The 57,671-nt window shown below is 38.2% G+C and carries 51 protein-coding genes and 1 tRNA gene (2 of these 52 cut by a window edge); 20 read left to right on the forward strand and 32 right to left on the reverse strand.

Going from position 1 to position 57,671, the window contains the following annotated elements; all coding sequences use genetic code 11:
* A protein-coding gene (locus tag CER18_RS03275; RefSeq protein ID WP_100128675.1) for an aspartate kinase crosses the window boundary here: on the reverse strand, positions 1 to 1,009 show its 5' portion. It extends 248 nt beyond the left edge of the window; only the first 1,009 of its 1,257 coding nucleotides appear in the window; it begins with the start codon at positions 1,007 to 1,009; the stop codon falls past the left edge of the window.
* Between the two features lie 201 nt (positions 1,010 to 1,210).
* Here CER18_RS03275 and ubiG point away from each other — a divergent pair, with 201 nt between their 5' ends.
* Positions 1,211 to 1,954, forward strand: coding sequence for a bifunctional 2-polyprenyl-6-hydroxyphenol methylase/3-demethylubiquinol 3-O-methyltransferase UbiG (gene ubiG / locus CER18_RS03280; RefSeq protein ID WP_100128676.1), 744 nt, complete (start codon positions 1,211 to 1,213; stop codon positions 1,952 to 1,954).
* Between the two features lie 20 nt (positions 1,955 to 1,974).
* Here ubiG and grxC read toward each other — a convergent pair whose 3' ends face one another.
* Together grxC and CER18_RS03290 are read right to left on the reverse strand one after the other, a co-directional pair.
* Complete coding sequence (grxC, locus tag CER18_RS03285; RefSeq protein ID WP_100128677.1) at positions 1,975 to 2,229, reverse strand: glutaredoxin 3; 255 nt, start codon at positions 2,227 to 2,229, stop codon at positions 1,975 to 1,977.
* Between the two features lie 50 nt (positions 2,230 to 2,279).
* Positions 2,280 to 3,065, reverse strand: coding sequence for a ComF family protein (locus CER18_RS03290; RefSeq protein ID WP_100128678.1), 786 nt, complete (start codon positions 3,063 to 3,065; stop codon positions 2,280 to 2,282).
* A gap of 197 nt (positions 3,066 to 3,262) precedes the next feature.
* On the opposite strand from CER18_RS03290, the gene CER18_RS03295 reads away from it, so the two are divergent.
* A complete protein-coding gene (locus CER18_RS03295) occupies positions 3,263 to 4,141 on the forward strand; it encodes a methyltransferase domain-containing protein (RefSeq protein ID WP_100128679.1) in 879 nt (292 codons plus the stop codon).
* A gap of 7 nt (positions 4,142 to 4,148) precedes the next feature.
* Here the strand turns inward: CER18_RS03295 and CER18_RS03300 are convergent, their stop codons facing one another.
* The 3 genes from CER18_RS03300 to CER18_RS03315 all read right to left on the reverse strand — a co-directional run bounded on the left by CER18_RS03300 (position 4,149) and on the right by CER18_RS03315 (position 9,558).
* Positions 4,149 to 5,504 carry an L-cystine transporter gene (locus CER18_RS03300; RefSeq protein WP_100128680.1) on the reverse strand — a complete coding sequence of 452 codons (1,356 nt, stop codon included), beginning with the start codon at positions 5,502 to 5,504 and terminating at the stop codon, positions 4,149 to 4,151.
* Positions 5,505 to 7,372: 1,868 nt separating this feature from the next.
* Positions 7,373 to 8,746: a glutamate--cysteine ligase gene (locus tag CER18_RS03310; protein WP_100128682.1), complete on the reverse strand. Its 1,374-nt coding sequence runs from the start codon at positions 8,744 to 8,746 to the stop codon at positions 7,373 to 7,375.
* Between the two features lie 68 nt (positions 8,747 to 8,814).
* Positions 8,815 to 9,558: a 16S rRNA (uracil(1498)-N(3))-methyltransferase gene (locus CER18_RS03315; RefSeq protein WP_100128683.1), complete on the reverse strand. Its 744-nt coding sequence runs from the start codon at positions 9,556 to 9,558 to the stop codon at positions 8,815 to 8,817.
* Positions 9,559 to 9,789: 231 nt separating this feature from the next.
* Here CER18_RS03315 and CER18_RS09985 point away from each other — a divergent pair, with 231 nt between their 5' ends.
* Positions 9,790 to 9,933, forward strand: coding sequence for a hypothetical protein (locus CER18_RS09985; RefSeq protein WP_180299372.1), 144 nt, complete (start codon positions 9,790 to 9,792; stop codon positions 9,931 to 9,933).
* Positions 9,934 to 10,240: 307 nt separating this feature from the next.
* Here CER18_RS09985 and CER18_RS03320 read toward each other — a convergent pair whose 3' ends face one another.
* Positions 10,241 to 12,118, reverse strand: a complete 1,878-nt coding sequence (locus tag CER18_RS03320; RefSeq protein ID WP_100128684.1) for an AsmA family protein — start codon at positions 12,116 to 12,118, stop codon at positions 10,241 to 10,243.
* 318 nt (positions 12,119 to 12,436) lie between these two features.
* Here CER18_RS03320 and folD point away from each other — a divergent pair, with 318 nt between their 5' ends.
* Positions 12,437 to 13,336: a bifunctional methylenetetrahydrofolate dehydrogenase/methenyltetrahydrofolate cyclohydrolase FolD gene (folD, locus tag CER18_RS03325; protein ID WP_100128685.1), complete on the forward strand. Its 900-nt coding sequence runs from the start codon at positions 12,437 to 12,439 to the stop codon at positions 13,334 to 13,336.
* Positions 13,337 to 13,402: 66 nt separating this feature from the next.
* On the opposite strand, the gene edd is transcribed toward folD, so the two are convergent.
* The 5 genes from edd to CER18_RS03350 form a co-directional block, all read right to left on the reverse strand.
* Entirely contained in the window at positions 13,403 to 15,226 is a 1,824-nt protein-coding gene (gene edd, locus CER18_RS03330) for a phosphogluconate dehydratase (protein WP_100128686.1), read from the reverse strand.
* A gap of 59 nt (positions 15,227 to 15,285) precedes the next feature.
* Positions 15,286 to 16,038, reverse strand: coding sequence for a 6-phosphogluconolactonase (pgl, locus tag CER18_RS03335; protein WP_100128687.1), 753 nt, complete (start codon positions 16,036 to 16,038; stop codon positions 15,286 to 15,288).
* 17 nt (positions 16,039 to 16,055) lie between these two features.
* Positions 16,056 to 17,528, reverse strand: coding sequence for a glucose-6-phosphate dehydrogenase (zwf, locus tag CER18_RS03340; protein WP_100128688.1), 1,473 nt, complete (start codon positions 17,526 to 17,528; stop codon positions 16,056 to 16,058).
* A 120-nt stretch (positions 17,529 to 17,648) separates the two neighbouring features.
* Complete coding sequence (locus CER18_RS03345) at positions 17,649 to 18,932, reverse strand: NAD(P)/FAD-dependent oxidoreductase (protein WP_100128689.1); 1,284 nt, start codon at positions 18,930 to 18,932, stop codon at positions 17,649 to 17,651.
* A gap of 11 nt (positions 18,933 to 18,943) precedes the next feature.
* Positions 18,944 to 20,371 (reverse strand): glutamine synthetase family protein, encoded by a 1,428-nt coding sequence (locus tag CER18_RS03350; RefSeq protein ID WP_100128690.1) that lies wholly within the window; start codon positions 20,369 to 20,371, stop codon positions 18,944 to 18,946.
* A 459-nt stretch (positions 20,372 to 20,830) separates the two neighbouring features.
* Between CER18_RS03350 and rhuM (CER18_RS10680) the strand changes: the two genes are divergently transcribed.
* Positions 20,831 to 21,313: a RhuM family protein gene (rhuM, locus tag CER18_RS10680; protein ID WP_208439235.1), complete on the forward strand. Its 483-nt coding sequence runs from the start codon at positions 20,831 to 20,833 to the stop codon at positions 21,311 to 21,313.
* On the forward strand, positions 21,279 to 21,734 hold the full coding sequence (rhuM, locus tag CER18_RS10685) for a RhuM family protein (RefSeq protein ID WP_246787104.1): 456 nt from the start codon (positions 21,279 to 21,281) through the stop codon (positions 21,732 to 21,734). Before rhuM (CER18_RS10680) ends, rhuM (CER18_RS10685) begins: the two co-directional genes overlap by 35 nt.
* A 173-nt stretch (positions 21,735 to 21,907) precedes the next feature.
* Here rhuM (CER18_RS10685) and CER18_RS10400 read toward each other — a convergent pair whose 3' ends face one another.
* The 3 genes from CER18_RS10400 to CER18_RS03375 form a co-directional block, all read right to left on the reverse strand.
* Entirely contained in the window at positions 21,908 to 22,699 is a 792-nt protein-coding gene (locus tag CER18_RS10400; protein WP_245410035.1) for an MATE family efflux transporter, read from the reverse strand.
* Positions 22,671 to 23,252, reverse strand: a complete 582-nt coding sequence (locus CER18_RS10405; RefSeq protein ID WP_245410036.1) for an MATE family efflux transporter — start codon at positions 23,250 to 23,252, stop codon at positions 22,671 to 22,673. The genes CER18_RS10400 and CER18_RS10405 overlap by 29 nt, the downstream gene beginning before the upstream one ends.
* Positions 23,253 to 23,884: 632 nt before the next feature.
* Positions 23,885 to 25,114, reverse strand: coding sequence for an MFS transporter (locus tag CER18_RS03375; protein WP_100128693.1), 1,230 nt, complete (start codon positions 25,112 to 25,114; stop codon positions 23,885 to 23,887).
* 1,307 nt (positions 25,115 to 26,421) lie between these two features.
* On the opposite strand from CER18_RS03375, the gene CER18_RS09990 reads away from it, so the two are divergent.
* The 9 genes from CER18_RS09990 to CER18_RS03420 all read left to right on the forward strand — a co-directional run bounded on the left by CER18_RS09990 (position 26,422) and on the right by CER18_RS03420 (position 35,269).
* The gene (locus CER18_RS09990; protein WP_180299373.1) at positions 26,422 to 26,574 is read left to right on the forward strand and encodes a hypothetical protein; all 153 of its coding nucleotides are present in this window, start codon (positions 26,422 to 26,424) and stop codon (positions 26,572 to 26,574) included.
* A 69-nt stretch (positions 26,575 to 26,643) separates the two neighbouring features.
* A complete protein-coding gene (locus tag CER18_RS03380) occupies positions 26,644 to 27,579 on the forward strand; it encodes a cupin-like domain-containing protein (protein WP_100128694.1) in 936 nt (311 codons plus the stop codon).
* A 7-nt stretch (positions 27,580 to 27,586) separates the two neighbouring features.
* A complete protein-coding gene (locus CER18_RS03385) occupies positions 27,587 to 27,973 on the forward strand; it encodes a hypothetical protein (RefSeq protein WP_100128695.1) in 387 nt (128 codons plus the stop codon).
* Between the two features lie 939 nt (positions 27,974 to 28,912).
* A complete protein-coding gene (locus tag CER18_RS03395) occupies positions 28,913 to 29,881 on the forward strand; it encodes a ThiF family adenylyltransferase (RefSeq protein ID WP_100128697.1) in 969 nt (322 codons plus the stop codon).
* Between the two features lie 214 nt (positions 29,882 to 30,095).
* Positions 30,096 to 30,686, forward strand: coding sequence for an aKG-HExxH-type peptide beta-hydroxylase (locus CER18_RS03400; RefSeq protein ID WP_180299374.1), 591 nt, complete (start codon positions 30,096 to 30,098; stop codon positions 30,684 to 30,686).
* 1 nt (position 30,687) lies between these two features.
* Complete coding sequence (locus tag CER18_RS03405) at positions 30,688 to 31,497, forward strand: cupin-like domain-containing protein (RefSeq protein WP_100128699.1); 810 nt, start codon at positions 30,688 to 30,690, stop codon at positions 31,495 to 31,497.
* A 6-nt stretch (positions 31,498 to 31,503) separates the two neighbouring features.
* Positions 31,504 to 32,730: an MFS transporter gene (locus CER18_RS03410; RefSeq protein ID WP_100128700.1), complete on the forward strand. Its 1,227-nt coding sequence runs from the start codon at positions 31,504 to 31,506 to the stop codon at positions 32,728 to 32,730.
* A 6-nt stretch (positions 32,731 to 32,736) separates the two neighbouring features.
* The gene (locus tag CER18_RS03415) at positions 32,737 to 34,038 is read left to right on the forward strand and encodes a coproporphyrinogen-III oxidase family protein (RefSeq protein WP_245410037.1); all 1,302 of its coding nucleotides are present in this window, start codon (positions 32,737 to 32,739) and stop codon (positions 34,036 to 34,038) included.
* A 10-nt stretch (positions 34,039 to 34,048) separates the two neighbouring features.
* Positions 34,049 to 35,269, forward strand: coding sequence for an MFS transporter (locus tag CER18_RS03420; RefSeq protein WP_100128701.1), 1,221 nt, complete (start codon positions 34,049 to 34,051; stop codon positions 35,267 to 35,269).
* A 659-nt stretch (positions 35,270 to 35,928) separates the two neighbouring features.
* Here the strand turns inward: CER18_RS03420 and CER18_RS03425 are convergent.
* The 13 genes from CER18_RS03425 to CER18_RS03470 all read right to left on the reverse strand — a co-directional run bounded on the left by CER18_RS03425 (position 35,929) and on the right by CER18_RS03470 (position 44,365).
* Positions 35,929 to 36,432, reverse strand: coding sequence for a DUF6622 family protein (locus CER18_RS03425; RefSeq protein ID WP_100128702.1), 504 nt, complete (start codon positions 36,430 to 36,432; stop codon positions 35,929 to 35,931).
* A gap of 1 nt (position 36,433) precedes the next feature.
* Entirely contained in the window at positions 36,434 to 36,835 is a 402-nt protein-coding gene (locus CER18_RS03430) for a hypothetical protein (protein WP_180299375.1), read from the reverse strand.
* A 22-nt stretch (positions 36,836 to 36,857) separates the two neighbouring features.
* Entirely contained in the window at positions 36,858 to 36,986 is a 129-nt protein-coding gene (locus tag CER18_RS10690; protein ID WP_280951564.1) for a hypothetical protein, read from the reverse strand.
* A gap of 300 nt (positions 36,987 to 37,286) precedes the next feature.
* Positions 37,287 to 38,201, reverse strand: a complete 915-nt coding sequence (locus CER18_RS03435; protein ID WP_100128703.1) for a hypothetical protein — start codon at positions 38,199 to 38,201, stop codon at positions 37,287 to 37,289.
* Between the two features lie 2 nt (positions 38,202 to 38,203).
* Positions 38,204 to 39,091 (reverse strand): hypothetical protein, encoded by an 888-nt coding sequence (locus CER18_RS03440; RefSeq protein ID WP_100128704.1) that lies wholly within the window; start codon positions 39,089 to 39,091, stop codon positions 38,204 to 38,206.
* The gene (locus tag CER18_RS10410; RefSeq protein ID WP_245410038.1) at positions 39,084 to 39,551 is read right to left on the reverse strand and encodes a hypothetical protein; all 468 of its coding nucleotides are present in this window, start codon (positions 39,549 to 39,551) and stop codon (positions 39,084 to 39,086) included. The genes CER18_RS03440 and CER18_RS10410 overlap by 8 nt, the downstream gene beginning before the upstream one ends.
* On the reverse strand, positions 39,548 to 39,919 hold the full coding sequence (locus CER18_RS10415; RefSeq protein WP_245410039.1) for a hypothetical protein: 372 nt from the start codon (positions 39,917 to 39,919) through the stop codon (positions 39,548 to 39,550). Before CER18_RS10415 ends, CER18_RS10410 begins: the two co-directional genes overlap by 4 nt.
* A 135-nt stretch (positions 39,920 to 40,054) precedes the next feature.
* Positions 40,055 to 40,210 (reverse strand): hypothetical protein, encoded by a 156-nt coding sequence (locus tag CER18_RS09995; protein ID WP_180299376.1) that lies wholly within the window; start codon positions 40,208 to 40,210, stop codon positions 40,055 to 40,057.
* On the reverse strand, positions 40,207 to 41,157 hold the full coding sequence (locus tag CER18_RS03450; protein ID WP_245410040.1) for a hypothetical protein: 951 nt from the start codon (positions 41,155 to 41,157) through the stop codon (positions 40,207 to 40,209). Before CER18_RS03450 ends, CER18_RS09995 begins: the two co-directional genes overlap by 4 nt.
* Before the next feature lie 62 nt (positions 41,158 to 41,219).
* Positions 41,220 to 42,119: a hypothetical protein gene (locus CER18_RS03455; protein WP_100128706.1), complete on the reverse strand. Its 900-nt coding sequence runs from the start codon at positions 42,117 to 42,119 to the stop codon at positions 41,220 to 41,222.
* A gap of 87 nt (positions 42,120 to 42,206) precedes the next feature.
* Positions 42,207 to 42,515: a hypothetical protein gene (locus CER18_RS03460; protein WP_100128707.1), complete on the reverse strand. Its 309-nt coding sequence runs from the start codon at positions 42,513 to 42,515 to the stop codon at positions 42,207 to 42,209.
* Positions 42,516 to 43,054: 539 nt separating this feature from the next.
* Positions 43,055 to 43,131: transfer RNA gene (locus CER18_RS03465), tRNA-His, on the reverse strand.
* A gap of 151 nt (positions 43,132 to 43,282) precedes the next feature.
* Positions 43,283 to 44,365: a quinone-dependent dihydroorotate dehydrogenase gene (locus CER18_RS03470; protein ID WP_100128708.1), complete on the reverse strand. Its 1,083-nt coding sequence runs from the start codon at positions 44,363 to 44,365 to the stop codon at positions 43,283 to 43,285.
* Positions 44,366 to 44,559: 194 nt separating this feature from the next.
* Between CER18_RS03470 and CER18_RS10245 the strand changes: the two genes are divergently transcribed.
* Positions 44,560 to 44,715, forward strand: coding sequence for a hypothetical protein (locus tag CER18_RS10245; RefSeq protein ID WP_210199631.1), 156 nt, complete (start codon positions 44,560 to 44,562; stop codon positions 44,713 to 44,715).
* Positions 44,716 to 45,140: 425 nt separating this feature from the next.
* The gene (gene mscL, locus CER18_RS03475; RefSeq protein ID WP_100128709.1) at positions 45,141 to 45,551 is read left to right on the forward strand and encodes a large conductance mechanosensitive channel protein MscL; all 411 of its coding nucleotides are present in this window, start codon (positions 45,141 to 45,143) and stop codon (positions 45,549 to 45,551) included.
* A gap of 18 nt (positions 45,552 to 45,569) precedes the next feature.
* Here the strand turns inward: mscL and CER18_RS03480 are convergent, their stop codons facing one another.
* Positions 45,570 to 47,270 (reverse strand): PAS domain-containing sensor histidine kinase, encoded by a 1,701-nt coding sequence (locus CER18_RS03480; RefSeq protein ID WP_100128710.1) that lies wholly within the window; start codon positions 47,268 to 47,270, stop codon positions 45,570 to 45,572.
* A 1,152-nt stretch (positions 47,271 to 48,422) separates the two neighbouring features.
* Positions 48,423 to 51,002, reverse strand: a complete 2,580-nt coding sequence (locus CER18_RS03485; RefSeq protein WP_100128721.1) for a DNA translocase FtsK — start codon at positions 51,000 to 51,002, stop codon at positions 48,423 to 48,425.
* A gap of 462 nt (positions 51,003 to 51,464) precedes the next feature.
* Between CER18_RS03485 and CER18_RS03490 the strand changes: the two genes are divergently transcribed.
* From CER18_RS03490 to rpoH, 3 genes are all read left to right on the forward strand, one after another.
* The gene (locus CER18_RS03490; RefSeq protein WP_100128711.1) at positions 51,465 to 52,895 is read left to right on the forward strand and encodes an aldehyde dehydrogenase family protein; all 1,431 of its coding nucleotides are present in this window, start codon (positions 51,465 to 51,467) and stop codon (positions 52,893 to 52,895) included.
* 30 nt (positions 52,896 to 52,925) lie between these two features.
* Entirely contained in the window at positions 52,926 to 53,930 is a 1,005-nt protein-coding gene (locus tag CER18_RS03495; protein WP_100128712.1) for an RluA family pseudouridine synthase, read from the forward strand.
* Between the two features lie 150 nt (positions 53,931 to 54,080).
* Positions 54,081 to 54,965, forward strand: a complete 885-nt coding sequence (gene rpoH, locus CER18_RS03500) for an RNA polymerase sigma factor RpoH (RefSeq protein ID WP_100128713.1) — start codon at positions 54,081 to 54,083, stop codon at positions 54,963 to 54,965.
* A gap of 192 nt (positions 54,966 to 55,157) precedes the next feature.
* On the opposite strand, the gene CER18_RS03505 is transcribed toward rpoH, so the two are convergent.
* Together CER18_RS03505 and CER18_RS03510 are read right to left on the reverse strand one after the other, a co-directional pair.
* Positions 55,158 to 56,576, reverse strand: a complete 1,419-nt coding sequence (locus tag CER18_RS03505) for a hypothetical protein (protein ID WP_100128714.1) — start codon at positions 56,574 to 56,576, stop codon at positions 55,158 to 55,160.
* A 237-nt stretch (positions 56,577 to 56,813) separates the two neighbouring features.
* Positions 56,814 to 57,671, reverse strand: the 3' portion of a protein-coding gene (locus CER18_RS03510; RefSeq protein ID WP_100128715.1) for an adenylosuccinate synthase. 432 nt of this gene lie beyond the right edge of the window; 858 of the gene's 1,290 nt are visible here — the last part of the coding sequence; the start codon falls outside the window, past its right edge; the stop codon is at positions 56,814 to 56,816.

Consider the following 57,671-nt stretch of genomic DNA (forward strand, 5'->3'; position numbering starts at 1 on the left):
TTTTTTCAAGAAGAGCAACGGCTTTTTCTACATCTGCTGATGGTACAGTAAAAGTCATATCCGTTTTTGAGCCATCTTCAGAAATATTTTGTACAATCATATCAACATTAATGCACTCTTCAGCCAACGGACCAAAAATTGCTGCTGAAATCCCTGGACGATCAGCAAGTCGACGCAGCGAAATTTGTGCTTCATCCTTAGCAAAAGCAATACCAGTAACATTTTGTTGTTCCACAATTTCATCCTCATCGCAAATAAGTGTTCCAGAAGAGTTCATTGGATCCCCCATACCTAAGGCATCGGGATCCTCAAAACTTGAACGCACAAAGGTACGAACCTTATGAACCATTGCTAATTCAACAGAACGAACCTGTAAAACTTTTGCCCCAAGAGAAGCCATCTCTAGCATTTCTTCAAAAGCTACCTTTGGTAAACGGCGCGCTTTCGGTTCTATACGTGGATCCGTTGTATAAACACCATCCACATCCGTATAAATATCACAGCGATCAGCTTGTACAGCTGCTGCTATAGCAACAGCACTTGTATCGGACCCTCCACGCCCTAAGGTAGAAATCCGACTATCTGGAGCTAACCCCTGAAAACCAGAAATAACGGCAACCTGTCCTTCCTTAAAACACTTTATTAAAAAAGATCCATCAATATCAGTAATGCGCGCACGACCATGCGCATTGTCTGTATGAATAGGAATCTGCCAACCAAGCCATGAACGTGCATTGATCCCCATTGCCTGAAGTGTTAAAGCCAGCAAACCTGAAGTAACCTGTTCACCAGAAGCAACCACAACATCATATTCACGAGCATCTCTATGGATGGGCGAAGCATCACACGTCCACTGAACAAGCTCATTGGTTTTACCCGCCATCGCAGAGACAACAACAGCAACCTCATTGCCTGCATCAACCTCTCTTTTGACATGCCTTGCAACATTATGAATACATTCAATGTTTGCTACAGACGTTCCACCAAATTTCATGACAATGCGCGCCATTAATAACACTCTTACCTTTACATCTACCTTTACATCTCTTATCTCAAACGATAATGAGAATAACATGCTCTATCAATTAACCATTTTCTCGACATAGCGAATATCTATCATTTGTGCAAGTTTCATTATGATTATATTAATTTCTCTTGACTTTGTATAAAATCTCTTGAACTTGATCATTAAAAATAAAAGGAAGGCAACATGATCGATGAAACACGAACAACTGTTGACCAAAATGAAATTGATCACTTTTCACGTATCGCTACAGAATGGTGGAATCCACAAGGGAAATTTCGACCCCTTCACCAATTTAATCCAACGCGTCTTGCTTACATCAGAGAAAAAATCTGTTTAGAATTTAATCGTGATCCTGCTTCACTGATGCCTTTTGACAATTTGAAAATTCTTGATATTGGCTGTGGGGGAGGCTTGTTATGTGAACCAATGGCACGTCTTGGCGCTATGGTTGTGGGCGTTGATGCCGCACAAACGAATATTGAAGTCGCAAAAGTCCATGCTGCCCAAAGTAATCTTTCAATTGATTATCGCACGACGACGGCGGAAGCACTCGCCGATGAAGGAGAAAAATTTGATATCATCTTGAATATGGAAGTTGTTGAACATGTCGCTGACGTTAATCTCTTCATAAAAGCGACAGCAAAAATGCTGAAACCACAAGGGTTGATGTTTGTCGCAACACTCAACCGCACGTGGAAAGCATGGGGACTTGCTATCGTGGGCGCTGAATATATCCTTCGCTGGCTCCCTAAAGGAACCCATGATTATAAAAAATTCCTAAAACCTCGAGAACTTAAAGACTTCTTATCAAAAAACGCTCTGACTGTCATTGATGAGATAGGTATTACTTATAATCCATTAAACGACAGCTGGAATCGCTCAAAAGACATGGATGTTAACTATCTCCTTCTCGCAAAACGGTCTTAAGGGTATATCGTTTACAACGATTATAGGTCTTGCAATAAAGAATCGAGTTTTCCATCAGCTTCTAAAGCATAAAGATCATCACACCCACCAACGTGATAATCACCTATAAAAATCTGTGGAAACGTATTACGTCCATTTGCGCGCTGTACCATTTCTTGACGAAGGGATGTGGAAGCATCAATATCTTTATATTTTACACCCTTTTTGTCCAGCAAATCACGTGCTTTTGTGCAATAAGGACAACTAGGGCGTGTATAAATGATGATCTCTTTCATAAGTATTATCCTCCAAGTATTTTTTTAATAATATCTGCTTTAAGTTCCCATTAAGAAGAAGGAAAAATAGAATCTTCTTTAAGGACACGCGAAAATGTTAGCACATCAACCTGTCGCGCACCTGCATATTTTAATGCAGCAGCCGCTGCTGTAACTGTTGCACCCGTTGTAAATACATCATCAATCAGTAAAACAGAAGATCCTTTAAGATATTTTTTAACTTTATGCGAAACCTTAAAAGCATTTTTTACGTTAAGTGTTCTTTCTCTCGAAGAAAGACTAACCTGCGGACGCGTATGCCGACAACGAACAAGCCACCCCGGTTTTAAAAGTTTTTTTTGTGATGCTGCAATATAACGTGCAAGCTCAGCAGATTGATTATAACGTCTCTCCCAAAAACGACGGAAATGCAATGGAATGGGAATAATAACATCACACTCATCAATAACCTCACGTCCAGCAGACACCATCCAATTGGCCATAAAAGATGCCAATTCTATATGATCACCGTATTTTAAGCGCGTTACTAAAGTGCGTGCTAGTCCTTTATGAACAATGACTGAGCGAACACGTGAAAAAGGATAAGAATTACGCAATGCTTCACCACTGAGAAAACCATCCCCCATATCACAAACAAAAGGAGTCCCCATAACAGGACAATAAGGTTTCGTGATAAATTGAAGGTCTTTCCAACATTCAGAGCAAATCGTGCCATAAGTAGAAACGTTTTGCTTACATCCAGGACAAATTGGTGGATAAAGCATCGCTTTAAAGCGCTCAATGAATTGACTAAGTATATCCCCGCTATTTAAAGCCGCTTCTCGAAAGTAAAACATTATAAATTTAGGCTTTTACAAGTTCCCCGTAGAACAAAAGTTCCTTTGTATTTCCTCAATTTATAAATTTAATTTCTTTAAAAACTCTTAACTTCCTATAAACTTGTTTTTCTTTCACATTATAAACTTGACAGAACTCGTACAAACATGAACCTTTTCAAAATGCATTCTTTCATAAATCGAAAGTATTCAACAATATGCCGCATCCTTTAATTTTTGATCATAACCGCATTGAACAATTCCGCAAACGCGCCTTTGAAAAAGCAAAAAAAGGATACGACTTTTTACTCTCTCTCATGGCAGAAGATCTTTATAAACGTCTTAGCACCGTTGATCGCCTCTTCACATTAGCGCTCGATTTACACAGCCATACAGATCTTGCCACGCAAGCTCTCATGAAATCTGGAAAGGTTTGTTCTATAGAACGTATTGAGACTGATACACTTTATCAAAGCCATGATAAAAAGTTTCATTTACGTCATCGAGAATTTCTTGATTTGCCTCAAAATTACTGCGATCTTATTGTTTCACTTCTTTCATTACACTTGACCAATGATACCCCTGGTGTTCTAAGCCAAATAAAAAACATCCTTAAACCAGATGGCTTATTTCTGGCTGTTATGGCCGGAGCAGGTACACTCAAAGAATTACGTGAATGTCTTCTACAAGCTGAAATTGAAATCTATGGTGGAGCAAGCCCTAGGATCTACCCTTTTGCCGACATCCGTGATGCAGGAGCTCTTTTACAGCGCGTTGGCTTTGCTCTACCCGTAGCAGACGTTGAAGAGATTACAATTCGTTATAATACAATGTTTGACCTTATGCATGATCTTAAAGCGATGGGAATGCAAAATGCGCTTATCAAGCGCTCACGACGTCCTGTATCTAAACGCTTTTTTCTCCGTGCTGCTGAAATTTATGCACAAAAATTTAGCGATCCAGATGGACGTATTCGTGCACATTTTTCTTTCATCTGGCTCTCTGGTTGGGCTCCACATCCCAATCAACAAAAACCCCTACAACCTGGTTCTGCACAAATATCTCTGATGGATGTTTTACAACCCCAAAAAACATAGTCCAAAATCATTTCTTAAAAATGCTTTTATCCGTTGTCCGTAACATTTGACTGGTAATCGTTCCAGCTATCATTGAATCACTCACGTTTAGGGCGGTACGTCCCATATCAATCAGCGGCTCAATAGAGATAAGTACAGCGACCAGAGTAACAGGAAGTCCCATCATTGGTAAAACAATTAATGCAGCAAAAATAGCCCCACCGCCCACACCAGCAACACCAATAGAACTCAACGTTACAATCCCAACAAGCGTAGCAATCCAAGTAGGATCAAGAGGATTAATCCCTACAGATGGTGCAATCATGGTCGCAAGCATCGCTGGATAAAGACCAGCACACCCATTTTGTCCAATTGTTGCCCCAAAAGAAGCTGCAAAACTCGCAATGGATTGCGGTACGCCTATCCACTGTGTTTGCGCTTCAATATTCAAAGGAATACTTGCAGCACTTGAACGACTGCTAAAAGCAAATGTTAAAACTGGTAAAACTTTTTTGAAAAAATGAAAAGGATTAACCCCAGAAATGCCAAGCAATACACCATGAATTCCAAACATAAGGATAATACCGACATAAGAAGCAATGATAAAAACGAGTAAATTTAAAATATCTGCAATATGCGAAGTTGCTCCTACTTTCGTCATAAGTGCAAAAATACCATAAGGCGTCAAAGCAATCACAATACGAACTAACCGCATAATCCAGGCTTGTGCCACTTGAATAAATAAAAGCGCTTTTTCTCCTTTTTCTGGCTCATCTTTCTTTAAAAGAAGAACTGCTGCCCCTAAAAATGATGCAAAAATGACAACACTGATAATTGATGTACGCTTGGCTCCACTTAACTCAGCAAAGGGATTTTTAGGAATAAAGGACAAAATCATTTTTGGTATATTCATATCTCCAAGTTGAGAAATACGATCCCCAAGAACAGCAGAAACAGTTTGCCCTTCATGTACCAAACTACTTGCTGTTAATCCAAAAGCATTAACAACCAAAACACCAACCAACGCTGAAAGAGCCGTGGTAAAGAGCAATATTGAAATGGTCATTATACTCATTTTGCCAATAGCATAAACAGAATGTAAATGAGCAACTGCTGAGACAATAGAGACAAAAACCAATGGCATAACAATCATTTGTAATAATAAGATATAGCCTTCACCAACAATGTTAAACCATTCAATGGACTTCAATAAAGTGGCTTCACCCTCTCCATAAAAAAACTGTAAAATACTTCCAAAAATCAAGCCAAGGATAAGCCCTAGCATAACACGGAGTGAAAGACTCCATTGCATTCTCTTACTTTGGGCAACCCACAATAAAAAAATAATAAATAGAAATAAATTGATGAAAAAATTAAATGTCATTGTCTACGCCCAGCCTACACCCACTATGGTCATGATTTATGATGAATAATATGCATAATTAAAATCAATGCATAATATTTAAGGTATAAAGCTTACAAGGCTTTTAAAAAGTTATTATTTTTTTAATTTATAGATTAAAAGAGAATTTTTATCTACGAATAATTGCCTAAAGAAAACAAATAAATTTATTTTCCTATTATTTAAAATTTACGATCTTATAAAATTGTTTAATAAGAGAAATATAAACGCCATTTATTGCATCTTAATACTGAATAATTCTAACCTATTTTATTAATATCCTTATCACTCTCTTTTGCACTTTGAATTGAAAAAAGCTTTCTTGAAAAATGATTCATTAACAAACAAATATTCATGAATTTTTTGAAAAATAAACCTTTAAGCTCCTCTTTCCAATTTTATGGACAGCACTTTCAATGAAAGCTTTTTGTGGAAGCCTGTTTGTTTTCTTAAATCCCCTTTATAGGCATAAAAATGTGCCCTCTTAATAACAAAAAATCGCAAATATAACGGCTTTAAAAGCCATAATGCCTATAAAATGAAATACAATTAAAAATACATAATATTGATCAATACAACCTAAAACACAATGCCAACAAAAATACCCTATATCCTGTCGATATAACTAAATTAAGTGATATCAACCGTCATAATAGCCGTATTCAATATCGGTCTATTTAGCGAAGATAAGGAGTTAAATCACTCATGAAACGTATCATAATATTTATTGTTTTATCTTCTCTATTGATACTTTTTTTTGCTGTATTAATATCATTTGGATATACAAAAGTGAACGATCTGAATCTGTACGATGAACTTTATCAGTCATACCTCAATAAAAACTCTGGAGACTTAGAATATCGCGAAAAAGAGGAAATATCAAAAGAATATATAAAAATGTTTTAGAGTAAGATAAAACCCGTTACATCGGCAGAATAGGATAAGGGATCGTTTTGAAATATTTAATGGAATGAAAAATTGAATCTGCATAATTAGCTATTTTAAAGTGTTACCAAAAAATACTTGTCTTTTGTGAATGCTTCAATCTTTTTAGGTAAAAAAATCCCTATATGGAAGTTTGCTAAGCAGTCAAACAAGTTATTCTTTGATTTATAAAAAAAACGTTTTCCTCATAAAACTTGAAGCAGAGTTTAGTGATTCAATGTTTGAATACGTAGAAAAATTTTTAGATTCTCCAACAAGCATTAACCGAAAAGAACAAATTACCCGTGTAGAGAAAGTGATACCCTGTAATTTTCCTACCCGTTTTAAAAATGCAGGGATTGCCCTTCATGATGACTGTATAACTATATCATATAATGGTATAAAAAGGTATAAGTACCCCATACAATCTTGCTCTTAAAAATGAAAACAACAAACAGTTAAGAAACGTACTCTGCATTTTTAAATAATAAAAGAGGTGTGTTTGTGGCTTACCAGCACAATAAACTAAGGTTTTGTATTTTTATTCTACAGAAAAAACACTTCATATTTTCATAGGCATAGCATTAAGGCTATTGAATATAAATAATATTTTTTATCCCTTATTTAAAAGTGAAAAAATCATTTTCTACCCTATTCATAAAAAGAATGAGCCAAGCGGATAAAAAGTGTTTGATAAAAAACTAAATAGATCAAATCATCTTTAGCATAAAGATATAACGTGGAGGTTACGGAAATATCGTGATAGTATTGGGATAAACATCACCGTTTCCTAGAGATCTTTGTATTGTATCCCTTATGAGAAATGTTGAAAGTAAGGGTGGATATTCTCTCTAAGATAAATGAGTGAATGGACCACTACAATGATATGCATTTTTTAAAAAAGTACAAAGTATTTTCGCGTTTAATTAATAGGCACATTCTGAAAATATAGGTTCAACAGACTCATCCCAAATAGAAGAATAATGGGATAAAAATTTTTCAGCATCTGTTTGCCGCGTTGCCACAATTTTTTCTAAAGGATTAAGGAAATTTGTTTCATCAAAACCATTTGCATCATAGTGTTTGCGATTTTTTAAGCCCTTGCGAGCAATAGCGATAGTTTGACGCGCTAATTCTAAAAGAATGGTTTGACGAAAAGGTGTTTTTAACCCTTCTTTGGGAACACGTTGGCGCATCTCTAAAACTTCTTCAAAACACCAATCTTTGGTCAAAGCCTCTGCCTCGTTAAGCGCTTCTCTATCATAAAGAAGCCCAACCCAAAAAGCCGACAATGCACAGATGCGCCCCCAAGAACCGCAATCAGCTCCCCTCATTTCTAAAAATCTTTTTAAGCGGACTTCAGGAAATAACGTTGATAAATGATTAATCCAATCTCCCATGTTTGGAATTGAATTTGCAACTTGTCCTCTTAATGCTCCATTCATAAACTGACGAAACGTTATATGTGTACAATCATAATAACGACCATCACGTACAACAAAGTACATGGGAACATCAAGGGCCCATTCAACGTAATCAGCAAAACCAAAACGCTCAGAAAATATAAAGGGAAGAATGCCTGTCCTCTGATTATCTGTATCACGCCAAACTTCAGAACGCCATGACAAAAAGCCATTTGGACGTCCCTCTGTAAAAGGTGAACTTGCAAATAATGCGGTCGCAATAGACTGTAACTTCATGGATACTTGCATTTTTCGCCGCATATCGCCCTCAGATGAAAAATCAAGATTAACCTGAACTGTTGATGTGCGATACATCATATTAAGACCATTATGCCCGACTTTCGGCATATAATCAGTCATGATTTGATAACGTGATTTAGGCATTTTCGGCGTTTCAGCTAACGTCCACTTTGGGCTAGCACCTATCCCCAAAAAACCAATACCCAATGGTTCTGCAATTTTCTTGAGAAGAGCTAAATGTTCCATCAACTCATGGTATGTATCGCTCACTGTTTTTAATGGAGCCCCAGATAATTCAAGCTGTCCTCCAGGTTCCAAAGAAATAGCCCCCTGATCAACTGATCCCACGAGCCCAATAATATTCCCTTCATCTAAAATAGGCTTCCATCCTAAAGCGCTTTGCATCCCCTCTAACAGCGTTCGGATTCCCCTCTCTCCGTCATAAGGAACAGGACGAAACCCCTCTCTATAAAACGGAAATTTTTCATGTTCTGTACCAATACGCCAATCATCTTCTGCTTTATATCCTCCTTGGAAATAACTAACCAAGGAATCTAAGTTATAAACTTCACTTTCATCCGTTATATCAAGCGCCATAACTTATCGTATCCTATCAATGGTGTTATCATCTTAAATGAATTGTTTAGAATGATTTTACAAACATCTCAATCCATTGACCAATCCCCCACGGTAGCATTAAGAAGTGCCAAAGCCGCAACAGCGGCAGTGTCAGCGCGTAAAATGCGTGGACCTAATGATATTGAAACGACAAAAGGATGCTTTTTTAAACAACTCCGCTCTTCTTCACTAAACCCACCTTCTGGTCCAATAAGAACACCAGGCGTTGTAACGTTATGCTTTTTAAAAGAAGATAATGGATTGTGCGATTTATGCTCTTCATCACAAAAAAATAGAGGCTGTGTCTCATCCCAGCGTGCTAAAAGTTCTGCTAATGATAGAGCTGATACGCATTCAGGGAGAGATAAAATGCCACATTGTTCAGAAGCTTCAATAACATTGGCTTCCATACGCGCCATATTGATACGTGTAACCTGTGTGTGATGCGTCATAACAGGCTGCAAAACCGATACCCCCATTTCAACAGCTTTCTGCACCATATAATCCAGCCGCGCGTTTTTGAGTGGAGCAAAGCAATAAATAAGATTGGAATGCGTCGTTTGTAATCTTTCTTGATGAATAAGCTGAACCACAACAAATTTTTTCTTAACAATGATAAGTTTAGCAAGCCACTCACCATCCTGTCCATTAAAAAGTAGAATTTCCGCTCCTTCTTTCATCCGCAAAACATGTACAAGATAAGAAGCTTGTGCCCCCTCTATCTTTATTTCTTCATTCAAAGCTAATGTTTGTCGGATAAATAATCTTTTAAGTTTATAATTTATACGCATAAAATCTTGCCAATGCTCATTATCGTCATCAAGAAAAGAAAAAAATATATAACAAAAAGAAAAAATTATATCTATAGAGCTATAATATATTAAAGAATTATAGAGTTTTTTAGCTTTATGAGATAATGGTGGGAACCAATAGATCGTTAAGTGATTCTGCTTTCATAAAAGTTTTAATAATACACCATTCATCTTTGCATTCAGTGACTGATGCATCAGTGGAGGAAAGATATGTCTGCTAAAAAAGCTACCATTATTACGGTTACAACCCTCTTAGCCTTTATTTTGATTACGGTGGGGATTGGTTCTGTTGGAGCAGATGAAAAGCATACAGTTACTAAAGATGGCTATGGTATTTCTTCTCAAATTCAATAAGAACTGGCCGATATGCCCTAAAGTTTTAATGCAACAAAATGTTTGTTAGCAATTTTCTAAGATTTGCACTCATCTTATGAGAAAGATTTCATAGAGAAGCGTTTTTATTTCTCTCTTCAATCTTTTATCTATATACCAATTGCACTTAATAATGGAGAGGAATATTTTTGGTTTCATCATGAATAGATTTAAAATGAGAGAAGCTTACGATATTGAAACCTCTTCTTTAAATTTAAAAATGACTTTAAATTGCAAATAGACGAATTATTATGATAGAATAGAATGTTATACAGATGAAAAACAATGCTTAATTTGTATCAATGTCTTTTGTAATCAAAAAATTACCATGATCTTGTCCTTTAGAGTTCAGAGAAAATGTAAAAGGCCATGCAAGGCTGTTAGCAAGGCACTCAACGTCTTTACATAAAGTTTCTGACCTATGATTTTTGCGCAATTGTGCCTGTAATATCAATTCATTCTGTTGCCCTCGAGCAAGAGCCGTTCTGGCAGCCCCCTGTATAGATAAACTCAAATCTGCTGTACGCATCAATGACTCTGTCACCTTCATCATACCTTCTGAAAAGCTTGCCTGAATATCCCAGTGATCAAAATTTGTAGAAAGAGAATCTTTTCTCGTTAAAAGAAATTGTTGTTCGCTTGAGAGTTTTCTTTGTAATTCATTCAAATCATACCCTAAGAGCCGACCAGAGGACATCTTCAATGTTAATCCACCTTGCATCTTTGTAAAAACTTCCATCCAAGAATCCGCAAGTGTTTGTATCGTTGTGGTAAAATTTGTTTTACTCTGCACAAATGGAATAAATCCTAAGGCTTCTAAAACCTCCTGCGTATCAATAGAAGACCCTGACATCGTTCCCCCAATACGTATCTTCTGTCCAGATGGTGTAACTTCAATATTACTTTGAACAGACCCACCCCAAATATTGACATGTCCAAGATCAAAAATCCCATGCCCATTTCTTATTTGTATTGCAGCAGCTAAATTTGTGAGTGAAATATTTTCTATTTTGGCTTGTGGCGCAGAAAGTCGTATATCCACCCCAATACGATCAAAAAGCGCCATATCAAAGAATGAATTTTTCTTTTTAACGGAAAAAATTGAGCCCAAGAGCTTAAGGTCTAGCTTATCAAATGCTAAAGAGCCCATGACATTTGGTACATGATCTTGAAAATCAAATTCCAAAGCCCCACGTGCATTGGCTTCCCCCATCGTAAATGTAACATTGTTCATTTGGATATGCATTGGCCGCGCTAAAAAATGAGATTCCCATACAATGGGTATTTTTAATCTATGTCCCCAAAACTGACTTCCTCCAAGCCAAGACAAAGTCTGATTCCAGCTCGGAGAACGCATCGATACCTTTCCGTCAAAAATATAATATTCAGATAACCGTGCCTGTCCTGTAAAAGTTATTCCTCCACGCACAGAATTAAGACTTGCCTTAATCTGGCTTTTTCCTCCTGCCAAAAGCAATAGTGCTTGGGAAGCATCAATTGATAATTTTGTAAATTCTCCGCGCCAACGAGCATCTGCACGCAACCGTACTTCCTGAGTCGATTCTGGCCAATCTAAAGTCGCATTTAATCCTGTTATTTTTTCTGCTACTCCTGAAAAGCTATCATGATACACAAGCGCACCATTTTCAATAAAAACCCGCCCAAAAGGTTGTTTTAAAAGGTGTTCTATCTCTGGATGTTCAGGATCATGTTTTAATATTTCACGCGCCTTGCGTATGGCTAATCCTAAAGCACCTTGTGAACGAGAAAACCGATCAAAAAAATCTGCCATTGTTTTAACGGGCTTTTCCATAACAAATTGAGGACGCACAATCCGCGTCTCTGAAAAAGAAATACGTCCCCAAAGAAGATCGACGACAGAAAGATCAACTTCTATTGATTCTGCTTCCATTAATGGCGCAACATCATCCATTTTTGATGATAAAGTAACACCGGAAAGGAATGCTTTAGGATAAGGAAAAAGATTTAACCGTGGTGGATCACGCAATTGCACATTATAACCGGTCCATGCACTCAACTCTTGCGCTAAACGAACACGAATCGCATCCGTAGAGACAAGATAAGGTAAAACGAGAATCCCCACTCCAAATAAAAAGATAATTGTAATAAAAATTCCGCTCAAAAATTTTATTATTCTTATATACACGATATCCCTCTACAGGTACCCCCCTATAACAGATTTAAAATAAGCTTAAATAATCGTTAAAATGCTTCTTATAACCTTACAATTCACCCTATCTATTTTGTATTTTCATTATTTTTGTTCTTTATCCAAAGTTTATTCAAACAGCAATATTGCTGCTTTTTTATAAAGCAATTATTTAAAGGTCCGCTAAAACTATAAATCCACAACATTATCAAACCATTCTTACTGTTCTCATATGAATATTGCTATAAAACTCTATCGTATTCTTAGAAAATGCTTTACAAAAAAACAAACAGCCTTACCGAAAGGATCTCTCTCATGAATAATATTATCGACGGAAAAAAACTTGCTGAAGAGATTATTGTGAAAGTTAAGGCTGAAACCACAAAACTCCGCAATAACTATAATATACAGCCTAGTATCGCTGTTATTATCGTTGGAGATGATCCCGCAAGCCAAGTCTATGTCGCCTCAAAAAATAAAAAAGCTGAAGAATGTGGATTTCTTTCAATCAAACATGTTGTTTCTAAAGAAACACAAGAAAAAGAGCTCCTTCAACTTATTGCAACATTAAATTCTGATCCCAAAATTCATGGTATTTTGGTACAATTGCCTCTCCCTGCCCATATCAATACAAACCGCATAACACAGGCCGTTGCTTTCCAAAAAGATGTTGATGGTTTCCATTATGTCAATGTAGGAAAACTCGCAGCAAATGCACTTGAAGATGCTATTATTCCCTGCACACCAGCTGGTGCTATGATGATGATTGAACAACATTGTGGGAGAGATTTATCTGGACTTGATGCTGTCGTTGTTGGACGCTCTAATATTGTTGGAAAACCTATGGCAGCCCTTTTAACAGCAGCCAATGCTACTGTGACAATTGCCCATAGTCGTACCCGTGACCTTGATGATGTCTGTCGGAGCGCCGATATTCTCGTTGCAGCTGTAGGACGCCCACAAATGATTAAAAAAGACTGGATTAAAAAGGATGCTATCGTTATTGATGTAGGCATTAATCGCATTCCAGCTCCAGAAAAAGGTGTAGGAAAAACCCGTCTTGTTGGAGATGTCGATTTTGAAAACGTAAAAGAAAAAGCTGCTGCAATCACCCCTGTTCCAGGAGGCGTTGGGCCCATGACAATTGCCATGCTTATGGTTAATACACTCAAAGCCGCCGCCCGATTACACAATCTTCCTATACCAAAATTCTAAGAACTGTAACAATTCATTGTATATGGTTTGATTGCAGGTGGTTCATCTTGTTTCTTTTTGCATTCCTCATGTCATAAAAACAGATGCTCCCTGATCTGCACGATTAACCGATTGACGAAAAACACGAAAGAGTTCGCGTCCAACACCCTGTTCGTTTTTTGTAAGATCAGGAGGTGTAATTGTTCGCGCGTTAAATTTTGCTAAATCCTCTAAAAGAGTTAATTTCCCCCCATAAACATCAAGGAAAACAATGTCACCATCTTGTAAACGCGCAATAGGGCCATGATCCAAAGCTTCTGGTGTCACATGGATGGCAGCAGGAACTTTTCCTGATGCTCCGGACATACGTCCATCGGTTATCAATGCTATCCTTTGACCGCGATCTTGTAAAACCCCTAAAATGGTGGTTAATTTATGGAGCTCTGGCATACCATTGGCTTTTGGTCCTTGATAGCGAATAACAGCGATAAAATCTTTATCATGTAATGCTCCAGATTGAAAAGATTTTTGAAGCTCTTCTTGATCATTAAAGACAAGGACTGGTGCTTTAATTTGCCAATATTCTGGTTTAACGGATGAAACTTTTATAATAGCGGTTCCTAAATCTCCCGACAAAACACGAAGACCACCGTCAGGTTGAAATGGTTTTTTCCACCCTGCTAACACCTTATGATCACCACTTTCCTTAAGAGCAGCTTCACGCACCACACAGCCATCCGCAGAAAGCTTTGCTTCAATTGCATAAGTATTGAGATCTTTACCAAAAACTGTAGAAACATCTTCATGCACTAAACCGGCCTCAATAAGCTCGCGAATAATAAATCCTATCCCCCCTGCTGCATAAAAATGATTGATATCAGCCAAACCATTTGGATAAATTCGCGCTAAAAGAGGTACAACGGATGAAATTTCTGCAATATCATGCCATGTCAATTGAATACCGCAAGCTGCAGCTATAGCTATCAAATGGATCGTATGATTGGTAGAGCCTCCTGTTGCATTTAATCCTACAATGGCATTCACAAAAGAACGCTCATCAATGATCATACCAAGTGGTCTATAATGATCACCAAGATCGGTCATTTCAAGTACACGCTTTGTGGCTTCTTTTGTTAAAGCATCACGCAACGGTGTATTCGCATTGACAAAAGAAGCTCCCGGCATATGCAGCCCCATCATCTCCAGTATCACCTGATTTGAGTTAGCCGTCCCATAAAATGTACATGTCCCTGGCCCATGATAAGAACGAGCTTCTGATTCCAGCAAGGTTTGGCGATCTATTTTATTTTCCGCGTAAAGTTGGCGTATTTTTGCTTTTTCATCATTCCCTTGACCCGTTGTCATAGGACCAGCAGGTATAAAAATTCCTGGTAAGTGGCCAAATGTTAATGCACCGATCAATAAACCGGGGACGATTTTATCGCATACCCCAAGATACAATGCTGCATCAAAAACATCATGTGATAGGCTTATAACTGTCGCCATTGCAATCACTTCGCGCGAAAAAAGGGAAAGCTCCATCCCCGCATTCCCTTGCGTAACACCATCGCACATCGCAGGAACTCCCCCTGCTACCTGTGCAACACCACCAACCATACGGGCCGCCTCTTTAATTAAGCGAGGAAATTTTTCAAAAGGTTGATGGGCTGAAAGTATATCGTTATATGCCGTGATAATGCCAATATTCCCAACGATATTTTCCTTCAAACGCTCTTTGTCTATTGCACCACAAGCAGCAAAACCATGAGCCTGATTGGCGCATCCCAAAAAACTCCGCTTGGGACGATCAGCCTGTGCATTCGCGATACGATCTAAATAAATCTCTCGTGTTGGTAGAGAGCGTTCATAAATCCTTCGTGTAACTGTGGCAATTGTCTTGGAAAGTGCCATATTTACTTCCCCCCTTCATTTGATGCTTCCCCCTCATTCATTAAAGAGAGATTGCGTTTCTATTCACCTTGTTTCTCATCTTCTAATTCACTCATTTCATTTTCTGCTGGCGACCAATAAACCTGAACAAGATGAGGAGAATTTCGCAAAATCGCCCGAACCGGCATTTCTATTTCAGCCCCATCTTGACACGCTTCTTCAAAACAATCGTGTTTCTGAAAACCTTCGAAATGGAGAATAATGCAACGAGATTGTATAATAACGGGCAAAGTGAGTGAGAGTCTTGGCTCAACAGCACTCTTGGCATGAAGTGGTAAAACAAGTGCTTGTGTTCGAAGATCAAGTGCTTGCTTTAAGCGATCAGCATCAGGAAAAAAGGAAGCCGTATGTCCATCAATCCCCATTCCTAAAACAACAACATCAAAGGGTTTAGGCAAAGTATTAACACGACTTGCTGCTGAAAAAGCAGCAAGTTCAACGGTGCGTGCCTTATGATAAAGTCCTACAAAACGTGCTTTCGTTGCAAAATTTTGTAACAAATAACGCTGTACCATATGTTCATTTGAACGTTCATCGTGTGGAGAAACAAAACGTTCATCGACCAAAGTGATAATGATATTTTGCCAATCAATATCCGCTTTTGATAAATAATGAAAAAACAATTCTGGCGTTTTACCACCAGATACGGCTAAAATCGCGCGCTTTCGCTCCAGAATAGCTATACTAAGCTCTGCTGCAACACGATCAGCCAACGCTAAAGCAAGAGTCGTGGGTGTTTCAAAATTTAAACGGTCAATATTCATTCCATGCATACTTATTGCTTATTACTCTAAACTAAATTATTCCATATACGCTTATCACGTTCCATCAAAACTGTGGAAGCAGATGGTCCCCATGATCCCGCACTATATTCATAAATAGGCTGCTTTGCAGCTTGCCATCCCTCAAGAATAGGATCAATCCAACGCCAAGCCGCTTCAACTTCGTCACGACGCATAAAGAGTGTTTGATCTCCGCGAATAACATCCATCAATAAGCGTTCATAAGCATCAGGATTACGCTGAGAAAATGCAGATGCAAAACTCATATCCAAGGGGATATGACAAAACCGCATACCACCAGGACCTGGATCTTTAATCATCAACCATTGTTTTACACCTTCATCAGGCTGGAGACGAATAACAAGCCGATTAGAAAAAATCTCATCCGTATCTACATTAAAAATATTATGAGGAATAGGTTTAAATACAACAACAATTTCAGACATTCGCGTGAACATGCGCTTACCAGTTCGTAAATAAAAAGGCGTATTTGCCCAACGCCAGTTATCAATCTTAACCTTAAGCGCAACAAATGTTTCGCTCTCACTTTCTTTTCCCAAATCATCGAAATAAGACTCTACAGATATACCATTTGATAGACCCGCAAGATACTGCCCACGCACAGTGTTCTGCCCTACATTATGCACATCAAGAGGTGTTAAAGAATGCAAAATTTTAAGTTTTTCATCACGCACAGCATTGGCACTGTTGATAAATGGTATTTCCATCGCAACCAAACAAAGCAGTTGCAGCATATGGTTTTGAACCATATCGCGTAGAGCACCTGTATTCTCATAATATTCTGTACGCCCTTCCAAACCTAAAGATTCAGCAACGGTTATCTGAACATGATCAATATAGTTGGAGTTCCATAGCGGTTCATAAAGTGTATTCACAAATCGCAATGCCATTAAATTCTGAACAGTTTCCTTCCCAAGATAATGATCAATGCGGAAGATTTGATCTTCATGAAATACTTTTGCAAATATGTCATTGAGTTCAGCAGCTGTTTCTCCATCACGGCCAATAGGTTTTTCAATGATAATTCGTGTTTGTGGTGTGACCAAATTGCTTTCCCCCAATTTCATCACGATATCAGCAAAAAGTGACGAACCAACAGCCAAATAAAAAGCGCGAATATCGGCTGAATCTTGTGACAGCACCAGCGCAAGATCTTGCCATCCTTGATGTGAGGTAATATCAACAGAAATGTAAGTTAAACGTGTAAGAAAACGATGAAGTTCAATTTGGTTAAGATCTTTTGGATGAACATGTTTTTCTAAAGATGCACAAACAAAAGTTTGATATTCTTCATTACTCCATGCAGAACGCCCAATCCCAATAATACGCGTTGGCTCACTCAATTGCCCAACACACTGACAATGATAGAGAGCAGGCATAAGTTTGCGTGAGGCTAGATCACCATTGCCACCAAAAACAATACAATCAAAGGGAGAAACTGGAATAATTTTACTTACCATGAACTTATTTATTTTTCTATTCTATTATGCAATCCCATATCACTTATAAAAGCTTCCATTATTAAAGCAGACAGAGACTAAATAAGCTATTAATTTTCTACATTTCAATCAATGTTTCTGTTAAAGGCGATCCATTAAAGAAAACCAACGCATTGCTAAAAATATAAGCGGATAACGCAAAATGTTTCCTCCCGGAAAGGATGAAATCTTCAAATCCTGAAAATGAGCAAAACGTTCATGATGCCCAGTCAACCACTCTGCATATAATTTTCCTAWAAAAGGAGCAAGCATAACGCCATGCCCTGAATAACCGCCACAATAAGTCATCCTTGAAAAAAGTTGGCGAACATAAGGCATACGTTCAACCGTAATGGCAACCGTTGCCCCCCAACGATGGCTAAGATTGATCGAGTGTAATTGAGGATAAATTTCAGCAATTTGCTGTTTTATACGCGCTTCTAAATTTACAGGATTCTTATTATTGTAACTTTCTACACCACCAAATAAGAGACGATTATCAATGCTTTTTCGAAAATAGCGAACCATAAAACGGGAATCATCCACCGATTCACCCCCCATGAGAATTGAACTGTTCTTTGGTAATGGTTCCGTTGCTCCAATATAAGAGCGAATAGAAACAATATTTTTCTGAACAAAATGCTGAAGCCCAAGTTTATACCCATTCGTTGCGAGTAAAACATGCTCTGCTGTTATGCTCCCTTTTCCTGTTATCACTTTCCAATGAGCACCCTTGCTCTTTACAGTTGTTACTTGTGTCTTCTCATAAAGCTTAGCACCAGCATCTTTGGCTCTTTTTGCCAACCCAACAATCAATTTTAAGGGATTTATATGGCCGGTATCCGCATCATAAATACCACCACAATAAAAAGACGATCCAAGTCGCGCAAATGTTTCAGCCCTATCCATAAAAGTAAGCGCGTGATAACCATAACGCTGCATCACTTCAATATGCCGTTGATAAGAGAGAAGCTCACGCCTTTTATGGGTTACAGAAAGCTGTCCTGCCATAAAATCGTGCTGAAAATCAGACATCGTGCATAAAGACAAAATATCTCTTTTAGCTTCTTCTGCTAAATCAAAGAGCACTTTACTACGCTCAAAACCATATTTTTTCTCTAATGTTTCGACCCATTGCCGTTGCCCCGTTCCCAGTTGTCCACCATTGCGTCCCGAAGCACCATCACCAAAACGTGATGCTTCAAACAAAACAACATCTACTCCAGCGTTCGCTAAATGATAAGCAGCTGAAAGTCCTGTAAATCCACCTCCAATAATGACCACATCACACTGTCTATCTTCACAAAAAGAAGGATAAGAGGGGCGTTCTTCTAAAGTATCTTCATACCAAGATATTCCTGGAGAAATTGGATTAGAGCCAATCATCGTGGTAAACCTCAAACATTAAGCAAGAGATATTCGCGCTCCCACGGGCTAATCACTTCCATAAAAGTTTCAAACTCTTGTCGTTTGATTGCAGCATAAGTACTAACAAACACATCTCCTAGAATAGCACGTATTTCTGTATCTTGTTCAAATAAATTAACCGCTTCAATAAGACCACGGGGTAACTCAATATTATCAGCATTTACATTATTTGTTGTTGGCTCATCCGGTTCAATTTTTTGCTGTAAACCAATAAGACCACACGCTAAAGAAGCAGCAAGGGCTAAATAAGGATTCGCATCTGACGAAGGAAGCCTATTCTCGACACGTCGTGCTTGAGGAGCAGAACGAGGGACACGAAATGCTGTAGTACGATTATCATATCCCCATCGCAAATTAACAGGTGCTGAAACATCCGGCATAAGACGTCGATAAGAATTTACATAAGGCGCAAGCATGACAAGTCCCCCCGCCATATGTCTTTGTAATCCACCAATAAAATGGCGAAAACAAATACTTTCTCCACCATCTTCCTGCGTAAAAATATTCATCCCTGTCTTCTTATCAACGACTGATTGGTGAATATGCATCGCAGAACCCGGCTGTCCTTGAATGGGTTTAGCCATAAAAGTTGCATACATATTATGTTTAAGTGCTGCTTCACGAATTGTCCGTTTGAACATAAAAACTTGATCAGCCAATTCTATCGGATCACCATGGCGTAAATTGATTTCAAACTGACCTGCCCCTTCCTCGTGAATAAGCGTATCAATCTCCAATCCTTGCGCTTCGGAAAAATGATAAATATCATCAATAAACTCATCAAACTCATTCACACCAGCAATTGAATAGCCCTGTCCTCCACCAATTGAACGTCCAGAACGACCAACGGGGGGAACTAAAGGATAATCAGGATCAGGATTTTTCTCTACTAAATAAAACTCAATTTCTGGTGAAACAACTGGTTTTAGACCCATTTGCGTATAAAAATTGATAACTTTTCGCAAAACATTTCTCGGTGTATAATCGACCACCTGTCCATTTTGATAGACAAGATCACAAATCACCTGAGCTGTAGGGGCATCTTCCCATGGCACAATACTTAACGTAGACAAATCAGGCTCAAGACGCAAATCACCATCGGTTTTGGGATATTCAAAACCATGACCATCCTCAGGATAATCTCCTGAAATTGTTGCCATAAAAACCGCTGAAGGCAATGCTAATGATGTTTCCGATGTAAATTTTTTAGAAAGCATCATCTTGCCACGCGGTACACCCGCTTGATCAGGTGTAATACACTCAATATCTTCTACATTACGAAAAGAAAGCCATTGTAAAACTTGCTGCCAGTTGCTTACACCACGCAAATTTTTAAGAAAACCAGAAACAGGCTTAGACCCCTTACTTTTTATTTGTTTACCATTTTTCACAGCCATAACACACCAACTTAAAACACAATCAAGCCCCGCTATTATGGTACCATCCCATGCATGAATGTCACAAAAAATATTTTAATCAACTTAATTTTTATAGAATATATAACGTCTATCAAAGCAAAATCGTTCTTATCATCATTCTAAGCTGCTGATTGTATCAAACATGATGGGGAAATGGTACTGCACGCAATATATCGCGTGCTAATCTTCTTCTTATATAAACAGTGCAAACGAGCGTGAATCATTGTCCTTAGCCTTTTGCCAATATCGTTTGACAGCCAACAGAAAATTCGTAACATTCAGCAGCAAAAGACGCGTCTTAAGAAGCTATCAGATACCCCCTAAAAATTAACCATCCGCAATAGCACTGCTGAATTTCTGATTTTCCCTCAACAAGCTGGTGAAGACGGCATAGAAGTTCGCTATGAAAATGATACAATCTAGCTTAGTCAAAAGCTCATGGCAGAGTTATTCAGTGTAGATGTACGTACAATCAGTGAACATTTAAAAAATATATTTGAAACTCAAGAATTAGATGAAAACTCAGTTATCCGGATTTTCCGGATAACTGCCTCTGATGGTAAAAACTATAATACTCAATTTTATAACCTCGATGCCATTATCGCTGTTGGATATCGGGTTAATTCCAAACGCGCGACACAATTTCGACAATGGGCAACGCAAATATTACGTGATTTTGCAATTAGAAGCTATGTCATAGACAAAAAGCACCTTGAGAACGGCCTGACTCTTAATGAAGATTATTTAGAACATTTACTCGCTGAAATAAGAGAATTTCGCCTTAGTGAACGGTATCAAAAAATTACACATATTTATACAACCAGTATAGATTATAACAAAGATGCGCCAACGACACACGAGTTTTTCGCAAAAGTTCAGAATAAGTATGCATTTCGCTGTGCACGGACACACAGTAGCTGAACTGATGTTTAAGCGAGCAGACAGCAAAAAAGAACATATGGGCTTAGCAACGTGGGAGAATTCTCCACATGGCAAAATTGTAAAAACCGATGTCACAATTGCTAAAAACAACCTAACACAAGATGAACTTAAGCAGCTTGGCTTAATTGTTAATGCTTATCTTGATTTAGCAGAGAGCAGCGCAACTCGAAAAATACCAATGACTATGGAGGATTGGGCAAAACAATTAGATAAGCACCTTGAGCTAGATGATCGAAATATTTTACAAAATTCTGGCACAATCACAGCAAAGATTGTCAAAGACCATGCCGAAACTGAATTTGAAAAATACCGCATCGTTCAAGATAAATTATTTGAATCTGATTTTGATAAAGCAATTAAAGCCCTTGAAAAACCTCAGCGTAAAAAAAGTGATGACTAAACTCGTAATAAGCTTGAATAAAGCTTTCTTAAGCGCAGTGTATACTGACCAACGCTTCTAAAATGTTGAATCGCAGCACTTTCCACAAATGTGTCTATGCACGCGACAACACTTCCAGCACAAGCCAAAAATCCTGCATTCATAGCCACCAACAACTAATTCCCGCCTCAATCTCATCCCGCCCCAAACATAGGATTGCGTTTTATTAAATACCCCACGCGCATATAATTAAAGAGAGAAACGATTAAACTGGCACCAATCATGCCAAGCCAATAGCCGATAAAGCCATATTCAAAAACATACGCCATGAGCGCTCCCCCAAATAAGCCTATCCCCCAATAGCTTATTGTTACAACAATAGTTGACCAAAACGTATCAAGCAAGCCCACAAGTATGCCATTGAGCATAGCTCCTAAAGTGCCAAAAGCAAAAGACAATAAGACGAATGGAAGCAACTCCCAAGAGAAAACAACAACTCTGACCTCAGCAATATCAAAGATGGTTGTAAGGATAAATTCATAAGAGAGATAAACAATCCCTGATAAAAACAAGACATAAGCTACAGCAAAAACTGTGACACTCATACGCAACTGTTTTAGAGCCATATGATTCCCATCTGCTCTATACCACGCTGCTATTGTCGCAGCTGCGCTAGAAATACCCAAAGCCACCACAGAAATAAGCATATCGAGACGCATTCCAATCGTATGTGCGGCCAAAGCTTGGATCCCTGAAGGCGTAATCAGGAATGCAATGACAGAAGGAAAACCTTCTGCAATAAGAATACGGATACCAATGGGGAACCCTACGAGCAGCAACTTTATGATTCGTGAAATCTCAAACTTTGGTCGCAAATAATGAAAGTGAAAGGAATGAAAAGTAGAATTGCGAGCCAGAATGATTGCCACTGCCATAACAATCAAAATACGGATCAAACTACTCGCAATTCCAGCACCCAAAGACACCTAATCCGCCTACAGGACCTATACCCAAAATAAGCGGCCAAGAGATAAGAAAATTCATAGGGATAGCTGCAAGCATAATCCAAGTTAAGGGCTTTGGATGACCAATTGCTGAAAGTAATCCGCGGCTATTTACATAAAGATAAAAAAACACAACCCCTATAGCAGCGCCACTATTATATTCCTGCGCAATATTAGCAATTGCCTCATCTTGGCCAAGAAGACACAAAATATTCCTCGTATTGAATAAAATGATCGTACTCATCATTCCAATCAAAAGGGAAAGCCATATTCCTTGATCAAACCATGCCTTCAATGCATATTTATCTTGTCTGCGAAAACTTTCCGCAAGTTTTGGTGCAACCGCAGTAATAATCCCTAGCCCCAACAACATCACAAAACTAAACAGACTCAGAGCTAACATTGTACCACTTAAGGCTTGAACACCTAAATGCGCCACAAGCGCTGCATCTGTAAAGGAAATCATCATCTGCGAGATAAACCCAATAGCCAGAGGCATACCAAGAGAGAGCAATTGCTTCATCACAACAAACATTGTGAAATATCCTTCCACATTGAAGAACGTATTAAGCTTGAATCTTTTAAATAAAACGCATTGATTTTTTCCGTAAAGTCCTTCCATCGCAAGTCTTGCGTAAAGGATGCATAATGAGTACTCATTAAACTAAAAGGAGATGCACAATTCTTAAAAGAGAAGCGCAATGCACCTTTAATTGTTTTTTTGGACTTCATGCCATGCGTTTTTTTATACAATATTATGCCCTCAAGCAGCTACAGTCGTTGATAAAAGATTCTCAGCAAGCGCTTGTTCGTCTTGCACATCCATTTTTATATTTTTAATAAAATTTTTTGGTACTGCAAATCATACACCAGTGCTAACCTTTGCTCACTCGCTGCTTACGTACGTAAAACAACAAAGCCGACCGAATTGTCAGAAAACACAGGCACTTTGATATGTTCGTTCGCGATATTTCTGCCTAATAGCAGCACAATCATTTGGTGCATTCAAATCGACAAGCATCTCTCCTAAAAACGATGGACAGCTATTAATTTCGACTAAATCCATATAAGTTGACCCACATACTATTTTTTCCTGTGTCTTTATGTAAGTCATAGGCAAGGCCCTATTCAACTGTATCTTCACCCTCAACCCCTCTCATCTTTTATTCACTTTTTATCCGTATAAAGCCAAGCCAAATTAAGCGGGATAACGAAACATATACAAAGCAAGGCGAAACAAAAAGCCGCTTCTATACAAACACTCTTCGCCAACCAACCAATCAGCACAAGCGCTAAAATACCAAAAATACGTGCAATAAAACTAACAATGGATAAAACCGTATTTGCATTCTTTTGTTGAATATGTTTAAAAAATTCTGCCTCAAACTGCGTCATAGGAACAGAAAAAAAACTGTGAAATACGGTGAATAAAACAATAGGTGCCCAGCTGTTTGCAACGAGAAGCAAAGCAAGCATAACAACAGCACTCAGGACAAGAGAGCACAAAGTTATCGCCATAGGAGCGTATTTGTGCATAAGATATTTAATTACAAAGCGATTAAATAAGTATTTTACGAGAGTATAAGACACAAAGCACAGGCCAAGAATAAGAACTTTAGTCTTTCCCGTTGCGTTGTCTAATACTCCTGTTTGTCCCAAAATAAAAGGTTGCCAAAAATGAAATATTGGCTGCAATGCTGCAACAATAAAACCACATATCAATATATAATATAACCCGATTTTTGAAGTAACTAAATAAGTAAAAGCTTCTGTTGCATGCAACAAAGAACTCGAACCTATTAACGGACTACCCGAAACGGATGCAATACCTATCCCCCTCACCCGACCAAAAAAGAATACAAGCACGAGAAACCCGAAAGAACAAAAATGATATGCCGACTGATAATTATCCATACACAAAACAATAAGGACACCTAGCGCACCAGCAACCGTATTCATGAATGCTGTCAGTTCCCGCTTATAAGCGTTTACTTGGTGATAGATCAAACTACCCTTGTAACCACCGCCGTCGATTAAGCCTTTAATCCATGTGCTATCAGCGCCAGAACATAGAGCAAAGCCTAAAGCATAAATAACTTCTGCCGGAATTAAAATAGAAAGATTAGGCGCGTAAATACATAAAAAGAAGAAGAGCGAAAAAAAGAAACATGATAAGATAACATTTTGTTTAACGCCGATTTTATCTCCTAAAATCCCACAAGGCACTTCGAAAATACAAATAGCCACGCTAAACACAATTTGCAACAAAGCTAACTGTGCTATACTAACGCCCATAGACAACAAAAAGAAAGCATGGAAGGAACCTGTAATCAGTCGCACCCCACTCATTGCCGCACAGCTATAAAGCAACTTTTTAACTTCGTAATCTATCGTCATTAACATATCCAAAAACTATAAAGCTAGCGGCTTTTTTGCCGACAGCTTTGTATATTTTAAAACCTCAATTCGTAAAGGGAACCTCGAACAGCCATTTTCTCACTTGATCGGGATTTGAGAACAGTAACATCAATCCGCTTAATTTGATTTTTTTCAGTGGCTTATACACACTTTTAGTTTTCATAACTTTACCTCCTATATTCAATGAAAACAATTAAATTTGGAATGAAGTACACATTGTAGCTATTTTGTAGCTACCTTTTGTCAATTTATTATTTTGATATAAAAAGCTCTGCTCTTCCCCCCACACCCACATTAAGTATTTCATGCACCAATCATGCAACAACAACCACTGCAGCACTTAGAAACTCATGCACCCCTTCAGGAAAAGTACGCTTATATTCACGCCAATTTATCACCGGCTGTGCACCACACTCAAAACCCATTTCAAATTTTCTGAAAACGCTGCTTTTAGAATTGCCTACGCAGCCGTGATCAAACTTCTAACGATAAAGCAACGTCATCTTGACATTCTCTAACACTTTTCTTAGCCAATTGCCGCTGAGGCATTTCAAAGATTCTGTAGAGAGTATTATTCATTCGAAGCCAAGCGTAGTCACGATGCGCCTATTCTTCTAGAGTTATAGTTGAACAAGTAAACATTATATTGGTGACATCTCCCATAAATTCATGACCACTATAAAATCTATTTGCTAACTCAAAAGTGGTGATTTTCTATCCCATTGAAAAAATAAATAACAAATCAAGCAGAGATCTTTTTAGATAGGCCTCTGCTCATTGAGACAGTTTGTCCATTTTGAGTAAAAAAGGGAACTCACGAGAGAATAATCTTTGCTCTATTATCACTCATACGCAAAAATCTAAGAAATGCTGTTTTCTTAAGAGAAAAAACAAGAAATAGAATAGTCTTACAAAGGAAAATGGTACTGCACGCGATACATCGCGTGCTAACCTTCTCATTTTTTTGAGGCAAAGCCCCACACGGAATCCTAGATCCCTAATGCGCACTTCTATCTCCACCTTCCTATTAAATAATTGCCCCATGACTCTTAAAGCAACTTAGAAACAAAAACAGCCGAGGAGAAGCTGCAAAACAAGCTATGTGCAGACTTCAAAGTCCATCCCTATTAAATCAGTAAAAATGTGAAGAAGAGCTTCCAAACCACGCATTATATTATCACTAATACACTATCAGTAAGATATATTGAAAAACTTAAAATTTCATTTACCCTGTTAAGAATCAAAAGTATGTACTTTTGATTCGTGAAACCATATTATTGGGGAGAATGAATATGGAAGATTTTGAAAGTAAAGAATATCGCTGTTATTTATCACCTATGCAAGCATCTGATATTGATGGTAATTTAGAGATTACTAGCGTCAAGTTAGCAGAAGTTGATCTAGATAGCGATATCCTGCTTGCGGCTCATCGTTGCTAAGACCATTAGATACATACCCGAGTTTTTTTCTTGGGTATGTATTCTCATGTGCCTGAGGAGGATTGTAAGATGGCCATTATACGAATATCACCTGAAGACGTCATAAAAGCAAGCAAAGAGAGTTTTGCAGACCGGTTTTTTGACAAAACTTTGCCAGTTCAATACAAAAATTTAGATATGGGTATGCCTGCGTACACAAAGTGGAGCTTTGATTTTTTTAAAGAGCGCTGCGTAGGTATCTACTGTCAGGTAAGTGATGATTTGAGCGATCCTTCTAAAATTACCAGAAAAATTCCTATAGCCGAATATATTGATCTAGTTCAAAACGACTTAGCTGCTCCTTACATGATAGGCTGGAGTTATCAAAAACATGCCCCCGAACTTGATCAAGATATTAATTTCCCAGCGTTTCACCCAAACGACTTTATCTCTCGTCTTCCTMAAAATATGCAATTTCACCGCCGATGGATATTTTTTGGAAAAAAGGGAATAAACTGCGACCTTCACATAGACTGCTTCTCCACAAGCGCTTGGCTTATAATGATCCGCGGCCAAAAAACCTTTAGAGCTATATCTCCCCTGCAGCGCCATGAAATAAGCATGACTGCATCCTTATTTAACGAAGAAACTGTTACTGATTTAGCCAACAAACATATTGATATATTAGAATATGTCTTAACTCCAAGCACTATACTTTACGTCCCCACGGGCTGGGTTCATGAAATTCGAAACGACAGCAATAATATTATGATCACTGGGGGATTTACAGCCCAGCAACATGCGATACGTTTCTATAAAAATTACCATGCTTATATATCAAAGAACTCATACGAAAGCGACCTTGTCTTCGTCGACTACCTTAACCAATTAAATCGTAGCGAGATCACGTTGTCCGAGGAGGTCAGAGACTCCATTCATGAAGAATTGGCGTATACGCAGGAAAAAATACAGCTGTTAAAACAAAAAGAAAAAATTTATGCAGACTTGTTAAGTAAAGTCAGTTAGTTAGGCTATGAAAAAAATAAATATAGCCATTGATGTACTGCCTTACAAACATAATATCTGGTCTATTTGTGATTATAGCGGAGAGCAGGTATACCACAAATGCGCGCTGCCACTCTTTTGTGTAAAAAATGGTACACCGATTTGTATCGGAGCGAGGGATGTAGAACAAAATGAAAAAGAGCTAACTATATCTATAAAAGAAAACTTGTTTTGGAATAATGGCGAGCAAGTCTATGCAGAGGATTACGTTCGGGCTATTGATTTCATTCAACATGATGAAGGGAATAGATATCAAAAAATTCTATCATCGTTACCCACGAAAAAAAGCCTACGCAAATTAATGATAAATACAGTTTCACTTTACATACAAAATATTATGATCCATTCCTCATAAACTATTTATCACTAATTAATTTTTCACCTAAACATAAAACAAATGACAATTTGTATGCTGGTCCGTATTTTTTTAGTGAAAATACGGAAAATGGCTATAAACTGCAGACCAATGAATTTTTTAAGCTGAAAGAAAAGATAAATTGTGTAGAAAATATCCAATTCATACTGATAAAATCAGACAAAGATGCAAAAAAGTTCTTTGATGGAACAGTTGACGTCACATGCAATACGGCGTTAGATCTGAATAAGTTTTCATATTTTAGTCAATTGCCAAACTTTTCTACAGGTGAAGATATTTTGGTTATGCTATTATCGCCCGGGGATAAACACCATGAGTTAAGCTCCGATATCACATCACTTATATCGCTGGCTATAGATCGCAATACTATCTCAAAAAATTACCACAATCAACTCTCTTGCTTTAGCTCCTTTCTTGATTTTTATTATGACAAAACAAGCGAGGGCATAATAAATCATCCGAAAAATATACAGGAATGTATTAACCTAGATATTTCGTATGAAAATTATTATCCTAACTACGAAATTCTAACCCAGATTGCGAAACAACTCTCCAAGTATAATATCAATGTTACACTCCATGAAGACGCATACGGGCACTGGACCTCCCACTGCCATTTACGTTTTGAAATTCGAAGACTCCCCCATGGCAGCTCGATACAAATTATACGTTCTGAATTAAGTAAAATAAGACAAAGCAATAAGTATCACGATTGTATAAAAAAAATTTATTCAGCTCTATTTGATAAGAATTATCTTAGAAAACACCAGTTTATATTCGAAAAGATAGATCACTTCTTGCGATTAAATACGACATATATACCCTTGTTTAGGCTACCTGTTGGATTTCTGTATAATGATAAACTTCGACATGAGACTCTATTTTCAATAGGAAATTATATCACCTATAGGAACAATAATGAAAATAAAACTTAAATGCCCTGTGGTATATACAAGCAAAGGTATATTTTTATTATCAAACAATAACTATGGTATAAACTGCAGCATAGGCGATCATTTATCCGACATACTCATACAGCTTGAAAAAGGCATTGCTTATAGCGATATACAAACGCTTTTGAAGGATGACCAATTTGCGGATATCTTCTTTAAATTAAAAGATAAAAATCTATTGATATGTACAACCGATAGCTATCAGGGAACAAGCCTAGAAAAATCCTACGATTTTTTTAATTTTCATTTTGCGAATTTTGACACCTCTTTTTCATTTTTAGATGATATCCATGTTGCGATTGTCGGTTGTGGCGGTATCGGCTGCAATGTTGCTATGTGCTTAGCAACCGCTGGTATTAGAAAAATAAGCTTAGTTGACTTTGACCAAGTCCAGCCCAGCAATCTAAACTGTCAATTTGCGTATAATCTGTCAGATATAGGGAAGAGCAAAACAAAGTGTTTACAAGAAAAACTTTTTAATATTAATCCAACGCTTGATATCAACATCTATGAAAAAAAAGTCTCTAAAGCAACTGATCTTTCTCCTTTGAGCACAGATGTTAAGCTTATAGTATGCGCCATTGATACCCCACCCATCTGCGCCTCTATCTATTGCCTTGAATACACTATACAAAATAATATGAACATTATATTTGGCTCAACCGGATACACTACGATAGCTGTAGGTCCTCTCCTAGTATCGCATGCCGCACGCTGCAATTACTTAACCAGTTTAGAAGCGAATTTAGCCAAAAAAGCGTCTATAGTATCTGGCTCCTTGTCATCGACGAATTTACTCGTTTGCGCTATATTAGGAAATGAAATTATAAACTTTTTTTACCCGTTTTCCAACAACATGTTATTAAACAGAAAGCGAATTTATGCTCCGATTAGTATGCAAGTCCTAGAGGAGAAAAGCTATGACAGTGACTAAAAAAAGTTTTTTTTCATTAATTTTGAATAAAGCGGTCATAGATGAAGAAATATTCGTATGGAAAATTTTCTGTGAACGCTCATCTACCTCCTCGTTAAACAAAAAGCTATATAATATACCTTACCCATAAAACCTCGCGGAAAAAATTGTCTATTATGATATAGAAAATAAGGATATTTACGATCCGATCGTAAAATTTATTTCAGAAGCCTTTGTGAAGCAAAATGAAAATTTTTCTGGGTTAAGTTTTTCAAAAAATAATTCATATAAAGAAAAAATTAGCACAGCATTAAACATATTGGACACAGCAACCCCTATTCTTGGTTACGCCTTAAATAAATTTGTTAAACAAATACTTATAGTTGACAGCACGGTGTTGATTGCAACAAGTTCTCTTGCTTTCTTAGGACTTATAGTAATTTCTCCAAAAAATGAATGGACACTCTATGATTATATGGAGAATCTAGTCCATGAGCTATCACACATAGAGCTATATATAAAGCAACTAATTGATCCATTGGTAGCAACCGATGCGTTACTGCATAGCCCCTTTCGACTCCAAAAACGGCCAGCCAATGCAGTATTTCACGCCATGTTTGTGCTAGCTCGTATAGTCCTGTATCTTGATGGAATCTACCAGCATGACATTGAATGTGCCGTTTACCAAAACCACATGGCGCGCTTGATCTCATTATTAACCGAAACTGCTGAACAATTTGAGGACAGCAGCTGCCTGACACCCTACGGGCGCAATCTTATGGATGACATTCAAAATCTATTGCTAAAGGTACAAGGAAAATATTAACATGATATACTTTTCCAATGAGCATGAATTCAACGAAGTAGCAAGACAACAACCACTCACCGATAAATGTTTTTTGATAAAAAATTATTGTAAAAATTGGCAACTATATACTATGTTCAGCTTCTCAAATATTATTAGCCTATTTGGCAACGATGAGATTTTCATTGAAAAAGGAATAAATTGCCCTACAAGAGAACAAGTCACTATCAAAGAGTACATTGAGAAAATATTATCTGGAGAAAAATCAATTGGCAATTGGTCCTGGCAACCACATTTAGTCTATAATGATTTACTAGAGCATAGTTTTACACTGCCCGAATTCATCACGCTGCACTCCCTAGACCAATCTTTAATAGGCTCTCTTATTCTAACTCCTTGGGTTTTAATATCAGCGCCGGAAACTGTCACTGCCATGCATAAAGATATGCTCAGCGTTAATGGAATTGTTGGGCAATTAGAAGGCTTGAAAGAATTTACCTTGGTCGCCCCACCCCATAACCTTGAAGAAGGGAAATTTTATAGTCGTTCTGAATTAGAAAAAAATCAAGTTGAGTTTACACAAGTTATCCTAGAACCCGGAGATTTTTTATACTTTCCTATGAATTGGTGGCATCAAGCGAAAACCATTCAGAATTCAATCACTTTTATTCATAGCACAGTGAATGAGACTAACCTTCAATGTTTTTTAAATGATACAATTTTATATATGCCAGCCTATCTACAAAGACTACAGTCAAATGCTAAAAAAAGAAACTATTTTGGTCGAAAAATAAAGTGGATATCAAATGGTTTTCGTATCCTCGAGGGGTAATAAAAAATGTTCCTAGATGAATTTAAAAAGCGTATAGAACTTTTTAAAAATAAAAACTTTTTATATTTTACCTTAAGTGGTTTTTGCGCTACTTTCGGAAATGGCCTAAGCTATATTGTGCTTTCATGGTTTGCTTATAATCGGACCAACTCGATTCAAGGCATTGCTTTAATGATGTTTTGCATATGGATGCCAAGCATCCTATTTGCACCTTTATTTGGTTACCTTGCCGACCGCTATGATCGTAAAGTGCAAATTATCCTTTCCAATCTTGTGCGTGGTTTTGCTATTATCACCTGGGTCCTTTTATGGCAAATAGACATAAAAATCGACCTTATGGTTTTATGCACTTTGCTTGGCATTTTTGTTTCTTTTTATATGCCTTGTGCTATTCCTTTTATCAGCAGTATCATCCCCAAAGAAGACCTCATAAAGGCCAATGCGACTATTGATATGGTTTATGAATTCGGCACCATTATCGGCATGGGAATAAGCGGCCTTATCCTTTACTTTGCAGGTATGGAAAATACACTCCTTATAGGCGGAGTCTTTTTTATTATCGCTGGCTTATTTAATTTTGCCCTTACCCCAGTTTTTACGCCTGACAATGAAGAGGGTTCTAGGCCTGCACAAAATTGGTGGCAAAGCTATATCAGTGCCCTTGGCTATTTCAGGCGTACACCAGAACTTTACATGCCTTATTTGACGCAAATGCTGATCATGGTCTTGCTTATGACCATTCCGATTATTCTCGTACCCTATACGCGAGAAGTCTTACATGCGGATACACAAACTTTTGCCTTCTATGAAATGCTCTATTCGCTAGGAGTTGTCGTGGGGGCGTTTTTTGCACCACTTGTTTCGCAAAAAATCAATATCCGCAACACGCTTGCGCTTTTGCTTGCTCTTATGGCGCTTTGCCTATTGGTACTTTTTATCAATACGTATATTATTATCGGCTTCCCAATTTATTTTTTAATTGGCGTCGGCCTATCAAGCTGGGGCCTTGCCATTTCACTTGCACAGCTCAATTGCGATATAGAATATCAAGGCCGCCTTCAAGCAAGCTTTAATGGAATTTCCGGTCTTTTCATTTTGGGCTTATACCTCCTTATGGCCTATGGCGAAGGCAATCTGCCTGTGCAAAGCATTTATCTTGCTCAATCTGTACTAGCCTTCATCGCCATTTTAGTCATCCTTTTTTATCGCAAAGGAAACAAGCCCACCATGTAGGAAACCGTGACTTTTACTCTGCAGATTCCACAAGCGCATACCGTTTCTCTTTATTTGCATATTCCCTTTTGTGAAACCATCTGTTCCTTCTGTCCCTTTCAAAAAGGAGCCTACAAGCGCGTTAAGCAAATCGAATCTTATATGTCAGCGCTTACCACAGAGATCAGAAACAAAGAAAACTTCATTCGCTCGCTTAGAGGTCCCATCCGCAGCATCTATATAGGGGGCGGCACACCGTCTCTCTTGTCCGCAGACAATATCCGCCACATCGGAAAAGTATTGCATGCCGAATTTGAGCTCTCTTCCTTAGCCGAGTTTACACTGGAAAGCGAACCGAAGAGCGTCACACGTGATAAACTTTATGCTGCCCGTGAGATCGGCGTTAACCGGATAAGCTTCGGTGTACAGAGTTTCATTGAGCGTTTCCGATCATTGTTTAACCTCACCTCAACACGTGAACAAATCAAAAATACCGTGGCCTGGTCACAAGAGATAATTGGACACGTCGGTTTCGACCTACTATATGGCATGCACAGTCAGCAAGCCGAAGAACTATTATACGATTTGAAGCAAGCAAGCCAGCTTCACCCTGAAACCATCAACCTCTATGCAATCAACAATCTGGCTATCACGTCGCAACTGCATAAGTCTTACGCACAAAAAGGGCTGAAACCGTCCAGCCTACAACATCGACAGATGCTTCGATTATTTAGCGACATCGTTATGCGCAGCTGCGGCTATGCGCCGTGTAATGGGCATTCCTATATCAAAATTTCCAATAACACTCCTCTAAAGCTTGCTAAAACCAGTTCAGCTAATTATTTCTGCTATCACAAATATTTGCATGGTTATCATGATGATTATGTGGTTGGTTTTGGGGCGTCAGCACAGTCGATTCTCGGCTCACTCGTCACACGAGCCAATCCCAGTCGAAGCGAATATATTACCGACATACAACTTAAAGGCAAATCAAAAGTGTACTACAATTGGGTATCAGCGGAGCAACAAGCCTCCAAGGCTTTGTGTATGCGGCTACCTTATAACGGCTACACCAAAAAAGAAAGAATTGACTGGACCGCACTCCCCTCTTTCGTATATAATGATCTACAGCAGCTCATAGGTGCAGGTCTCATTGCAGAAAGTGATAACGATCTCCAGCTGACTCAGCGTGGTTGGCAATGGTATTCCAACCTTCTGTATTTTCTTCTCCCTCAGGCAGATAGGAATATCTTGGACGACTATGTCGCAAACATGCTGAATACAACCGCCGTACTTGATGGACCAGCGGAAATCTGTGTGGCATCTTAAGGAGAACAGAATGTTCACGCTTTTTGCCAACAAGAACATACGCTATTTTTGCCTAACCGTTAGTCTGCTAGCCCTACTCAGCGGTGCTTTGCGCACTGCCATCCCGCTATTAGCAAGACAATCTGGATATGGCGTAATTGGAGTAAGTTGGGCGCAAGGTCTCTTCTCATTAGCGTGGCCAATTTTCGGCATCCTTGCAGGCGCTTTACTTGATCGCTGCGACAAAATAAAACTTGCCACCTCGGCTCTCCTCATCTTCATGCTACTGCATATTGTCCTGTTCATACTGCTTATGATACAGATTGCTCCAGCCGAACAAATTTTCTTCTATGCAACCATTGCTGGATTCATCGTCGTTTCTGCCGAAGCTTATATAATGACGATTCCACCACTTATCATGGAGGGAAAGCGATTGATGAGCTTCTACTCAATTGTCTTGTTTTTAGATTTCGGGGTCTCCTATTTTCTTGCCCCTGTCGTAACAAGCAGCATTTTAGCGCATAACACACTGCTATTTCTCGGCCTGTTAATCGTGCTTTTTATCACATTGATTTTTACCGCTCGCCGTGCTGTTCCGACATCGCCAGCACTTGATAAAGAAAACATCTCTTTCCGTTATATCATTGCCGGCTTTCGTTTCATCTTTTCAAATCGGCATCTCACCTCCCTTACATTACTCACATTCTTTATATCGGTGGTATTTGGAGCATTCCTAACCTCATTCATCTTCTTCGTTACCGACAGTCGATATCTGGGCCTCCATAGCAGCCAATATGGCGTGATGTTTGCAGCCTACGCGCTTGGTACAATGGCAGGTGCCCTCTTTGCACCACGTATACGCTATGCACCGGTGCGCCTGGCTGTTCTCACTGACGGTTTAGGAACGGTTGTCTTGCTGCTGATTCCAGCCTTTTCAAAAAGTGCTGTCGTCGTATGGGGCGTCACCTTTATTGCTGGCGTTGGAGCAAGCTTATGGTTTATTGGTGTTACCGCCTTCAGGCAGCGCCTCACACCAAAGCAACTTCTCGGGCGCGCTAATTCTGCTTTTCGGGTGATAGGCTATGCTGGAATGCCGGTCGGAAGCTTTTTGGTTGGCGTCCTTGGTTCTTTTATATCATTGCAGTTTGCTGCCACCTTTATCGCTGGGCTACTCTTGGTGGCTATCGCGATAACGCTTCCATTTCTTTGGCAAGCTGATCATATAGACACCGCCACCCCTGCCACGAGGTAACAGCTGCTTTTTAAAAACACACTGTAATTACAAGCGGCTTCAAAAAGCAGCCTTACTATAATATAATATTAGCTAGAGGGTTACATATATATCGCAATAATAATGCACTCATTCCCGCAAGAGTGCTCCACATATTATGGCGTAGACTGTACAAACTCTGCCGCTCCTAAATACTCAAACGTAATGCTACTGGGGTGTACAGTGTCCGCAGTTGCACCCTTAAACACCGGTTCCTAGCATATCATAATGCTTGAAAAAAGCATCATGCCATCATAGCAACCGCTTTGCGTATGGGGTCCACAACATAGTTCTACAAACTGTTGACACATTGCCAAGCTAAGAGTTTTCTTGCCCACCTACGCCAATGAGACCATCACTATCCTCTTTTTTGAATCGTAAAACAAAATGATTACCATGAGCGATAAACCATCTGCTCAAAGTCCAGCTAACTCAAACTCATAGCATTCTAAACTTTTAGGCTCGCTCTTCACCCAAGGGAGCATAGTCAGATATATCACTTCCCTCACCTATTCACGCGCTGGGATAAAAAAATCTGAAACTATGAGGTAACGCTGCATTTGTATGCAGCGTTGTTGTTAGGTATAAGCTTCTATTGAGATAGTTCTAATGGGAAGCACCCACAGCTAATGGTATAAGGATTAATTTCGATTCTTTCGAAATGCTATATATAAATTTAATGTGCCGCCCCACAACACACCACCAGTAAACCCACTTAAAAGACCAAAAAGAAGGTTAAAATCAAATGCATATTTCAAATCAGGTACAACCTTGAGAAAAACAATCAATATGAATTTGATGACAAAAGCGATAAGAATAAATGTCAGCGTCAACGGCGTACCAGGCAGAATAATGAAATCCGTTCCCTCTTTGATTTTTAAACGCGCAGTAGCACGCCAGAGCAACCAGCCAACACCAAAGCCGATCATCAGCCCTGCCAACATTGCAATTGCTCCCCAGCGCGGGAAGGCCAGCTGGTTAATCACATCGCTTGCGCCCAAAAAAAGAAAGACTAACGGCAAGAGAAAAAGGCGGTAAACCTTCGTTTCCCTATCTTTCAATGCGATTATTCCCCTCGCAATGAGAAAAATAAGCAAAATCCAAGCCCATAAAGGGGTTCCGGTCAGAATGTTAAACAATGACATATTATGCTCCATGATGTTTGATGCGATAAAAATATTGCATGATGTTAGGAAGATATTTAGAAAAAAGAATACCAGCACAAATTAAACCCATAGTGACACACCAAAGCTGGGGGGAGCATGAAAAAAAAGCCACTAGAAGACCATTGGCAAAAAAGATGATTACCCAAATCCATGTAATATATTTATTGATGAGATAAAATAGGATATGTTTGCGTTTCTCTTCAGAAACACCAGCACTGGCATAAAAAATGGTAAAGGATTTCTTTACCAGCGAGCTCATCAATGAAATCAGAGCAAGTGACAGATAGCAAAAAACTATGGGGTAGTTCAGTAAAAGTGTAGACCATCCAGCGAAATAATTAACAAACAGGACAATAACTGTCAGAATGTTAGTAATCATCATGAGTTCCCCCCGTCGGACAATTTTAATATTCACAGCAATAATGGACAATAAAATCAAAATCAAGATGAGAGAGCGTTCGACCAGAGTTAAAACGTTTCCATTGATAACCCATAAATACTCCACGGAATAAAGAGACTATTATGTTAAACATGGCGCATCCTCCTTGCAATAATGCGTCATCGCCGCCTCAAGATTCCCATCTTCAATCTCATGGAGGATAATAGAAAGGAGGACACTAGAAAGTTACATGATCGCATATTTGCAAACTCCCATATGCGCGTGGGCCAGTGGCACACCCTCCCCCCCAATTAGTGTAGAAATGATGTCGCTCTTGGTACTGGACGCGTTACGTCAGTGCTAACCTTCTCTATTTTTTGCAGAACAGAAAGCGCGTATCAGGCTCTCTAGCCATACTTAGAGTACGCAAAGTTATTCATCACTCTACAACACCTTAAGCGCGCAATTTTATGTTTTGTATTAAAGGATTTTTGCTTTCAAAATATACGAACAACATCACACAAAGTAGAATAAACAAGCTTCCCCCAACATTAAACCAAACCTTGTCTGTAACCAGCACTGTTGCACCGAAACAGTTAACAATAGCGTGGACAAAAAAAGGCGCACACGCATAAAATTTAGAGCGCGTAACAACACTACGATACGCCAAGCATGTGTTTAAAATATGCATGAGTATGACGCTCATTAAAGCACACAAAAAAATACTCGCTTGCGTCCAGGAATAAAAAATTACATATTCACTGGCTAATAACCTAGATCGAATAGGCCAGCCATTATAAACAAGGAAAGGCCCTAGCGCCTTGTAAACTAATTCGCATAAACCCCAGCCTATGCCAATATTCAGCGGCAAACGCCACAAAAAACTAGGCGAGCATCGATAAAACTTAGTAACTAACAAACGACGCATGGCTTCTTCTGCTACAACAAAAAAAACCGTAAATGTTAAAAATAAAAAAACAAGCGCCAGCCCCTGCTCTGCACGACTCCCAGTTTCAACAATATTCATCATATAAAGCGTTTTTATTACAGACTGCTCCCAAAAAGCAATAAGCCCGAAAACAATGCAGCTAGCAACAAACCATCCCACAGCACCAGCGACAACTAATTTGAACTTCAGAACATGGTGAAACACACATAGAAGAAAAACAACGCCAAGCACTTGCAATAAACGTAAGGCATCAAGTTTATGTTCTGTTTCCCAGTAACGCCATACTAACAGAACAATCACCCCCAAAACTATGCCGCTCAACAGCACATTTATCCAACTAAATGTAGAGCGAAAAAAATTATAAATGACAGCACCATAAATAAGGCCTGTGAGAAGCGAAGTAATAAATAAAACCAACATTATTATGCCCCCTCATTTACTACAGCGTAACTGCTATTTTTCTTCATGGATAATCTGTCTTGCACAAAATCATAAATTTGCAGCATAAGAGCAAACATAAGAATAGTAGCGATTGTATAATGCCCAATTGCAAGAAGTTCTGGCTCAGCGGCCCGCCATGAAAAGCGCGCCCAAGCCGCCAAGCATTGTAAAAGCAAGATAAGAACAAAAAAACGCCATTTCTTGTCAAGGCAAACCACAAGCATTAAGAAAGTTGATAAAAGACTCAGACCTATAATAAACGCATAATATATTACCGTCTCAAGTAAAGAAAGTAAGGCGCCCCTATCAAGACTAAAGGCCCCTTTTAGGATCATCACAGCTTCTGGTAGAGATGTAAGCAGTGCAAGCCCTATAGTAGCCCCCCAAATCCCCATTCCCACGCCCAGTGCTGCCTCTACACCATTGCCATTATCTTCTGCCACCCAATGAGAGAGCAAAAAAAACTGCATAATCGTCATGCTTATAGGGAATAGACCAACAGCAAAAACAATATTAGGCGTACTATAAGCAGAAAATTCAAAAATTAAACTGCCTATTATACGCATAAAGCCGTATAGAAAAAAAATCAAAAGCACATAACAACCAGCGCTTGACCCAATAATCGCCTTCGTGTCTTTAAACGCTTTAACCAAAGAGAGTAACCAGCGGTACCCCAATATAAGCGAAAGCGCCAAAACATAATAAGGAAAATAACTCACAGCGCCATAAACATAAAGAAAAACAAGACACAAAACAACGAGTAAGAAAACCAAATGTTCAACCAATGTTTTTTTCTTCATCAAAGGAAAAATAATCAGAACCAGACAAAAAACGGCGCCGATAATAGATAATGTCAATTTGTCAAGCATTATAGTAAACTTTAGAAATAGAATTTATTAATATTGCGTAGTCTGAAGAAATGCCAAACATAGACAAAAGACCAACCGCAAAATGAATTACAAAAGGCAGATAGAAATAGGCCTTTCGCTTATCTTCGAAACCAAGATACATAAAGCGCGTATTTACAACATGCATCAATACAATCATGCCCGCGGCAATAAGATAGCTGATCGCTTGTGGACAAGATTCAAATGCGACATAGCCCGCCATTTGTGGCTCCCTATCAACACGGTAATTCAAGTAAAGAAAAAGAGCTGGGAGGGTCTTATAGCATAAGTCTAGAACACCCCAGCCCAGCCCGAAATAAAGGACCTCACGCGCAGCTAATTCTGGCTTATATACGCGAAGCAACCACAAACGCAAAAGCTCCGCAGTTAAAACTGATATCAAAAGGATAAAAAAGGGATAGTTTGCAGCAACCCCACTCATGTAATGCACCCCCTCTGCTGCTGGCTATTATGAGCAGCAGACAAAGCAGGCAATGGCAACAAAGAGCTCAAATATACAAAACCTGCCCCAATACACAAGGCAGCAACTGCACCACAGAATCCAAGAACTAAATATTTATATAAGTAGCGCTCGTGCAGAATTAAAAGCATGCCAAGATAACATACTAAAAGCAAAGATAAGTCTGGAAGCCCACTTTCACTATGTGGATAAGCGAAGATGATAGCGCAGGAAAGGCCAGCTAGCCCCCAAAAAATGACGCGCTCGCCCAACAAGCCATTGTTTTTAAGGACACGAGGGCTGGAACTTATCCCAAAACTAAGCTGCATTCCAAAAATTAAGTCAGACATATAATTTCCCTAAGGCGCCTTGCCCTCCAAAGTATACCAAAATATTATTGCGGGAGAGCCCCCCCTGCTAAGAGGATGATAGCGTACCCCTTAAAGGCCTTTACCTTGTTAAAAAAGCTAGGTCAAACAACAATTTCACCACTTAGAGCGAAAACAATCCCAACCAGCTTTAGCAATACCCGCGGCTGCGCCACGGACCCCGCCTACCATTGCTCCAGAAACGGCCCCTCTTGGGGTGGCTGCTCTAGACTTTAGGATAACCCAAAGAACTACAGTCTCCTGTCTTCTCACTCAGTTTTCTTTTTAAACGGGTTAATCACGCTAAGCTTCACATTCTTTGATTTAATGTGACGCGCGTACACATCAACAACAAACATCAAACAAATCCAACTTCTAACCATTCCATAGTCATCGTCTGTATGAACAAACGCTACATAATAAGAAACAAAGAGGCTAAAAAACAGCTCTGCAAGAACATCAAGGACCAACCAATAATATTTCTTTGTAGTAACAAAGAGAACCATCAAAAATGTCAAAAAAACCTGGCCCGTTAGAATAGCGAAACCAAACACCGCATAATCAAACATTTTTTTCACTGCCTCCCTGTTTGCAAAACCTATCTGTTGGTAGATTTCTCGAAGGTCTGATAAAAGCAGTGATGACACAAAAAAGACGCCTATGGCAAACCCACAGCCAATGCAAATGCTTAAATCTAGCACTGACATAGATTTTTCCTTCAAAGCTTTAGCAATTAGGACATAGCGAGCCCCCGCTATCATCAACGGAATAATGAAAAGCAGATAAATATAGCTCGAAAGCTGCAGATCAAAAAAATCTAACAGAACGCCATCACTCATAACAATAAAACCAGCTGCGATGAAAAAAATGGGGCAACTTGCGATAATGGCCAAACTAAAGCACTTTATGTTGTTGACTATATTGGGTATAAATTCAATGCAAAAAGCAAGAAAGAACATAATTATAGCAACATGAGAAGATGTTATCGGCATACCGACTATATACTCAAAATACTCAAAGGCATAAATGAGAAGAGGAGCAACCAATGCCACCACTATGAATGTAACCGTGTTCTCCCTGCCTAACATGCTTTTTCCATTAATAGCAATACTTTTGCAGAATAGATACAACATGCCAAACCACAGATAAAAACAAACGAGCACTAAACCAAACTCGCCCATAGCTCCTCCTGTACAATATTCCAAACATAAAGGTGGCACCTTTTACAGTACCACCGTTCTAGGCTTTAGGGTAACCCAAAGAACTACAGCCTCCTGTCTTCTCATTCAGTTTTCCTTTTGAACGGGTTAATCACGCTAAGCTTCACATTCTTTGATTTAATGTAACGCGCGTACACATAAACAACATACAGCAAACAAATCCAATCTCTAACCATTCCATAGCTATCATCTGTATGAACAAACGCTACATAATAAGAAACAAAGAAGCTAAAAAACAGCTCTGCAAGAACATCAAGGACCAACCAATAATATTTCTTTGTAGTAACAAAGAGAACCATCAAAAATGTCAAAAAAACTTGGCCCGTTAGAATAGCGAAACCAAACACCGCATAATCGAACATTTTTTTCACTGCCTCCCTGTTTGCAAAACCTATCTGTTGATAGATTTCTCGAAGGTCTGATAAAAGCAGTGATGACACAAAAAAGACGCCTATGGCAAACCCACAGCCAATGCAAATGCTTAAATCTAGCACTGACATAGATTTTTCCTTCAAAGCTTTAGCAATTAGGACATAGCGAGCCCCCGCTATCATCAACGGAATAATGAAAAGCAGACAAATATAGCTCGAAAGCTGCAGATCAAAAAAATCTAACAGAAGGTCATCACTCATAACAATAAAACCAGCTGCGATGAAAAAAATGGGGCAACTTGCGATAATGGCCAAACTAAAGCATTTTATATTGTTTACTATATTGGGTATAAATTCCATGCAAAAAGAAAGAAAGAACATAATCATAATAACAGGAGGAGATGTTATCGGCACACCGACTATATACTCAAAGGCATATATGATGGGAGGGATAACCAATGCCGCCACTATGAATGCAACCGCGCTCCCCTTGTATAACACGCTTTTTCCATTAATAGCAATAGTTTTGAAGAATAGATACATGCCAAACCACAGACCAAAATAAGCGAGCACTAAACCAAACGCGCCCATAGCTCCTCCTGTGCAATATTCCAAACATAAAGGTGGCACCTTTACAGTACCACCGTTCTAGGCTTTAGGATAACCCAAAGAACTCCATCAAAAGTGCGTCAACATCCCACCTGAATTAGCCATAGATTGACCCAAAAACTGTGTGCCACACTGGGCAGCAGCCACACCATAACCAGCATAACCGCCTATGGTGCCTCCGAACTTATCGCCTACACCTAGCCCAAAGCTTCCTGCGTTCATAGCAAGAGAAGGATTACGCATCGCTAATCCTAAGCCAACACCACCCGCAAGGCCAATCACAGCACCATACTTGCTACCAAACGCAAAACCAGAGTGATATTTGCTACTAAAATTATCGGCACTGCAATAATCGCGCGAACCACTTGAACTTCCCATTTATTTTCTTAGTGTATAAATAAATTCCCCCAAGGTTACTTATGTCCCCGCGCCAGAATGGCTTACCCATAATCAACCACCGAAACACCCCCTAGAGATATGAATGCACTCTCATGCAAGTTCATATTTATAATATATAGTTGACAAAATCAAGGATATTGTGCCAAAATATGGCAGATATTAGTAAATTTATGCTTACTTATTTTATGTATTTAAGCTTAATAGTTTATATTATGAGCAATAATAATGAAAGTCAAATAAGATTCTCTTGGTTTACAAAATATACTAAAAGTATATAAATATACTGATAGAGATATTTATTGTTGCAATTGCAATCAGAATCATAGATTTATTTAACCCATTTATATTTCAAGCGATTATTGATCGTATCATTCCGTTTTGGGCGAAATTTGAAAAAAATCATCCGCGCAAGGTCTCTGCTCCGTGACAGCTCACACGCAAAAAGACCGCCAAGCGCAGCTTTTAACCGCCTCACAAAACGCCAAACATAAGAATAAGAAAAGTTAGGGAAGAAGAAATGGTACGGTTGGTGGGATTTGAACCTACGACCTCTGGTGCCACAAACCAGCGCTCTAACCAACTGAGCTACAACCGCATAAAAAGTAAATGTATCATAACTGTTCACGATTTTGTAAACATTTATTTTTCGCTTATGTGACATAAGGAAGATCAACAAAGTTTGCAAGCCCCTTAAAAAAAATCTTGCAATTTTTTGTGAAGAAAAATGTTTTTTACAAAGAAAATTTTTACAAGGGAAATTTTGCCCAATGCTCAAGATTATGATCACGATAGTCTTTTATGTTATCGACACCATCTTGTTGCATCATCTGCAAAATCTCTTTTAAAATAGTTATGACAAGATTTGGACCTTCATAAACCATCCCACTATATAATTGAATTAAATCTGCACCTGCTTTTACTTTTTCCAAAGCGGTCTCAGCATCCTTTACACCGCCAACGCCAATGATTGCAATCTCCTTCCCTAACTTTTGACGCATTTTTGCAAGCACAATCGTAGAACGCTCAAAAAGTGGACGTCCAGAAAGCCCCCCCTCTTCATTGCTGAAATGACTATTGTTAAGACCTTGGCGTGAAAGAGTCGTATTGGAAACAATCAGTCCATCAAAATCAGAAAGTTTTATTTCTTCTGCAATATCATCCAATTCTTTCTCTGATAAATCTGGAGCAATTTTTAAAAAAATGGGAATGGAGAAACCATGTTTCTTCTCTTGCTCCTTTCGCGCTTGCGAAATAGCATTCAACAAAAGATGCAAACTATCACGAGCCTGTAAATCGCGCAAACCTGGCGTATTAGGAGAAGAAATATTAACCGTAAAATAATCAGCAACATCATAAAAATGAGCAATACCAACAGTATAATCGTCAATTTTATTCACTGTATCCTTATTGGCTCCAATGTTGACCCCTACAACACCAGCTCTTTTACATATCTGCAATCTATCGTAAACAACTTGATGCCCGTCATTATTAAAACCCATTCTATTAATAATTGCTTCATCTTCTTTTAAACGAAAAAGCCGTGGTTTAGGATTTCCAACCTGAGGCTTTGGTGTCACCGTTCCAATTTCAGTAAAACCAAATCCTAAACGAAAAATTTCATCAACAACCTCTGCATTTTTATCAAACCCCGCTGCAAGACCAATAAAATTTTTAAACTCAAGCCCTGTAATAGTTACACACAATCGCTTATCGACAACCTTTTGACAACCGCTTAAGCCACTTTTCAATCCGACAATCGCTAAACGGTGCGCATGCTCTGGATCTAACATAAATAAAGCAGAACGGCCAATACAACGAAAAAAACTCATCAATTCTTCTCCACAACACAAAAATGATCCATCACACCTCACATATACCTTTTAACACAAAAGATCGCCAAAAGAGTATATTATTCAAATAATATCCCTCTTCTATTAAGAATAGTTCATCACGTCATCGTCATTCGCATAGATCTTTAAGTTTCCTGAATAGAAAAAAGTATCTCTATTCCCCAAATTCTTTTGTGAAATATTGTGTCCAACAAAAGAAAAGCTTGCTCTATAAAGCTGTTTTCCCTCATAAAGTTATAGAATATACGGTTCGTAAAATTATCGACATTCATGCCGTTGTTACACCATTTAAATCAGGAGCATGGTACTTAATTTTTGGACTGTATTAATAAAATTTTTAAGAATCTGCGTTGTTACCATTGCTAATGCACTAAATACCGTTTTGCATTTATAGGTGCTCTGTCTAAACATACAGTTTAGTGATAACTGTTGATCATAGAATAAATCTATCATAGCAGAAACTTCCAAATTCTATAGTTCTACTATCTATAGACTGATATAACCTTCCAGATAATGAAAATATAGTCGCTTTTATCAAAAAGTAGATACAGTTTTTATTAAAAAAGCTTTTTTCTACGGAATATATGTACATCCAAATAGACTCCATAAAGCTCTTTATTAAGCTTCATAAAGTTCTTGGAAAATAATATTAATATTGTAGTATAATCCTAAAAATAAAATCTATGCCCTTTCCTTTTTCATCAAAAGCGGTAAGTAAATTACCGTATATCGCTTACATAAAGGGGAAACCGCAATGCTTAAGGAATTTAAAGAATTTGCCCTAAAAGGTAATATGATTGATCTTGCTATTGGTGTGATTATCGGAAGCGCCTTTGGTGGCTTAGTCAACTCAATTGTCAATGATATTTTTATGCCAATCATTGGACTTATTACAGGTGGAATTGATTTTTCTAATATGTTTATTCAACTTGCTGGAGAAAAACAAGCAACGTTGAGTGCTGCCAAAGCAGCTGGAGCAACCATTAGTTATGGTCACTTTATCACTTTACTTATCAATTTTCTCATTATTGCTTGGGTTCTCTTTTTCTTCGTTAAAGCTATGAATAAAATGCGTAGAAAAGAAGAAGGAGAAAGCCCCAAAAAAATCCCTTCAGAAGAACAACTTTTAACAGAAATTAGAGATCTCTTGGCTAAGAAAAAATAAATTTATGTACGACTTACATCATAGAATATGAGGAAAAAACATTTCCACAGTCGTTCCATGATTGGGTTTGGAGAACAATAAAAATTCTCCCCCACTTTCTTCCACCATTTCCTTACACATTGGGAGCCCTAAGCCTGTTCCCATAAAAGCGCTGTCACCAGATCGTCCATCTTTGCGCTCTACTTGGCCATAAGGTTGCAGAGCCTGTGCAATTTCTTCTTCGCTCATCCCTATACCATTATCACTTACTGAAATTTTTACGCGTTCTTTCCTATAAGAAACGTGAACTATAATCTGTCCACCTAAGGGTGTAAAACGAATAGCATTGGAAAGAAGATTCCATATAATCTGGCGAAATATTTGTTGTGATACAGGAATAAATGGAACATGCGGTGGAGCAACAATGCGCATGATAATGCCGTTATGATTGGCTTGAGTTTCAAGAAAAGCTATCGTCGCACGTAAACAAGATATCACATCAAATGTTTCAGAAATAAGGGAAGAATCACTCTGGTTATTGGAACCAGAATAATTTGCTTTCGAACATTCTAGTAATTCATTAATGAGCGATAATATATGTTTTCCAGAAGAGATAATATCGCGTAAATATCCATGATAACGCTCATTTTCTATCGAACCAAAACGGCCCTCTCTCATAATTTCGGCAAAACCAATAAGAGCATTTAAAGGTGTTCGTATTTCATGAACAACTCCAACGATTTTATTCTCTTCTGCTTTTTCTTCTTCTGATGGAACTTTTTTTATCCTATCACGCAACATAACAGCATAATTGCCTTGCTGTGCTAAAAATATAATCGTAACAAGAACGGTTCTATTTTTATGACTTTTCGTCATTAAATCAGCTGTTTCGCTGCGATTTAAAACTTGATTTGTTCCCTTCATACGGATTAGTTTAAAATATTTTTCAACCAAAAATCGGCTTTGCAAAGTAAATAATGAAGAAAGTTGCTGTCCTCGTAGTTCATTTATTTCATAACCCATCAATGTTAAAGCTGCCTTACTTGCCGACTGAATAAAGCCCTGTTCATCTAACCATAAAACACCATCTGTTGCTGTCTCCAACAATGATAAAACTGCAGCGGGTTCTTTTATGAGCGCTTGTTCTATAGCATTTACTGGCAATATTTGCGGAGATGGTAACTGAATAGCTGTTTCTTCAACAAAACTCTTTTCTTTTACCGATGAATTTAATTCATCATGTAATTGCTCTGCAATCTCACGAAAAGCTGAGCGTTCTATCTCCGTAAGACGCGGTATTTCCGTTTCCTGCTTTTCATCTCTTTGTTCTTGAATTTTTTCTTGTATTTTTAAAATACCAAAGCCACGAAACCCTTTAAGCTGCTTTTTAGCATCAAAAATTGGCAAAGCCGACAATTCAACATCAAGCCATTGTGAGCAACCATCCACTGGCCATTGAACAATTTCTTTGCTCCACGGTATAGCTGTTTCAATAAAACGACTGAGAATCCGATATCGATCATCATTAAATTGATGAGCAAGCTCATGAAAACTACATCCTAAAATGGAGGAAGAGAGAGGCCCAACAACTTCAGCTAGCTCTTTTGAGACTTCACAAAATAAACCATTGTGATCAATTTCCCATGTAAAAGGCCGTGGCAAAAGCTCTGGTATAAAACAAAAAGCTTTTTTCTCACATTTTAATTTATTTGTACTGAACTCATCTGCTTTTAATGACATAACTAAAACTAAAAAAGTGTTGGATTGACTCTCAAACGAATAATGCTCATTTATTTCAAAATACCTGCTCTCATTAAAATAACTTGATATGTTATTATCAATTATCTGTAGCAAAATTTTGACTGTTTCACCAAGCAAAACAAGAGTAAAAAGAATCCTCCAATATTGTTGCTTATTCGCATATTATTATAATAAAGTTTGTTACAATAATAGAAAAATGCCCCCCACATAAAATAGGTCTCCCAAGAGAACATACTCGTTCTGCGCATTTATACGCTTGTCTTAAAGAGGCATCTTGTTCAAAACTTATTTTATAACAGCATCAGTAAATGCTGCAACATAAAGATCCTCATAAAGAATATCAAGGCGTTATGTTTTAGCTTTTTATACTTTTGAAAGAGCTCGCACTATTTATTATACTTGTCCAGTCCCTAATGTTGCTAGTCGTTTTTGTGTTTGGAAACATTCATAAGAGGTATTTTTATTCCTTTTAAATGGTTTTTAGCCTCCACCGTTTCTACTTATGAAGTACAAAAACGATTTTGATTGTTGCAACATAAACAGATTTGAGATGAGAAAATTTTACGATATCTGAAACTTTTATTTAATATGAACAATGGACAAATTATCATTACAATTCAATATATTTGTATTCTCAAAGCCAGAAATTAAAAATTTCTTTTTCAAATAAATATTCTCGTAAAAGCATCTTTCTTGCACCAAGAATATCACATGATAATAAATTCAGTATAGCACTTTAAAGCATCTTAGAACTTTGAATGTTCTTCTTATGATACTTTTCAGAATACCCCTAAAGATTTTTTTTCATCAAAACCATTATAGAAAAAATAAAAAATATACCCCTGTACTATTTGAGCAAAGAATCTTCTTGCAAGAGGATAAAGAAAACAAAAATATCTGTTTTTATAGAGAGATTTATTTTATTTCTTTACATTCCAAATCATCGAGAAATGTTAAAAACATCTCCGCCCTTTTGTATAAGCTTGTTCTCTCCATGAATAGTCAAAAGATTGCTTTACTACTCTTCATTTAATTTTTTAATATGACTCGCAAAAAAATAAAATACGTATTCGCTCTTTAAATAACGACTGTCAGATATTAAAAAAATCATATATTTTTGAATATGCTCGCTTATTTTCCCTCATGGAGTAAAATTTCACGCTTTCCAACATGATTAGCGGCTCCAACAATGCCTTTTTCTTCCATACGCTCAACAAGAGAAGCGGCTTTATTATAGCCGATTGAAAGTCGGCGCTGAATATAAGATGTTGAACATTTTTTATCACGCATAACAATCTTTACAGCTTGGTTATAAAGTCTCTCACCCTCTTCATCAAAATTTTCTTCCTCAGAAACTTCAGCTGTTGAATCAGCAGAAACATCCTCATTGTTTTCGTCTTCATTATCCGTGACCGTTGCTAAATAATCAGGTTTTCCTTGCATTTTAAGATGTGCAACAACGGATTCAACTTCTTCATCAGAGACAAAAGGTCCGTGAACGCGCACAATACGCCCCCCACCTGCCATATGAAGCATATCTCCTTGACCTAAAAGCGTTTCAGCACCTTGTTCACCTAAGATCGTACGACTATCAATTTTTGATGTAACCTGAAAAGAAATGCGGGTAGGAAAGTTTGCTTTTATTGTCCCCGTGATAACATCAACAGAAGGACGCTGCGTTGCCATAATAAGATGAATACCTGCCGCACGCGCCATTTGCGCTAAGCGCTGAATGGCATTCTCAATTTCCTTTCCTGCCACCATCATAAGATCAGCCATCTCATCAACAATCACGACGATATAAGGAAGCTGCGTGAGATCCATGGCTTCTTCATGATAAAGCATTTCCCCTGTTTCTTTATCAAAACCCGACTGTACAGTACACATGATCGTTTCGCCTTTTTGAGCAGCAAGTGCAACGCGTGCATTAAAACCATCAATATTTCGCACACCTAACTTAGCCATTTTGCGATAACGCTCTTCCATTTCTCGAACCGCCCATTTTAAAGCAGTTACCGCTTTTTTAGGATCTGTTACAACCGGTGTTAAAAGATGTGGTATACCATCATAAACAGAAAGCTCTAACATTTTAGGATCAACCATAATCAAACGACACTGCTGGGGCGTCATACGATAAAGAATCGACAAAATCATTGTATTAATTGCAACAGATTTTCCTGATCCTGTTGTTCCTGCAACCAATAAATGAGGCATTTTTGCTAATTCTGCAATAACAGGTTCACCATTAATCCCTTTCCCCAAAGCAAGAGCAAGCTTAAATTCACTTTCACGAAAAGAATGCGTTTGGATTAATTCCCGTAAATAAACAGTTTCACGAACCGCATTGGGTAACTCAATCCCAATAACATTCCGTCCTGGAATGACAGCAACCCGTGTGGAAATAGCAGACATAGAACGTGCAATATCATCAGAAAGATTAATAACGCGTGATGACTTTACACCCGCAGCAGGCTCAAATTCATACATTGTTACCACCGGTCCCGGATGAACATGGATAACTTCACCCTTAATGCCAAAATCTTCCAAAACACTTTCTAAAAGTCCAGCACCACGTTCTAATGTTTCCTGAGGAATCATCGTTCCTTCATGAAAAACAGGTTTTTGTAATAAATTAATCGGAGGAGATTCATAAACATCACAGTCAATCGATTGAATATTTTTCATAAAAGAAGAATTATAATTGCCTAATGGTGCGCAAGTAGATTGCAATGTTTTCGTTGCACCATTTGCTTGCATCACAGATAACTCTTTTGAACTCTTCGTGACATCCTTCTTTGTTATACAATCGACAATATTATGGGCGAGAGTTTTATTGGTTTTTTCTGTCTCTATAGTATCCCCAGTATCACTTAATGTTTCAGTATCATTTAACCTGTGAGCAGAATCTTCAATAGAAAGCTTAGAATGACACTCTTTAGGCTCCTTCATAGAATCATTATTCGTATTCATTAAATCAGAAATTTGCTCAACGCCTCTCATCCTTTCTGCTGGAGATTCTGATGTCATTGAATCATAGAGTTGCGGAAAGCGGTATTCAAGAACACGGTAAAGAGCTGTTATTGACTCATCAAAAGCAGAAGAGACATCAGGTATAATTTTATTTGTCGTATCAATCGGCGTGCCCCCTTCTTTTGAAGTTTGAGTATCTATATGTTCAAATATCAAAGACCCACACTCAAAAAATGCATTATCGGAAAGGTGCAAAGCAGGCTTCATTTTTGGGAGCACATTTTTTACTTGTAACTCATACTCTTGTTTATCCTCCTTAAGGGAAATATGGGCTGATGGTAGACTAATAGCTTGCTGTGACAACTGCTTTAAAACCGTTGAATGACAAACTGACGTTTTATTCTCTATCGATTGGGGATTAATGACTTTTTTTGTCGATGGAGCGTTTGTTGTCTTCTTATTACAATGTACAATATCTGTAACTTTTTTTCGATCTTGCTTCGTAAAATTTTTAAATTGTTTTGCAAAAATTGGGTCTGTTTCTATACGACGACGTAAAATCTCAACTTCTGGTGTTCGTGTAAAACGGACATTTTTTCCGAGGGTAAATGCCTTTTTCCAAACTTCCGGATAAGGAAATATCTCAGTAATCTTAATAGATAAATCTTCTCTTGATGCGCCTTTCGTACCATCATCAGAAAAAGAAGACGTAGAAATAGATTTTGTTTTCGAATTATGCATGGCACCCAACAAATTTATAGCAATGAGAAAAATGACCTTGTTTAAAAATATTCATAGAGGCTATCATATGAAGGTTAATAACCTTTTGCTGTTGGTTACTTTTTAATGAAAAAAATAAAGACCAAATGCATCATATTCTTTTTTTAAAATTTTCGAAGTAAATTGCCCAATTTATGGTGTCCTATCGCTCATCTTTCATTTATTTTGAAGAAAACTTCATGACAAAAAGCGTCAATACAATTGTTAATACCTTTCTTTCCCTCCCATTTTATTAAAACAATTGGTCCAAATAATACAAACAGTTATAGAAGCATTGCTCTATTTAAATCTTCCTGTTTGATGATCATCACATAATCTAATTTCTCGCGTTTTCATAAGTTTATCCTTGTTATCCTCGTTTAAAAAGGCTTAGACTAAGACAATCATAATTACATAAACATAAATAGAAAAAGGGAGTGAATTATGTTTAATAAACGGAAATTTTATATCAATGGCCTGTGGGATGATCCAAGTACGCCTCATGATTTTGACGTCATTAATCCATCAACAGAAGAAGCTTGTGCTGTCATTAGCCTTGGAAGCACAAAAGATGCCGATAAAGCAATTAACGCAGCGAAAGAAGCTTTTCAAAAATGGAAAACAACGCCACCAAGCGAGCGTCTTGGATTCGTTGAAAAAATTTTAGAGATCTATGAAAAACGTTCCAAAGACATGGCTAAAACCATTTCAATGGAAATGGGAGCACCGATTGATATGGCGCTTAATGCGCAAACCGCAGCCGGCGGTTCCCACATTCGCGATTTTATTGAAGCTTATAAAGAGTTTTCATTCCAAGAAACTTTAATAAAGGGAAATGAGCAAGCAATCCTTCACTACGACCCTATCGGCGTCGTAGGATTAATTACGCCATGGAATTGGCCCATGAATCAAGTAACTCTTAAAGTTATCCCCGCTCTTTTGGCTGGCTGTACCATGGTGCTAAAACCCTCTGAAATTGCGCCTCTTTCTGCTATGCTTTTTGCTGAGTTTTTAGATGAAGCAGCGCTTCCTGCCGGTGTTTTTAATTTAATCAATGGTGATGGTGCAACTGTCGGCTCTTACCTTTCAGCACATCCTGATCTAGAAATGATTAGCTTTACTGGTTCAACCAGAGCAGGAAAAGATATTTCTAAAAATGCCAGCGCTACTTTAAAAAGAGTCTGTCTGGAACTTGGAGGAAAAGGTGCAAATATTATCTTTGCTGATGCCGACTCAGATGCTATTCAGCGAGGTGTGCGACATTGCTTTTATAATAGTGGACAAAGTTGTAACGCACCAACTCGTATGCTTGTGGAACAGAACATCTATGACAAAGCCATCAAAATAGCCAAAGATATTGCAGAAACGACAAAAGTAGGACCAAACTGCCAAGAAGGTAATCATATTGGACCTGTCGTTTCAAAACAACAATATGATAAAATTCAAGATCTTATCCAATCAGGAATTGATGAAGGGGCAACTCTTGTTGCAGGTGGAACTGGCTTACCTATAGGGATGGAGCGCGGTTATTATGTCCGTCCAACAGTTTTTGCGGATGTAAAACCTCATATGCGTATTTTCAAAGAAGAAATCTTTGGTCCCGTTCTTTCGATTCTTTCTTTTAGGACAGAAGAAGAAGCCATCGCTTTAGCAAATAACACTGAATATGGTCTTACAAACTATATTCAATCGCAAGATCGCAACAAATGTCGTCGTATTGCAGCACAAGTACGATCCGGTATGGTAGAAGTTAATGGACATGGATTACCTGATGGAAGCTACTTTGGAGGTGTAAAATTCTCTGGGCGTGCCCGTGAAGGAGGGCATTGGGGAATCAAAGAATTTCTCGATAGCAAAGCAATTTCATACTGGTAAAAATCTTATTAAAAACTTAATAGGAATCATATGGTAATACAGAAAATAACGGATGAAGGTGCTCTTGGGCAACGTCTTGATCAGTGGCTCGCAAAACAATATCATGATGTGCTCTCACGTTCGCGTTTGCAAACCCTCATCCGTGAAGGCTGTCTTAAAATTGATGGTCAATTCATAAAGGAACCAAAAACAAAATTAAAATCTAACCAAATAATTGAATTGGCAATGCCTAACCTTCGTGATGCAGAACCTAACGCTGAAGCCATTGCATTGGACATCCTGTATGAAGATGATCATGTCATTGTTATTAACAAACCAGCAGGTCTTGTTGTTCATCCTGGCAATGGTAATTGGACTGGTACGTTGGTTAATGCCCTTATCTACCACTGTGGGAATAGTTTATCTGGTATAGGGGGTGTTAAACGCCCTGGCATTGTCCACCGTCTTGATAAAAATACAAGCGGTGTTATGGTCGTTGCAAAAAATGATCTGGCTCACAAAAGTCTCAGTGCTCAATTTTCTGATCATGGACGTACCTGCGCACTAGATCGACGCTATCATGCCTTGATTTGGGGGACACCTCACCGCAATGTCTGGACAATTGATGCATCACTTGGCCGTTCGCCCCATAACCGAACCAAGCAAGCTGTCGTCCAGAACCAAAACCCTCGTGCACGTCATGCTGTTACACATTTTTCTCTACTTGAAAAATATGGTACTTATGCAGACTCAACGTCTTTTGCTAGCCTTCTGGAATGTCGTCTAGAAACCGGACGCACCCATCAGATCCGTGTTCATATGGCGCATATCGGACATCCTCTCATCGGTGATACGGTTTATGGAAATGCTTTTAAAACAAAATCAAACATCCTTAATCCCACTATTAAAAATGCAATCGACCAATTCCATCGACAAGCACTTCATGCTGTAAGTCTTACCTTTGAACATCCTGCTTCCGGTAAAGTTATGTCATTTTCCGCACCGCTACCTCAAGATATGGCTCAACTTATTAAACATTTTAAAAAAATGAATTGAAACTTTTCTTCGTCTCAAGATTTCACAATAAAATATCTTTTTTTGAACAAAATTGAAAAATATGCTAAAGTGAGGTTATAAGGATAGTTGACTATCTTAAAACATGGAATTTGCCTTATTTAGGGAATTCAGATAAAAGGAGGGTGCTATATGGCCCATATGAATTTGTTATCAGTCATCACAAGTGATGGTGGATTAAATCGTTACTTGGAAGAAGTGCGTCGTTTTCCGATGCTTGAGCCAAAAGAAGAGTATATGCTCGCTCAGCGTTACCGTGAGCATAATGATCTAAAAGCTGCACATAGGCTGGTTACCAGCCATTTGCGTCTCGTCGCTAAAATCGCCATGGGATATCGAGGGTACGGACTCCCCATTGGGGAAGTCATTTCTGAGGGCAATATCGGACTTATGCAGGCTGTTAAACGTTTTGAACCAGAGCGTGGTTTTCGTCTTGCAACCTATGCAATATGGTGGATTAAAGCATCAATCCAGGAATATGTATTGCGGTCTTGGAGTTTAGTGAAAATGGGGACAACAGCCAATCAAAAGCGCTTGTTCTTCAACCTTCGTAAGTTAAAGAATAAACTTCAAGCTCTTGATAGCGGCGATCTCAATGGAGAACAAGTAAAAGAAATTGCGACCCAGTTGAATGTCACAGAAGATGAAGTTGTATCGATGAATCGCCGACTTGGTGGTGATACTTCACTCAACGCACCCCTTCGTACAAAAGAAGGAGAAAACAGTGAGTTGCAAGATTGGTTGGTAGATGAATCTAACAATCAAGAACAAACTTTAATTGAGAAAAGTGAATTGGAAAATCGTCGTTCCATGCTTGTCAATGCTATGAACAATCTCAATGATCGCGAAAGGCGTATATTCGAAGCACGTCGTTTAAATGATATACCATTAACTCTAGAGGAACTCTCTGGTGAATTTAACATTAGTCGAGAACGAGTGAGACAGATTGAAATGCGTGCATTTGAAAAGGTACAAAACTCTATCAGAGATTTTGCTTTATCTCAAAGTCAAGTATAAAACTCTAGATTAGGTATGAAGCCAATTGTTTGCATATTCTTAAATTGAAAATGAGAAAAATGGCTGTTGGCTTTGTACTGGTGGTGACCTCTCAAATTCTTTGTGAGTTATTAGTGTGTAAGCTTTATTGAATACGTTTAAGTATAACTGATAAAAACAGATGGTGAGAAATAACCTTTATCTTATTTGCATCTATGTTTTATTTTTTTGATCAAGAACTGTTAACTTATCTTGTTGTGCAAGCCATTTTTCAATAGCTTCATTAAAAATAGACTCACCTGTTGGACCTTTTGCAAAGGTGAGTTCATTTATGCGTCCGTTTTTATCCGTTAACACCAAACGCATCCAACGTAATTCTCGCATCAATTGTAAATTTCGGTCGAGAAATGGGTGATTCCTACTCAATGCAATAAGAAAAAAATCATCATTAATCTTTGTGGAAACAGTTCTTGTTAAAGCCTGCCCAATGGAGTGTTCACTTGCTTTAAAGGTTAAAGCTTGAACATTGCTTATAGCTTTGCCTGAAAATTTATCAGAAAGAATAAAAATAAGGTCCATAATATATGCCGCAGGAAATGACTGATCGGTATTACGACGTAAAATTAACCGTAATGATAGCCCTTCATCGGGAATTGTTATATCACCTTGTATAGCCACTTCTTCTGAAGCCCCCTTTACATGAGATTCCCTTATAAGCGTCCAGCGAGCGCTTCCCGTTGCTACCTTTTCTGCATCATAATTTGTACGTGCTTGATAAAAAACAGCTTCACCTGATTTTTCAAGAGATTGCAAATTGTTCGCAACAACTGTTGAAGTTCCTTCTTCATCGGAAGAATCTGCTGCTTGTTTTAAGCCAACATCAACTTCACTCCCATCCTCTAATAAGCGTTGTGTTAACTTTCTCTTAACCGAAAGCGCTTTTGGTGCTCCGTGAAAAGCTTGAAGATTTTCCCCTAACAACTGATCATTTGATACAAATACACGTTCCCCAATAAAAAAAATACCAACAGTTAAAACAACAAAACTCACAACAGAAACAGCACTTATCACAATACGCCTTTGTACCAATGATTTATTCGCACGACGTAAAGCTTGAGAAAAAATATGCGAAACAATATGCGGATTATCTTCTTGTGAAGGAGAAACCTTTAACGCGCAGCCATTAACATGCTCAGAAGGCAAATAAGCGCCCATATTAACGGGCTCTGCCTCTGGTATATCTGATATACGAGGATCATCAAATACCTTGTTATCCTTTGAATATATAACAAAATTCTGCTTGCTTTTTGTATTTACAACTGAAAATTCATTATTCTTTGATCGTATGGTTTCTTTTGTATATTTTCTATCCTCATTTAGATTTGTGGGATCCCACCCAATAACTGAAGAGAGCAACTTCTTTTCCACCGCTAAATATTCTTCTTCAACAGCTGTAATAGCACCTCGAAGAATCTTTCTTTGTTCCTCTGCTATTGTTTGCGGCATTTTCGCTGTTAAAAATTGATGTTCTAACGTTTCGATAGCCCGTTTATAAATCCGCTTACGCACTTGTGGTGTAACATTATTTTGCGCATCAATTGTTTTTTTTAAGATTCCAACGAAATCTACCATTTCCTCTATAATCTCTCTTAAACTGAGAAAAGAAACCTCAGCCCTAAAGCCAAAACACCTTTTAGCCTCATAAATTAATTGTCATTTATATTGGTGCAACTATCGTAATAATATAAAATGAATATGAAAAATAAACAATGTTATTTTACACCTCTCTCTCATGCGCTCTTAAAAACGCTCTTTGTTAAAAGACATAGAAATGCATAAAGAATCCATATGGAAACTTAAAAACAATAATCAATTTGCAAAGGGATCTGTAATAAGAATAGTATCTTCACGTTCTGGACTCGTAGATAATAAAGCTACTTTTGTATTAATCAATGCTTCGATATAGCGTATATATTTAACAGCCTGTACTGGTAAATCTTCCCACCTCAATGCATGGGCCGTTTTTTCCTTCCAGCCTTCTAATGTTTCATAAATAGGCTTTACACGGGCTTGAGCTCCCATAGAAGAAGGTAAATAATCAATCTTTTTATCATCAAGCTCATAACCAATACAAATTTTTATTTCATCCAAACCATCCAAAACATCAAGTTTTGTCAATGCTATACCTTGAACACCACAAATTGCTACCATCTGACGAACTAAAACAGCATCAAACCAACCACATCGACGCTTTCGACCTGTTACAACACCAAATTCATGTCCACGAGTCCCAAGAAATTCACCAATATCATTTATCTGCTCTGTTGGAAATGGTCCTTCTCCAACGCGTGTGGTATAAGCTTTTGCAATACCCAAAACATAATTGATTGCGCTAGGTCCCATCCCAGATCCTGTACCTGCCTGCCCAGCCACTGTATTCGATGATGTTACATAAGGATAAGTTCCAAAATCATTATCGAGTAAAGCACCTTGCGCCCCTTCAAAAAGAATGTGCTTTCCTTCCCGATAACCTTCATCTAAAAGACGCCACGTACAATCCATAAAGGGCAGAATTTTATCTGCAACTTGCATCAATTCATCATAAAGCGCTTGAGAATCAATCTCTGCAACCCCCATCCCACAACGCAAAGCATTATGATGCCTTAAAAGCCGCTCAATTTTAGCCATAAGCGTATCTTTTTCTGCTAAATCCATCACTCGGATAGC

Source organism: Bartonella tribocorum, assembly GCF_002777915.1.
GTDB lineage: Bacteria > Pseudomonadota > Alphaproteobacteria > Rhizobiales > Rhizobiaceae > Bartonella > Bartonella tribocorum_A.

Excerpts from the sequence above, each read along its gene's own strand:
- CER18_RS03290 (WP_100128678.1), bottom strand. The coding sequence starts at position 3,065 with ATGTTTTACTTTCGAGAAGCGGCTTTAAATAGCGGGGATATACTTAGT.
- CER18_RS03455 (WP_100128706.1), bottom strand. The coding sequence starts at position 42,119 with ATGGGCGCGTTTGGTTTAGTGCTCGCTTATTTTGGTCTGTGGTTTGGC.
- folD (WP_100128685.1), top strand. The coding sequence starts at position 12,437 with ATGAATAATATTATCGACGGAAAAAAACTTGCTGAAGAGATTATTGTG.
- CER18_RS03350 (WP_100128690.1), bottom strand. The coding sequence starts at position 20,371 with ATGGCTGTGAAAAATGGTAAACAAATAAAAAGTAAGGGGTCTAAGCCT.
- grxC (WP_100128677.1), bottom strand. The coding sequence starts at position 2,229 with ATGAAAGAGATCATCATTTATACACGCCCTAGTTGTCCTTATTGCACA.
- rhuM (WP_246787104.1), top strand. The coding sequence starts at position 21,279 with ATGCATTTCGCTGTGCACGGACACACAGTAGCTGAACTGATGTTTAAG.
- CER18_RS03410 (WP_100128700.1), top strand. The coding sequence starts at position 31,504 with ATGTTCCTAGATGAATTTAAAAAGCGTATAGAACTTTTTAAAAATAAA.
- mscL (WP_100128709.1), top strand. The coding sequence starts at position 45,141 with ATGCTTAAGGAATTTAAAGAATTTGCCCTAAAAGGTAATATGATTGAT.
- rhuM (WP_208439235.1), top strand. The coding sequence starts at position 20,831 with ATGGCAGAGTTATTCAGTGTAGATGTACGTACAATCAGTGAACATTTA.
- CER18_RS03405 (WP_100128699.1), top strand. The coding sequence starts at position 30,688 with ATGATATACTTTTCCAATGAGCATGAATTCAACGAAGTAGCAAGACAA.
- CER18_RS03460 (WP_100128707.1), bottom strand. The coding sequence starts at position 42,515 with ATGGGAAGTTCAAGTGGTTCGCGCGATTATTGCAGTGCCGATAATTTT.
- ubiG (WP_100128676.1), top strand. The coding sequence starts at position 1,211 with ATGATCGATGAAACACGAACAACTGTTGACCAAAATGAAATTGATCAC.
- CER18_RS10690 (WP_280951564.1), bottom strand. The coding sequence starts at position 36,986 with ATGTTTAACATAATAGTCTCTTTATTCCGTGGAGTATTTATGGGTTAT.
- CER18_RS03425 (WP_100128702.1), bottom strand. The coding sequence starts at position 36,432 with ATGTCATTGTTTAACATTCTGACCGGAACCCCTTTATGGGCTTGGATT.
- CER18_RS03295 (WP_100128679.1), top strand. The coding sequence starts at position 3,263 with ATGCCGCATCCTTTAATTTTTGATCATAACCGCATTGAACAATTCCGC.
- CER18_RS03395 (WP_100128697.1), top strand. The coding sequence starts at position 28,913 with ATGAAAATAAAACTTAAATGCCCTGTGGTATATACAAGCAAAGGTATA.
- CER18_RS03440 (WP_100128704.1), bottom strand. The coding sequence starts at position 39,091 with ATGCTTGACAAATTGACATTATCTATTATCGGCGCCGTTTTTTGTCTG.
- CER18_RS03490 (WP_100128711.1), top strand. The coding sequence starts at position 51,465 with ATGTTTAATAAACGGAAATTTTATATCAATGGCCTGTGGGATGATCCA.
- pgl (WP_100128687.1), bottom strand. The coding sequence starts at position 16,038 with ATGCATGGAATGAATATTGACCGTTTAAATTTTGAAACACCCACGACT.
- CER18_RS10415 (WP_245410039.1), bottom strand. The coding sequence starts at position 39,919 with ATGTCTGACTTAATTTTTGGAATGCAGCTTAGTTTTGGGATAAGTTCC.
- rpoH (WP_100128713.1), top strand. The coding sequence starts at position 54,081 with ATGGCCCATATGAATTTGTTATCAGTCATCACAAGTGATGGTGGATTA.
- CER18_RS03435 (WP_100128703.1), bottom strand. The coding sequence starts at position 38,201 with ATGTTGGTTTTATTTATTACTTCGCTTCTCACAGGCCTTATTTATGGT.
- CER18_RS03495 (WP_100128712.1), top strand. The coding sequence starts at position 52,926 with ATGGTAATACAGAAAATAACGGATGAAGGTGCTCTTGGGCAACGTCTT.
- CER18_RS03470 (WP_100128708.1), bottom strand. The coding sequence starts at position 44,365 with ATGAGTTTTTTTCGTTGTATTGGCCGTTCTGCTTTATTTATGTTAGAT.
- CER18_RS03315 (WP_100128683.1), bottom strand. The coding sequence starts at position 9,558 with ATGCGTATAAATTATAAACTTAAAAGATTATTTATCCGACAAACATTA.
- CER18_RS03480 (WP_100128710.1), bottom strand. The coding sequence starts at position 47,270 with ATGTCATTAAAAGCAGATGAGTTCAGTACAAATAAATTAAAATGTGAG.
- CER18_RS09985 (WP_180299372.1), top strand. The coding sequence starts at position 9,790 with ATGTCTGCTAAAAAAGCTACCATTATTACGGTTACAACCCTCTTAGCC.
- CER18_RS03375 (WP_100128693.1), bottom strand. The coding sequence starts at position 25,114 with ATGACGATAGATTACGAAGTTAAAAAGTTGCTTTATAGCTGTGCGGCA.
- CER18_RS03485 (WP_100128721.1), bottom strand. The coding sequence starts at position 51,002 with ATGCATAATTCGAAAACAAAATCTATTTCTACGTCTTCTTTTTCTGAT.
- zwf (WP_100128688.1), bottom strand. The coding sequence starts at position 17,528 with ATGGTAAGTAAAATTATTCCAGTTTCTCCCTTTGATTGTATTGTTTTT.
- CER18_RS03310 (WP_100128682.1), bottom strand. The coding sequence starts at position 8,746 with ATGGCGCTTGATATAACGGATGAAAGTGAAGTTTATAACTTAGATTCC.
- CER18_RS10410 (WP_245410038.1), bottom strand. The coding sequence starts at position 39,551 with ATGAGTGGGGTTGCTGCAAACTATCCCTTTTTTATCCTTTTGATATCA.
- CER18_RS03420 (WP_100128701.1), top strand. The coding sequence starts at position 34,049 with ATGTTCACGCTTTTTGCCAACAAGAACATACGCTATTTTTGCCTAACC.
- CER18_RS10405 (WP_245410036.1), bottom strand. The coding sequence starts at position 23,252 with ATGTTTGTTGTGATGAAGCAATTGCTCTCTCTTGGTATGCCTCTGGCT.
- CER18_RS03300 (WP_100128680.1), bottom strand. The coding sequence starts at position 5,504 with ATGACATTTAATTTTTTCATCAATTTATTTCTATTTATTATTTTTTTA.
- edd (WP_100128686.1), bottom strand. The coding sequence starts at position 15,226 with ATGGCACTTTCCAAGACAATTGCCACAGTTACACGAAGGATTTATGAA.
- CER18_RS09990 (WP_180299373.1), top strand. The coding sequence starts at position 26,422 with ATGAATATGGAAGATTTTGAAAGTAAAGAATATCGCTGTTATTTATCA.
- CER18_RS03505 (WP_100128714.1), bottom strand. The coding sequence starts at position 56,576 with ATGGTAGATTTCGTTGGAATCTTAAAAAAAACAATTGATGCGCAAAAT.
- CER18_RS03430 (WP_180299375.1), bottom strand. The coding sequence starts at position 36,835 with ATGATGATTACTAACATTCTGACAGTTATTGTCCTGTTTGTTAATTAT.
- CER18_RS03385 (WP_100128695.1), top strand. The coding sequence starts at position 27,587 with ATGAAAAAAATAAATATAGCCATTGATGTACTGCCTTACAAACATAAT.